The sequence below is a fragment of the Kitasatospora sp. NPDC059673 genome (assembly GCF_042734215.1).
GTDB lineage: Bacteria > Actinomycetota > Actinomycetes > Streptomycetales > Streptomycetaceae > Kitasatospora.
Genome location: NZ_JBHWEN010000011.1, coordinates 56,735 through 113,186 on the forward strand (window position 1 = coordinate 56,735; position 56,452 = coordinate 113,186).

The window sequence follows — 56,452 nt, forward strand, 5'->3', positions numbered from 1 at the left end:
GGCATCGGCAGCGTCCACCACGTCCACCCGGCTCTGGGCGAGGTGTTCGACGCGGCGTTCCAGCACCTCCGCGCGGTTGGGGCCGAGCAGGGCGCGGACGGTCCAGAGGTCGAGCGCGGCAAGCAGGGCGACCAGCCACGGGGTGAGGAACAGCAGGAGCAGGCCGCCGAGAGTGGCCACCGCGCCGTCGGTCGTCCAACCGAAGCCGGAACGCAGGGGGTTGTTCATCGGGAGCAGCCAGACCCAGCCGAAGAAGGTGAGCAGTATCAGGGCGGTGCCCCAGAGGCTGAGGACGAGGCCGGCGCAGAAGGTCTGGATCGGGGCCACGACGAGGTGGTGCACGGCCTGGCGCCATGTCAGCCCGGCGCGGAGGCGGGGCAACCAGCCGGCGTCCGGCGCCAGTCGGCTGGGGATCTCCAGGCCGCGCAGGCTGCGGACCCGGCTTCGCTGGACGGTGGTCATCAGGTCGAGCAGGACCACCAGGAGAAGCAGCCCGATCATCAGCGCCCTCCCGGGGAGGGTGAGGACGATGATGCAGGGCAGGCCGAGCGGGAGGCCGGCTGCCAGGAACAGCGAATCCCGTCGAGTGCCCGTGGACCACGGGGCATGCTCCAGCGCAGCGCGGAGCGCTGCGGGGCGGGCCGTTGCGGAGCCGGCCGCCCGGACGGGGCGCGACTGGATCTTCGACTGGAACATGCGGCACAGCGTAGGGCCGCGCCGATCTCGGCTTCCATGGCGTGGGCCTCCGTCTTTGGGGTGTACCTGGCTACACCCCAAAGACGGAGCCGCACGCTACCGACAAGATCTTTGCTGCGGACGATTCTTGACGGCATGACGAATACGAACGTGATGCGTTGTGGCCGTAGCCCGCTCGGTGTCGCCCCCGGCGCCGCCCTGGAGTTCCCGATGGCCGGGTCCGAACTCCTCGACGGCGCAGGCGCGGTGGGCCTGCTCGCCGCGGTCGGCCCCTGGTCGGTGCGCCTGCGCGCCGGCCGCCGCCCGGCCGTGGAGGTGTACGAGTACGGCGAGTTGCTCGATGTAGTGGTCGAGTCCTCGCTCGGTGATGCCCAGTTGCGCGGCGCACGGCGCGGCCGGGCCGGTGGGGCGGGAGAAGGGCCGGTCTCCTGCGCGTGGGGCCGATGGCCACCAGGCAGCGCGCCCCGGCCGGTGCTCTTCCGCCCGGGCGGGCTGCGCCGCCGCACGGTGCGGGCCGATGTGGTGCGGACGGTGGGCCGCTTCTGGTTCGCCTCGGTGGCCGGGGAGTTCCGCTGGGCGCAGGTGTGCTGGTCGTCGGGCTGCGCGGAGCACCCGGAGTCGGGGAGGGCGGCATGAGCGTGCTCGCTTCGTCCCTCGTCCGGGTGGGAGGCGGTGTGCGCCCGGGCCTTCGGGTCGGGCCGGTACCGGTGGAACTGCTGTTCCTGGGCTGCGGGATGGTCCTGCTGCCCTGGGCTTCGCTGCTGGCCACGCTGCCCGGCGGGCAGGCTTGGGCCGTGCTCGATGTGGTCGAGTCGGCTGCGCTGTCGGCCAGTGCCGTGTTGCTGCGGCAGGGCAGGAGTCCGCGTTGGGCGGCCGGGTTGGCTGCCGTGCTGCTGGTGGCCGATGCCGGGTGCGACGTGGCAACGGCGGCGCATGGGTCCGAGCTGGCGGTGGCCCTGCTGATGGCCCTCTGCGCGGAGCTTCCGCTCGCCGCACTCTGCTGGTCGGTGGCGCTCGGGCGGTCCGCTCAAGGTGCGGCCGGCTCGCCGTCCGCGCGCCGGCGCTCGCTCAACGGTCAGGTGGCACTGGCCAGTTGGTGGAGCCGGTCCAGGGTGTCCCGGTCGTGGGGCACGTACCCGATCAGTCGGGTGCCGCTCCTGGGGCCCAGCCACAGGTTCGTGTACTCGAAGCGCAGCAGGCCGACTTCGGGCAGCACGAACTGTTTGAACCCGTTGACCATCCCCGACACCTCGTGTCTTTCCCAAGCCTCCTCAAAGTCCGGAGAGGCCATGCGCAGCCGGGCGACCAGCGCCTTCCACCCAGGTTCCGCCGCATGGTCGGCCAGCACGGTCCGGAAGCGCGCCACCACCCCTGCTCTGGCGGCCGCCAGGTCCGCCAGGTTCCTCGCGATTGGAGTGTCAGTGAAGATCATCCACATGATGTTGCGGTCCTCTTCGGGGATCATGTCCAAGTCCCCGACGAGCCAGGTGTACGCCCGGTTGTACGCGAGGATGTCGAACCGACTGCTGATCACCACGGCCGGAAACGGGTCGAGTTGGTCGACCATGGCCGCGATCGCCGAAGAGACGGTGGGGCACTCCTTCACCGGCGTCGGGTCCTCGGAACCGGCCAGTGTGAACAGGTGTGACCGCTCGTTGCGATCGAGCAGCAGAGCCCGGGCCACCGCGTCCAGGACTTGGGCCGACACCTGGATGTCCCGCCCCTGTTCCAGCCAGGTGTACCAGGTGACGCCGACCGCGGCGAGGCCGGCGACCTCCTCGCGGCGCAGCCCCGGGGTACGACGGCGTCCGACGGCAGGCAGGCCGACCTGTTCGGGCGAGATGCGCTCCCGGCGGCTGCGCAAGAACGTGGCCAGTTCGCGCCGTCGATCGTCGGCGGGGGTGTGAAGGTCCGTGGAGGTAGCCATAGCACCAGGGTGGACCACCGCAGATCCTGTTGCCAGGTACTCCTTATACCTGGATAAACACCGCCTGGTACCAGGCTGAGAGGAGCCTCATCGTAGTACCCGTGACTCAGCAGACAGTGCTACCGCAGATCTCGTCGCCGGTCCGGCCCGCGGCTCCCGAACTGGGTGCCGCCGGCCTGATCACCGTCCTTCTGGGCGCCTTCCTTCCGATGCTTGACTTCTTCATAGTGAATGTCGCGCTGCCGACCATCGACCACGATCTGGTCGCCGGCCCCGCCGTCCTGGAACTCGTGGCGGCGGGCTACGGCATCGCCTTCGCCGTCCTGCTCGTCCTGGGCGGGCGGCTGGGCGACGCCTTCGGCCGACGGCGGCTGTTCATCGCCGGAGCCGTCGCCTTCACCCTCACCTCTCTCGCCTGCGGTGCCGCCCCCACCGCCTGGACCCTGGTCGCCGCCCGGGTCGCCCAGGGAGCCTCCGCCGCTCTGCTGCTCCCCCAGGTTCTCGCCACCATCACCGCCACCACCAGCGGTCAGCAGCGCGCCCGAGCCCTCGGCATCTACGGAGCAGTCGGCGGCATCTCGGTGGTGATCGGCCAGGTACTCGGCGGGCTCCTGGTCTCGGCGGACCTCTTCGGCACCGGCTGGCGCGCCGTCTTCCTGCTGAACGTCCCCTTCGCGCTGCTCACCGCGGTCCTGGCGGCGCGTCATGTCCCGGAGAGCCGGGCGGAGCGGGCCGCGGGCGTGGATCTCCCCGGCACCGTACTGCTCACGGCGACTCTGTTGGCCCTGTTCGTTCCCCTGATGGAGGGCCGGGCAATCAACTGGCCGCTCTGGACCTGGGTGTCCCTGGCAGCGTTCCCCGCCCTCGCGGCGGCGTTCGTGGCGGCGGAACGAAAGGCCGAGCGGGAAGGACGAGTTCCCCTCGTCCCGCTCTCGCTCCTGCGGATTCCGGAGATGCGGCGCGGCCTCGGCGTGGCAGTGCCCTACTTCACCGGATTCGGCGGATTCATGTTCGTGATCGCCCTGCTGCTGCAGAACGGGCTGCACCGGGGCCCGGTCGCCGCGGGTTGGGCCCTGGTGCCGATGGCGGTCGGCTACTTCGGTGCCTCGCTGGCCGGGCCGCGGTTGGTCGGTCTCTTCGGCAGTCGGGTCATCACGGTCGGGGCGGTGGTCCAGGGGGCCGGCCTGATCACCCTGATCATCACGGCGCTGTGCGACTGGTCGCACTTCTCCCCGCTCCGCATGTTCCCCGGCGTCGCGCTCGCCGGCATCGGCCAGGGGCTGGTGGGCATGCCCCTGTTCCGGGTGGTGCTCTCCCGGGTTCCCGCCGAACGCGCGGGGGTCGGCAGCGGCGTGCTGGCGACCACCCAGCAGTCCAGCCTGGCCCTGGGAGTGGCCACGCTCGGCACCCTCTTCATCGGGCTCGTCCCCACCCTGGGAATGGCGAACGCGCTGGCTCTGGTGCTCGGCATCCAGACGCTCGGTTCCCTGATCATCTGCTGGTTGAGCATCCGGCTGCCGCGCTCGGTCGGATGACGCCCCCTCCCCGCCGGCCGGGGCCGGAGCGGGCGCAGTGTCTGCGACGGGTCGGCGTGGAGCAGTCCTCGGCCCGCGAAAAATGACGGGCCCGGCCTCCAGGACCACTGGCAGGATGGCGCCATGACCTATCCGACCGGCCTTCCGAGCGACGCACGTACCCGTGAGCAGCTGGTGGCCGCCATCGCGTCCGGGAGCCGCCCCAAGTACCTGCACTTCTGGGGCCACCAGCCCGAGCGGGACGGGCGGATCGGGTCCGGCTCGCTCAGCCAGTGGTGGCCGTCGTCGTTCACCGTCGACGGGGTCGAATACTCCACCGCCGAGCACTGGATGATGGCCGGCAAGGCGCGACTGTTCGGCGACGAGGAGATCGTCCCGCGCATCCTCCGGGCCCGAACGCCCGGCGAGGCAAAGAAGTTGGGCCGCCTGGTCAAGGACTTCGACCAGGACACCTGGGTGGCGCACCGCTTCGGCCTGGTGGTGGCGGGCAACGTGGCCAAGTTCGGGCAGGACGAGCGGCTTTGCGACTACCTGCTCCGTACCGGAAAGCGCGTTCTGGTGGAAGCCAGCCCGCTCGACCGCGTCTGGGGCATCGGGCTGGCAGCCGACAACGAAAGGGTGAACTCGCCAACGCAGTGGCGCGGGCTGAACCTGCTCGGCTTCGCACTGATGGAAGCGCGGGCCCAACTCGCAGATTGACGTTCCATCAGTTCGCCGCACGGGGAATGAACGCCCCGTACCCTCACAAGTGGGGCGAGTCGGACGGGAATTGGCCGATGTCCGCAAAACCGGTCGGTCTCCCGCCGCGTCGGCACTCGCATTTCCGTCTCGAAAACGTTATGACTTACTCCCGTAACGTGGCCGCCGCACGGCAGCACCAGGATGGCCACCAGTCGTAGTGTCGGGGGCCAATCGGGGGACCCCGTGGAGAAATCAGGGCGGGGCGCGATGACCGTACGCGATCGGGGGCCGGAGCCGGCCGATATCCAGACACTCAGAGCAGAGTTGGACGAACTGCTCAGGGCCCGGCAATTCGCCGCACAGCGCGAACGCCGACTCAGCGAAGAGCTTCGGGCCGGCCAGGAACCCCACCACGCCCCCGGATCCGGCCGTCAGACCCGGCAGCCCGATCCCGAACTGCTCCGGCAACTCGCCCAGGCCCAGAACCTGCGCGAGGGCCTCGGCGCACGGTGCCTCGAACTGAGCGACCGACTGCTGGCCGCCGAAGACCGCCTGCTGTCCGGCCGCCCGGCCGCCGAGCCTCCCCGCCACCCGGGCCACACCCCGGCGGGCTCCGCAGGGAGAGCACGCATGGAACCCCCGGCCGGCTGGGATGCCGCCCCGATCCCGCCGCAGCGACCGCGCTCGACCGCTTCCGGCTTCGACACGCCCCATCGCGGGACACCCGCCGGAAATGGCACGCCCATAGGACGCGGTACGCCCATGGGCCGGCCGGGCCGGGCGTCCACCGACCGGCCCACCGAGCCGACCGCCGGTCCCTTGCCCACCCGGCCCCGCTCCGACGCCGGCCGTCCCGGCGCCGCACCGGGACAGACCGCCTGGGCCAGGACAGATATACCGAGCCAGCCCGCCGGCGGCCCCCGGCCCACCGGTGCGGGGCGCCCCGGCACCGGGCTCCCCCGCACAGAGCGCCCCCACGCGGAGCGCCCCGGGCCGCACCAGGGCACTACCGGCGCCTGGAACGCCCGACCCGGCACCGCCGCGCCGGGCGACAGGACGTCAGCCCCGGCCGCGCAGGCCCCTCAGGCCCTGCAGCCCTCGCAGTCCCCTCAGGCCGCGCAGGCCGCGCAGGCCGTCAGCCCCAACGGCGATCGCTTCCGCTCCGCCGCTCCGGGGCGCGGCCCGGCCACGCCGGGCCGGGGCGGGTCGCTCGGCGCCGAGGACGCGGCGCAGCCGCCCGGTCAGATCCGGGCGCGGACGACGGTGGAGCTGGTGGCCCTGGTGCAGCGCATCAGCGGGCTGCACCAGCAGGGCGCGACACACGAGTCGGCGGCCATCGTGCGCCAGGTGGCCGTGATGATCACGCCGGAGGACGTGGCCCGGCTGGCCGCGATGCTGCGGGAGAACGGTCCGGCGGGCTCCTCCACCTACCTGGCCCGCTCGGCCTCCACCGGGGCCCCGGAGCACGCGGCGGCCACACTCGCGGTACTGCGCCGCGAGGGGATGATCGACGAGGCGGCCGACCTCTTCCACACGCTGTGGTCGGCGAGTTCGGCGGCCCTGCCGCCGCTGCTGGCCGCCCTGGAGCAGTCCGGCCAGTCGGCCGACGGTCAGACCCTGCTGTGGGAACGCGCCTCCGCGCCGGCCGAGGAACTCGCCGAGCTGGCACAGCACTTGAAGGCCGCCGGACGGACCGGCGACGTGCGTCACCTGCTGCGGCAGGCGGCCGGTCGGCCGATCAACGAAGTCGCCGCGATCGCGGGTGCGTTGAACGAGGAGACCGCGGCGGAGCTGATCGGCGAACTGGCGCGGATTCGGTCCGCGAGCGACATCAGTCGGTTCGGTGCCGCGATCCAGGGTTCGGCCGAGCTGTACGACACCCTGCTGTTCGCCGCGGACGACCTGGAGGAGAGCCGGGCCCGCAGCGTGTTCGCGGCGCTGCGCACCGGCGGGCTGCCGACCGAGCCGACGCCACGCCCCCGGTCCCGCTCCCGTCAACGCCGCTGAACCACGTGGCAAGCCGACCGAACTCCGACCCGAACCCCGACCCGAACGCCGACCCGAACGCCGACAGGGGAACCACCGGCCGCCGGAAACCCGCGGCTCCCGGCCCACGAACTCGAATTCGCGGGCCGGGAGCCGGGGGTGAAACTCAGCCGGTGAGGTTCAGGTGTTACGGCGTCAGCAGCCGATCAGGCGGGCACCCAGGTAGGACTTCACCTGGTCGAGCGACACCCGCTCCTGCGCCATGGTGTCACGCTCGCGGACGGTCACCGCGTTGTCCTCAAGGGTGTCGAAGTCGACGGTGACGCAGAACGGCGTGCCGATCTCGTCCTGGCGACGGTAGCGCTTGCCGATCGCACCGGCGTCGTCGAACTCGACGTTCCAGGCGGACCGCAGGTCGGCGGCCAGGCCGCGGGCCTTCGGGGAGAGGTCGGCGTTGCGGGACAGCGGGAGCACCGCGACCTTGACCGGGGCCAGGCGCGGGTCGAGCCGCATGCCGACGCGCTTCTCCATGACGCCCTTGGCGTTCGGCGCCTCGTCCTCGAAGTAGGCGTCGATCAGGAAGGCCAGCATGGCGCGGTTGAGACCAGCGGCGGGCTCGATGACGTACGGGTAGTACCGCTCGTTCGCGTCCTGGTCGAAGTACTTCAGGTCCTGGCCGGAGGCCTCGCTGTGCACCGTCAGGTCGTAGTCGGTGCGGTTGGCGACGCCCTCGAGCTCGGAGAACTCGCTGCCACCGAAGTTGAAGCGGTACTCGATGTCCACCGTGCGCTTGGCGTAGTGGGACAGCTTCTCCTTGGGGTGCTCGAAGAAGCGCATGTTCTCGGTGCGCAGACCGAGGTCCACGTACCAGTTCCAGCGCTGCTCGAGCCAGTACTCGTGCCAGGTCTCGTCCTCGCCGGGCTTAACGAAGAACTCCATCTCCATCTGCTCGAACTCGCGGGTGCGGAAGATGAAGTTGCCGGGCGTGATCTCGTTGCGGAAGCTCTTGCCGACCTGGGCGATGCCGAACGGCGGCTTCTTGCGCGAAGTGGTCTGAACGGCCCGGAAGTTGGTGAAGATGCCCTGCGCGGTCTCCGGGCGGAGGTAGGCCAGGCCGGACGCGTCCTCGGTGACACCGAGGTGCGTCTTCAGCATGCCCGAGAACTCCTTGGGCTCCGTGAAGGCGCCCTTGTTGCCGCAGTTCGGGCAGTTGATGTCGGCGAGGCCGTTGGCCGGGAGCTTCTTGTGCTTGGCCTCGTAGGCCTCTTCCAGGTGGTCGGCGCGGAAGCGCTTGTGGCAGGAGAGGCACTCGGTCAGCGGGTCGTTGAAGGTCGCGACGTGGCCGGAGGCCTCCCAGACCTCGCGGGCGAGGATCACCGAGGAGTCGATACCGACGACGTCCTCCCGAGCGGTGACCATCGCACGCCACCACTGGCGCTTGATGTTCTCCTTCAGCTCGACTCCCAGCGGACCGTAGTCCCAGGCGGCGCGAGTACCGCCGTAGATCTCGCTGCAGGGGTAGACGAAGCCACGGCGCTTGCTCAGGCTGACGATCGTGTCGATCTTGTCGGCGGCCACAGTGCTCTCTTCAGTACGACGGCACGGTCAGGGCACGGCTGGTTGCGCGCGCCCGAAGAAACTCAGAGTACCGGGGATGCAGGGGCGGGATTCAACTCGATAGTGGCTCGGGCAGGCGGCCGGGCGGCCGCGCGGGAATGAACGGGCGTACACGTCCCGGCGTGTTGACGCCTGGCCGAACGCCCGGCCCGGCGCCCCGCCCGACGCCCGTCGGGGCCACCAGGACCCACCGTGGCCCGACCCCCTCCCCGTCACCATCCCCGCCCCCTCCCGCCACCATCCCCGCCACCTCCGCGACCCGGCGCGCGGCCGGCGGACAGCGGCGCACGGGGCTGCCGACACCCGCTCGCGGGAGGTCGCCGGAGGCCGCAGTGTGACCCCGATCCCCCTGAAAGCAAGTTGACAATCATTTCCAGATAAGATGAGAATGGTTGTCATGAAGATTCGCCGCCTGTCGACCTCCATAGCCTTCGCCGCCACGGCCACGGCCGGCGCGCTCCTGCTCACCGCCTGTGGCGGCACCAGCAGCGCGGCCGGCAAGGACGGCGGGAAGCTGAACGTGGTGGCGTCCTTCTACCCGATGGAATTCCTGGCCCGGCAGATCGGCGGCGAGCACGTCAAGGTCACCGACCTGACCGCCGCCGGGGTCGAACCGCACGACCTGGAGCTGACAGCCAAGCAGGTCGCGGCAGTGCAGCGGGCCGACACGGTGATCTACCTCAAGGGCCTGCAGCCGACGGTGGACAAGGCAGTGGCGCAGACCCACCCCAAGCACGTGGTGGACGCCACCGCCACCTCCCCGTTGGTGGACCACCACCTGGACGAGGGCACCACCGAGCCCGACGGCCACGGCGCCGAGCACGACCACGAGCACACCGATGCCGCCGGCGACCCGCACATCTGGCTGGACCCGACCCGGTACGCGGCGGTCGCGAAGAGCGTCGGCGCGGAGCTGGCCGAGGTCGACCCGGCGAACGCCGCCGACTACCAGCGCAACACCGACGCCCTGGTCACCCAACTGGCCACCCTGGACCAGGAGTTCCGGGACGGCCTGCAGAACGTCAAGACCAGGACCTTCATCACCAGCCACGCCGCGTTCGGCTACCTGGCCGACCACTACGGCCTGAACCAGGTCGCGATCAACGGCGTCGACCCGGAGGCCGAGCCCACCCCGTCCCGGCTGGCCGCGATCCAGCGTGCCGCAAAGGACAACGGCGCCACCACCGTGTTCTTCGAGGCCCTGGTCAGTCCCAAGCTGGCCAACACCGTGGCCTCCGACCTCGGGCTGAAGACCGCCGTGCTCGACCCCCTGGAGGGGGTCAAGGAGAAGGACAAGAACGACTACTTCTCCGTCATGCGGCAGAACCTCGACAACCTGAAGGCCGCCCTCGGCGCGAGCTGAGCAGCCCGCGCCGTCACCCGACCACCCGGGGCCAGCCACCCGAGCCGACCAACCCGAGCCGACCACCCGATAACAACAGCCCCGACCCAACCGGCGCGAGCCGAGCGAGGAAACAGCGAGGAACACCATGAGTGCTGTCATCTCCACGGCGGACTCCGACCGGCTGCGGCCGTCCTCCGGCGAGGACGCCGGGCCGGCGGTCGTCAGCCTCCGGGGCGCGGTCGCCACCGTCGGTGGACGGCCGGTGCTGCGCGGCGTCGATCTCACCGTCCGGCCGGGCGAGGTGGTGGCGCTGCTGGGCGCCAACGGGTCCGGCAAGTCCACCACCGTGAAGAGCGTCATCGGGTCGGTGCCGTTGGAGCAGGGCAGCCTGGAGCTGTTCGGACAGCCGTTGCGCAAGTTCCGCGCCTGGCACCGGATCGGGTACGTGCCGCAGCGCACCACCGCGGCCGGCGGGGTGCCGGCCACGGTGCGCGAGGTGGTCTCCACCGGGCGGCTGCCGCAGCACGGGCTGCTGCCGTTCCGGCGCAAGGACCGCGCCGCGGTGGACCGGGCGCTGACCGCCGTCGGCATGTTGGACCGGGCCGGCGACGGGGTGACCAACCTGTCCGGCGGGCAGCACCAGCGGGTGCTGATCGCCCGAGCCCTGGTCGGACTGCCCGACCTGCTGATCATGGACGAGCCGATGGCCGGCGTCGACATCGACAGCCAGCAGGTGCTCGCCGACATCCTGCGCACCGAGGTGGAGCGCGGCTGCGCGGTGCTCCTGGTACTGCACGAACTCGGGCCGCTGGAGCCGCTGATCGACCGGGCCGTGGTGCTGCGCGACGGCTGCGTCGCGCACGACGGGCCGCCGCCGCGCGGCGTCGGTCAGCACGCCCTGCCCGGCCACGACCACGTCCACCCGCACGCGGACGACCACCACCGCACCACCCAGGGGCTGCTGGCATGATCGAGATGTTCCAACCCGACTTCATGCAGCGGGCGTTCCTCGCCGCCGTGCTGGTCGGCATCACCGCCCCCTCGGTCGGCATCTACCTGGTGCAGCGTCGCCAGGCGCTGATGGGCGACGGCATCGGACACGTCGCGCTGACCGGTGTCGGCCTCGGCTTCCTGTTCCAGGCCAACCCGATGTGGATGGCCGTGCTGGTCTGCGTACTCGGCGCGATCGTGATGGAACTGGTCCGCGCGCGCGGCAACCAACGCGGCGACATCGCGCTGGCGATGCTGTTCTACGGCGGTATGGCCGGCGGCAAGCTGCTGGTCTCGATGAGCAGCCAGGCCGGTTCCGGCAGCCTGGAGAGCTACCTGTGGGGCTCCATCCTCACCGTCTCCCCCGGCGACCTGGCGGTGATCGGCGGGCTGGCGGCGGTCGTCGTCGCGGTCACCGCGGGCCTGCGCCGCCAGCTGTTCGCGGTCTGCCAGGACGAGGAGTTCGCCCGGGTCACCGGCCTGCCGGTGCGGGTGCTCAACCTGCTGCTGGCGGTGATGGCCGCGGTCACCGTGACGGTCGCCATGCGGGTGGTCGGCCTGCTGCTGGTCAGCGCGCTGATGGTGGTTCCGGTCGCGGCGGCCCAGCAGCTGACCCGTTCCTTCGCGGCCACCCAGGCCGCCGCGGTGAGCGTCGGCGTGGTGACGGCCCTGCTCGGCGTCGGTACCTCGTACCAGGCCGACCTGCCCTCCGGCCCCACCATCGTGATCCTGGCCATCCTGGCCTTCGCCCTGTTCAGCGCGATCGCCGCACCACTGGCCAGGCGCCGGCACCGGGCCGCCACCGAACACGGCCCGGCGGTGTGCGACGTCGCACTGCCCGGCCAGGGCCCGAACACCCAGGGTCCGAACGCCCAGGGCCCGAATGCCCAAGGCCCGAACGCCCAAGGCCCGAACACGGCGGGCGCGGCGGCGGAAACCCCGCTGCCGAAGGCATCGCTGTCGGGGGAGACGCTGTCAAGTCGGGGGCTGGCACAATGATGTGCGAAACCCAGCCGATCAGCAGGAGGACCCCGGTGACCACCGCAGGCCCGTCGCCGCGCGCGCGATCGACTCGGCAGCGCACCGCCGTCTCGGCGGTTCTGGACGAGGTCGAGGATTTCCGCAGCGCGCAGGAACTGCACGACATGCTCAAGCACCGGGGCGACTCGGTGGGTCTGACCACCGTCTACCGGACGCTCCAGTCCCTCGCCGAGGCCGGTGAGGTGGACGTGCTGCGCACCGCCGAGGGCGAGGCGGTCTACCGCCGGTGCAGCAGCGGGCACCACCACCACCTGGTGTGCCGGCACTGCGGGGCGACGGTCGAGGTCGAGGGTCCGGCGGTCGAACGCTGGGCCAACGCGGTCGCCGCCGAGCACGGGTTCAGCGACATCGCACACACCCTGGAGATCTTCGGCACCTGCGGCGAGTGCGCCGCGAAGCAGCAGCAGGCGCAGTAGCGCTCCGGGCCACCCGGCCCACCGCATGCACGAGGCCCGGATCGGAACACTCCGATCCGGGCCTCCGCGTCAGCGGGCGTCGGCGTCCCGGCGAGCACCCGCGTCAGCCCGGGCGCAGCCCCGTCTCAGCCCCGTGTCACCGCTGCGGCGGCACCTCGGCCGCGGCGGCAGCGTTGTTGGGGATGGCCCCGCCGAAGCGGCGGTCGCGGCGGGCGTACTGCTCGCAGGCGCGCCACAGGTCGCGGCGGTCGAAGTCGGGCCAGAGCACGTCCTGGAACACGAGCTCGGCGTACGCGGACTGCCAGGCCAGGAAGTTGGAGGTGCGCTGCTCGCCGCTGGGCCGCAGGAACAGGTCCACGTCCGGCATGTCCGGGTAGTACAGGTACTTCGCGAACAGCTTCTCGTTGACCTTCTCCGGGTTGAGCTTCCCGGCGGCCACGTCACGGGCGATGGCGAGGGCGGCGTCGGCGATCTCGGCCCGGCCGCCGTAGTTGACGCAGAAGTACAGCGTCATCGCGTCGTTGTTCTTGGTCTGCTCCTGGGCGACCTGGAGTTCCTGGACGACGCTCTTCCACATCTTCGGCATCCGGCCGACCCAGCGGATCCGGATGCCCATGGCGTCCATCTCGTCGCGGCGGCGGCGGATCACGTCCCGGTTGAAGTTCATCAGGAACTTCACTTCTTCCGGGGAGCGCTTCCAGTTCTCGGTGGAGAAGGCGTACAGCGAGAGGTTCTTGACGCCGATCTCCAGGCAGCCGCGCAGCACGTCGAGGACGACGCCCTCGCCGACCTTGTGGCCCTCGGTGCGGGGCAGGCCACGCTCCTTGGCCCAGCGGCCGTTGCCGTCCATGACCACCGCGACGTGGTTCGGGACCAGTTCGCCGGGGATCTTCGGCGGCTTCGCGCCGCTCGGGTGCGGGGCCGGGACTTCGTACGTCCGCTGCTTGCTGCCGAACAGGCGTCGCGCGACCATGTTCACTTCTCCACGTATCTCATCGAGCGGATGCCCCGCTCCAAGTGCCACTGCAGGTAGGCGGCCACCAGCCCGCTGCCCTCGCGCCAGTACCGCGGCTCGCAGGCGTCGGCGGTCTGCCAGTCCCCGGACAGCAGCGCGCCGAGCAGTACCAGTGTCTCAGGGGAGGGTACGGCACTTCCGGGTACCCGGCAGTCGCCGCACAGCACTCCGCCGGCTTGGAGGGAGAAGAACCGGTTGGGGCCGGGCAGTCCGCAGCGAGCGCAGTCGGTGAAGCTCGCCCCGTAGCCGTTGACGGCGAGCGAGCGCAGCAGGAAGGCGTCCAGCACCAGGTGCGACTGGTGGGTGCCGCCGGCCAGCGTGCGCAGGCCGCCGACCAGCAGCAGGTATTGCTGGACGGCGGGCTGGCCCTCGTTCTCGGCGAAGCGTTCGGCGGTCTCCAGCATCGCGGTGCCGGCGGTGTAGCGGGTGTAGTCGTCGACGATCCGGGCGCCGTAGGGGGCGAGTGTCTCCACCTGGGTGCACAGCGGCAGGGTGCGGCCGACGAGTTCGCTGCCCCGGCTGAAGAACTGGATGTCGACGTGCGAGAACGGTTCGAGACGCGCACCGAACTTCGACTTGGTCCGGCGTACGCCGCGCGCCACCGCCCGGACCTTGCCGTGCTGGCGGGTCAGGAAGGTGATGATCCGGTCGGCCTCGCCGAGCTTCTGGGTGCGCAGCACGATGCCGTCGTCGCGGAAGAGACTCATGGTGGTTCCCATTGTCCCGTACCCCACCGACAGTGCGGCGGTGGACGACGGCAGCGGCGGCGCGCAGCCGTGAGCCCGCACCGGGGCGGTGGGGCTCCCACCCGTGCGGTGCGGGACACGGCGGGCCCGGGAGGGGGAGTTCGGGCCCGGCTCGAAGGGAACGGCGATCCAGCGGAACGGCGTCAGTGCGGGGCGCGGGTGGCCGCCTCCAGCAGCCGGTTGACCTGCGCGGCGGTGAGGTCGAGGCAGCGGCCGACCACGGTCAGCGCGGCCCGCTCCTGCGGGAGGTAGCGGCCGTCGGCGAGGGCGACCAGGGCGCCGAGGGTGACCAGGCGTTCGCGGCCCTGGACGAGCAGGTGCGGGGCGAGCGGTTCGAGCGCGGCGTGCAGTTCGACGGCCAGGCCGCCGCCTTCGACGTCCACGTCGAGGGGTTCGCCGCCGCTGTGCCCGGAGAGTGCGGCGAGCGAGGCCAGCACCTGGGCCTCGCCGCAGTCCTCGAAGCCGGCTTCCTTGATGACGGTGCAGGCGGCTTCGCGTCCGCTGCGGCTGCCGGTGCCGCCGGCGGCGAGCGCGGCCAGGGCGATGGTGTACTGGGCGTCGCGGAGCATCGCGCCGAGCCGGACCGAGGTCAACTCCTCCAGCACGTCGGTACTGTGGCGGCCGCGGCAGGAGGTGCACTGGACGCTGCGGACCACCCCGCCGATCGGCAGGACCGGGGTGCCGAGCAGCCGCAGCCACCGACGGCCGTGCTGCCGACGGTAGTTGCGGTCCCCACCGCAGCCCGGGCAGAAGAATTCACCGAGGACATCCGTCCGCCAGCGAGGGCGGACACCCCACAACCCTGTCACGGCGCCACTCCCCAGACATGGCAGGCGGCCTGCGCATCAATGGGCAGGTCACGCGACCGGACGTCGAGGCCGTCCCACCGACCCCGGTTCCGGTCCGTCGATGTTGCCACGGTTACCGGCCCGTGTCAGCACCCTGAACGGGTGCCGAGGGGAAAATTTGTGACCAGGGCCACACTCCACGGAGGTGGCCCCGCACGTTACTTGACGGTACGTGGGCCACCGGCCGACCGGACCGCCGGAAGGCTCGACGGCACGCCGGTCAACGGCCGGGCGGGCCACCGGAACGGTGGCCCGCCGACCCCATCAGCCGCGCTGCGCGGCCCGGTTGACGGCACTGACCAGTGCCTTCAGCGAGGCCAGTACGGTGTTGCCGTCGATGCCCACCCCCCACAGCACCTTGTCGCCCACGGCGCACTCGACGTACGCGGCGGCCTGCGCGTCGCCGCCCTCGCTCAGCGCGTGCTCGGCGTAGTCCAGTACCCGTACGTCGATGCCGATCGAGGCCAGCGCGTTGACGAAGGCGGAGACCGGGCCGTTGCCGGTGCCGGTCAGGGTGGCGGGGGTGCCGTCGACGACCGCCTCGGTGGTCAGCGCGTCGCGGCCGTCCTCGGTGGTCAGGCTGCGCGAGCCGCTCAGCGAGATCCGGCCCCACGGGTTGGCGGGGGTGGGCAGGTACTCGTCCTGGAAGACCGCCCAGATGTCGCCGGGGGTGACCTCGCCGCCCTCGGCGTCGGTCTTGGCCTGGATGATCTTCGAGAACTCGATCTGCATCCGGCGCGGCAGGTCCAGCTTGTGGTCGTTCTTCAGCACGTAGGCGATGCCGCCCTTGCCGGACTGCGAGTTGACCCGGATGACCGCCTCGTAGCTGCGGCCGACGTCCTTGGGGTCGATCGGCAGGTAGGGCACGCCCCAGGTGTGGTCGCCGACCGGGACGCCCGCGGCGGCGGCGTCGGCCTCCAGGACGTCGAAGCCCTTCTTGATGGCGTCCTGGTGCGAGCCGGAGAAGGAGGTGAAGACCAGGTCACCGGCGTAGGGGTGGCGCTCGGGCACCGGCATCTGGTTGCAGTACTCGGCGGTGCGGCGGATCTCGTCGATGTCGGAGAAGTCGATCATCGGGTCGACGCCCTGGGAGAACAGGTTCATCCCGACGTTGACCAGGTCCAGGTTGCCGGTGCGCTCGCCCTGGCCGAACAGGCAGCCCTCGACCCGGTCGGCGCCGGCCATCACGGCCAGCTCGGCGGAGGCGACGCCGGTGCCGCGGTCGTTGTGCGGGTGCGCGGAGACGCAGACGAACTCGCGGCGCGACAGGTTGCGCGACATCCACTCGATCTTGTCGGCGTACACGTTCGGGGTGGACCGCTCGACGGTGGTCGGCAGGTTCAGGATGATCTCGCGGCCCTCGCCGGGCTGCCAGACGTCCATCACCGCCTCGCAGACCTCCAGCGCGTAGTCCAGCTCGGTGTCGATGAAGATCTCCGGCGAGTACTCGTAGCCGAAGACGGTCCGGTCGCCCAGGATCTTCTCGGCGTACTCCATCACCAGCCGGGTGCCGTCCGTCGCGATGGCCTTGATCTCGTCCTTGCTCGCCTTGAACACCACCCGGCGGAACATCGGCGAGGTGGCGTTGTACAGGTGGACGGTGGCCCGCGGCGCGCCCTTCAGTGACTCGACGGTCCGCTCGATCAGGTCCTCGCGGGCCTGGGTCAGCACCGAGATGGTGACGTCCTCGGGGATCGCGTCCTCTTCGATCAGCGAGCGGACGAAGTTGAAGTCGGTGGCGCCGGAGGACGGGAAGCCGACCTCGATCTCCTTGTAGCCCAGCTTCACCAGCAGGTCGAACATCTTGCGCTTGCGGGCCGGCGACATCGGGTCGATCAGCGCCTGGTTGCCGTCGCGCAGGTCGGTGGACAGCCAGCGCGGGGCCTGGGTGATCACCTTGCTCGGCCAGGTGCGGTCCGGCAGGTCCACGGTGCCGAAGGGTACGTACCGGTGGAACGGCATCCCCGAGGTCTTCTGCTGGACGCTCGCGGCGGTGATCGGGGTGGGACGGTCGACGAACGCGCGGGCGACGGAGGACTGTTCGGTCATGGCTGGGGCTCTCGGCTTCCCTTGTCGAAGGCGGTCTGCGGTCGGGGGCAGGACACCCGACTCGGCCGACTGGATGCGCCCCTGCGGATCACGCTGGGCGCAACACGACTCCCCGCGGCGAGGGGGCCGGCCTTCACTGGACTACAGGCCCTCGCCGCGGCAGCTAAGAAGAAGCAGCCGGATACGCATGATGCCGTCACTGTAACCCGGGCGGCGACCCGGCCGCAGTGAGCCCCGCCACGATCCCACCCAGTGAGACGGGGTCCGGCTGCCGGGCGGGCGCGGCAAGTTGGTGAAAGCCTCGGCAAACCCCTTCGCCGCCCTGCACACTGGCATCCATGCGTATCCAGGTCACCCGCACCGGCGGGTTCGCCGGCCTGCTCCGGTATGCCGAGTTGGACACCGAGGAGCGCCCGGACGCCCCGCACGTGCACGCGCTGGCCCGCGAGGCGATGGTCGGCGGGCTGCGCACGCCCGCGTACGGCGTGCCCGACGGCTTCCACTACGAGATCACCGTGGACGGCCGCACCGTCCACTGCGCCGACCCCAAACTGTCCGACTCCCAGCGCGAGTTGGTCAGCCTGGTGCTCCGCGAAGGCGCCTGACGGCCGGGCCGCTCAGAGCCAGCCGTCCAGCGAGGCCAGGAACCCGGCCGGGTCGTCCCGGTGGATGCAGTGCCCGGCGCCGGGGACGGTGCGCACCTCGAAGCCGCGGCGGCGCAGCTCGGCGGCCTCCTCGGGCGTCACCAGGACGCTGGGGTCGGCGAGTTGGACCAGCGAGGGGACGGCCGGGGCGCCCGGCAGCACGGACAGTTCGGGGTGCGCCCAGAGGCCGATGGCGGTGTCGCTGTCCCAGGCGGCGAGGCCGGCCAGTTCGGTGTCCACGTCCTCCTCGGCCCAGTCGGGGTGCATGGTGGTGATGAACTGCCGGGTGCCGAAGCGCTTGAAGCCGACGAACGGTTCCGGTCCGATCCCGGGCCGGTCGTAGACGAACGCGGGGTCGCTGTAGACGGCGCGGTCGGGCTTGAGCAGGTCCACGGCGCGCCACAGCGCGATCGCGCCCATCGAGTGGCCGATGGCCAGCGCGGCCCCGGCGGGCAGCGTGTCGACGAGGTCCTCGGCGAACTGTTCGGGCCCGTACCGGTCGGCGGGGGTGGCGCCCTCACCAGCCGGTGAGGCGCCGTGGCCGCGCAGGTCCACGGCGATCACCCGGTAGCCACGTTCGGCGAGGACGGGACCGATCACCCGCCAGGTGCGGTGGTCGGACTGGATGCCGTGGATCAGCAGGGCGGTCCGGTCGCCCCCTCCCCACTCGTGGGTGTGCAGCTTCACGACCGGCCCTCCCCTGTCTGCCTGTTCGACGCCCCGTCAGAAACCGAGCTTACGCAGCTGCTTGGGGTCGCGCTGCCAGTCCTTGGCGACCTTGACGTGCAGGTCGAGGTAGACCGGGGTGCCGAGCAGCGCCTCGATCTGCTTGCGGGCGGTGGTGCCGACGTGCTTGAGCCGGGAGCCCTTGGCGCCGATCACGATGGCCTTCTGGCTCTGCCGCTCGATGTACACGTTGGCGTGGATGTCCAGCAGCGGACGGTCGGCGGGCCGGTCCTCGCGCGGGATCATCTCCTCGACCACCACGGCCAGCGAGTGCGGCAGTTCGTCGCGCACGCCCTCCAGCGCGGCCTCCCGGATCAGCTCGGCGACCATGATCTGCTCGGGCTCGTCGGTGAGGTCGCCGTCCGGGTACAGCGGCATGCCCTCGGGCAGCAGCTTGGTCAGCAGGTCCGCGACCAGCTCCACCTGCTTGTCGCCGACGGCGGACACCGGGATGATCTCGGCCCACTCGATGCCGAGCTCGGCGCCCAGCTGCTGGACGGCGATCAGCTGCTCGGCGAGCCGCTTGGAGTCCACCAGGTCGGTCTTGGTGACCAGCGCCACCTTCGGGGTGGACTTCTTGATCTCGGCGAGCTCCTTGGCGATGAACTTGTCGCCGGGGCCGAGCTTCTGGTCGGCGGGCACGCAGAAGCCGATCACGTCGACCTCCGCCCAGGTGGTGCGGACCAGGTCGTTGAGGCGCTCGCCGAGCAGCGTGCGGGGCTTGTGCAGCCCGGGGGTGTCCACCAGCACGAGCTGGGCGTCGGGGCGGTGCACGATGCCGCGCACGGTGTGCCGGGTGGTCTGCGGACGGTCGGAGGTGATCGCGACCTTCGTCCCGACCAGGGCGTTGGTCAGGGTCGACTTGCCCGCGTTGGGACGGCCGACGAAGCACGCGAACCCGGAGCGGTACGGGGAGGAAGGGGCATTCATGGCACCCATTGTCCCCGATCGGCCGGGCCGACCCGGCCAGTGGGGTTTCAGCCCGCCTTCTTCTTCCCGCCGCCCATGATGCCGCCGACCAGAACCAGGGCCAGCAGCACCAGGGTGCCCATCAGCCACCACACGGAGCCGGTCTCGTGCCAGCGGCCGAAGCCCATGACGCACAGCAGCAGTCCGCAGAAGAACGCGGCGATCCCCATGACCCCTCCCCCACCGGAAAGACCCCCGGCCGCTGCGATTATCGCATCGGCCGGGGGATTGTCGAGGAGTACGCGCAACGCCTCACCGCGCCTCGGCGGCCACCTTCAGCACCCCGTCGGGCCCGGCCAGCAACACCGGCGTCCCGGCCCCGCCCAGGTCCCGCACCGCCGCCAGGTCGGCCGCCGCCGGCTCGTCCGCCGCCGAGACCACGGCCGCCGCCTCCAGGCTCTTCGCCCCGCTGGCCACCGCCATCGCCACCGCCGTCTGCAGGGCGCTCAGCCGGAGCGACTCCAGCGCGACCGTCCCGGCCACATAGGTGCGGCCGGTCTCGTCGCGGACCGCGGCCCCCTCGGCCACGCCGTTGCGGGCGCGGGCCGAACGGGCCAGCGTGATGATCTTCTTGTCCTCGGGGTCCAGCTCGGAAATCTCGGTCATGGCCCGAGCATAGGCGGGCCACCCCCGGCGCAGCCCGGGCGTCCGGCCCTCGGCCATTCACCGGCTCAGCCCTTGAACAGCGCCCCTCCTCGGCGGCCCAGTCCTTGAACAGCACCACTCCCCGGCGGCTCAGTCCTTGAGCAGCGCGCCCTCCCCGGCCGGCACGAACTCCGCCAGCGCGGCGTCGATCCGGGCCAGCACGGCGTCGTCCAGCGCCAGCTCGGCGGCGGCCTGGTTCTCCGCGATGTGCGCCGGGGTGCGGCTGCCCGGGATCGGCACCACGCGGTCGTCCTGCCGCAGCAGCCAGGCCAGCGCCAACTGGCCGGGGGTGACGCCCAGTTCGGCGGCGATCGCGCGCAGCGGGGCGTACCGGTCGTTGTTCGCGGCCAGGTTCTCGGCGGAGAACCGGGCGATGTTCTGCCGGAAGTCGCCCTCGGCCACCTGCCGCACCGTGCCGGTCAGGAAGCCGCCACCGAGCGGGCTCCAGGCGACCACGCCGACGCCCAGTTCGCGGGTGGCGGCCAGCAGTTCCGGGGCGATCGGCTGCCACATCGACCACTGCACCTGCACCGCCGCCACCGGGTGCACCGCGTGCGCGGCGCGCAGCTGCGCGGCCGTCACGTTGGAGAGCCCGAGGTGCCGTACCAGCCCGTCGGCGATCAGTTCGGCGACGGCGCCGACGGTGTCCTCGAACGGCACCTGCGGGTCCGGGAAGTGCGGGTAGTACAGGTCGATCACGTCGGTGCCGAGGTTGCGCAGCGACTGCTCCGCGTAGCCGCGGACGTACTTGGGCTCGCAGTTCACCGCCAGCTCCTCGAACGCGAAGTGCACCGGGAAGCGGTGCGCCTCGGCGCCCTCCGGGACCCGGAAGCCGAACTTGGTGGCCAGCACCACCTCGTCGCGCCGGCCGCGCACGGCACGGCCGATCAGTTGCTCGTTGTGCCCGTCCGCGCCGTAGCCGTCCGCGGTGTCGATCATTCGGGCGCCCGCGTCGATCGCGGCACGCAGCGCGTCCTGGCCGCGCCGCTCGTCGGTCTCGCCGTACACGCCGGGCGAGAGCACCATCGCCCCGAACCCGATCGGCGAACTGGCCAACGCCCCGAGCATGCGCTCCGTCATCATGTCTCCCCGTCCAAGCAGCCTGCGGCCCAACGGATCTGACGATGCGTCGGGCCATGTGTGGCTCACTCTACGGCGGGAGGATCAGTGTCCGGTCGGGTTCGGCGGACCAGGACGCAGCACCTTCACCAGCACCGGCGGGCCGTCCGGCCGCTCGGCGTCGTGCTCGTGCCGCCGTTTCCAGTACGGGTTGTCCTGCGGCAGGTGACTGCTGACCCGGCCGTACATGCCGAAGGTCAGGATCACGAAGCCGAAGACGAAGCTGAAGATGACGTTGCCGATGTGGAAGGCGAGCCGGTTGGCGCTGGAGTCCAGCACCATCAGGCCGACGAAGCCGGCCAGCACGAACAGCACGCCCATGATCATGTTGATGTCGGAGGCGATGTTGCCGCCGATGATCGCGCCCAGGATCAGGATTCCGCCGGCCACCAGCGACAGCACGCTCAGCGCGCCGTTGCTGGACATGCCCAGCACCTGCTTGCCCGTGGTGTCGATGAAGCCGGGGCTGCCGCCGGTGAGTCCGAGGATGCCGAACGCCACCAGGAACAGTCCGCCCAGTCCGGCGCCGTAGCGGTACACCTGGCCCAGCCGGTGGTCGACCGGTAGTTCGTCGTGGAGTCTCATCAGTTCCTCCCCGCGTGGTCGGAGCGGAGGAACGGCACCTCGTGCAGGTACAGCGACCCGCACTGCTGGCAGCAGTGCAGCCCGGTGCCCCAGGCCTCCTCCGGCTTGCTCTCGGCGTCCGAGGCGATCTCGGCGCCGCACATGCCGTGCGAGAGGTCGGTGTCACGGACCACATGCCACCTGGCCACCCCGCCGGCCGGCCCGGTGGGGCCGTATTCCGCGCGCAGTAGATGTGCCATGTCTCCCATGGTCCGCGCCCGGGGCGGTCAGGCAAACGGGCCCCGGGCCGAACCGTCCGACCCGGCAAGCCGGTTGGGACGGCCCGTCCAGGGCCCGCTGCGCGTCCGGGGAACTACGGTGCGTGCTCCTCGGCCGGCTCCTCGGCGTGCTTCGCGTGCTCCTCGACCCACACCGGCGCGGCCACCACGGTGCCGATCCGGTTGCGGCGGCCCGCGGAGCTCTCCGCGGTCAGGCTGATCGCGGCCAGCCCGCTGCCCTCCGGCACCGGCACCTCGCAGGACGACCCGGGGATCGGCACCCGGCCCAGGCACTTGGCCAGCAGGCCGCCGACGGTCTCCACGTCCTCGTCGTCCAGTTCGATGCCGAACAGTTCGCCGAGGTCCTCCACGGTGAGCCGGGCGGTGATCCGGTACGAGCCGTCGCCGAGGTCCTCGACCGGGGCGATCTCCCGGTCGTACTCGTCGGTGATCTCGCCGACGATCTCCTCCAGGATGTCCTCGATGGTGACCAGGCCGGCGGTGCCGCCGTACTCGTCGATCACGATCGCCACGTGCGAGCGCATCTGCTGCATCTCGCGCAGCAGGTCCGCGGCCGGCTTGGAGTCCGGCACGAACACCGCCGGGCGCATCACCGAGTCCACCTGCTCCGACTCGGCGTCCCGGTTGATGTGGGTGCGCCGCACCAGGTCCTTGAGGTAGACGATGCCGACCACGTCGTCCTCGTTGTCGCCGACCACCGGGATCCGCGAGAAGCCCGAGCGCAGCGCCAGCGTCAGCGTCTGGCGGACGGTCTTGTGCCGCTCGATCATCACCAGGTCGGTGCGCGGCACCATCACCTCGCGCACGATGGTGTCGCCGAGTTCGAAGACCGAGTGCACCATCCGGCGTTCCTCGTCCTCGATCAGGTCGTCCTTCTCCGCGAGGTCGACCAGCGCCCGCAGCTCCGCCTCGGAGGCGAACGGGCCCTCCCGGTAGCCCTTGCCGGGCGTCAGCGCGTTGCCCAGCAGGATCAGCAGCCGCGGGATCGGCCCGAGGATCCGGGCCAGCGGCAGCAGCACGTAGGACGCCGCGGTGACGGTGCTCAGCGGGTGCTGGCGGCCGATCGTGCGCGGGGAGACCCCGACCGCCACGAACGACACCAGCACCATCACGCCGAACGCCACCAGCACGGCCAGCCAGGTCTGCTGGAAGCTGCGCACGCACACCACGGTGACCAGCACCGAGGCGGCCATCTCGGCGGCCACCCGGATCAGCGTCGCCAGATTCAGGTAGCGGATGTTGTCGGAGGCCAGCGTCAGCAGCCGATCCGAGCCGCGGCGGCCCGAACGGACCGCCTCCTCGGCGCGGAACCGGGACATCCGGGAGATCCCCGCCTCGGCGCAGGCGGCCAGCCAGCCGAGCACCACCAGCAGCAGCGCCCCGACCAGGAAGCTCGTACTCTCACCACTCACAGACGGCCGGCCCTCAGTGGACGGTCGGCGCGGGCGACAGCCCGGTCAGCCCGCGACCGGCCCGCCAGTCGTCCAGGATCCGCTTCTGCAGCGCGAACATCTCGCGCTCCTCGTCGGGCTCCTCGTGGTCGTAGCCCAGCACGTGCAGCACCCCGTGGACGGTGAGCAGCTGCAGCTCCTCGTCCATCGAGTGCTTGGTCGGCGCGGCCAGGCCCTGCTGCTTCGCCACCTCGGGGCAGAGCACGATGTCGCCGAGCAGGCCCTCCGGCAGGTCCTCGCCCTCCTTGCCGGGCCGCAGCTCGTCCATCGGGAAGGACATCACGTCGGTCGGACCGGGCAGGTCCATCCACTGGACGTGCAGCTCCGCCATCGACTCGCTGTCGTAGAGGATCACGGAGAGCTCGGACTGCGGGTGAATCCGCATCTTGTCGAGGGCGTAGCGGGCGACGTCGAGGATGGAATCCTCGTCGACGTCCCACCCGGACTCGTTGGCGATGTCGATCGACATGGAGGGCTCAGTACTCAGCTTTCGGTGCGATGGGACTGCCGGGGCGCCCGGGCGCCCCGCCGTTGGACGGGTTTGCGGTCGCCGGACTCCTCGGCCTCCTGCCGGGCGTCCCAGCGTTCGTACGCGTCCACGATGCGGCCGACCAGCTTGTGCCGCACCACGTCGGTGCTGGTCAGCACCGAGAAGTGGATGTCGGGCACGTCGGCCAGGATCTCCTGGACCACCTTCAGACCGCTGCGGGTGCCGCCCGGCAGGTCGATCTGGCTGGTGTCGCCGGTGACCACCACCCGGGAGTTGAAACCGAGGCGGGTCAGGAACATCTTCATCTGCTCGGGCGAGGTGTTCTGCGCCTCGTCGAGGATGATGAACGCGTCGTTCAGGGTGCGGCCTCGCATGTACGCCAGCGGAGCCACCTCGATCGTGCCGGCGGCCATCAGCCGCGGGATCGAGTCCGGGTCCATCATGTCGTGCAGCGCGTCGTACAGCGGGCGCAGGTAGGGGTCGATCTTCTCGTAGAGGGTGCCCGGCAGGAAGCCCAGCCGCTCCCCCGCCTCGACGGCCGGCCGGGTCAGGATGATCCGGTTGACCTCCTTGGCCTGCAGCGCCTGCACGGCCTTGGCCATCGCCAGGTAGGTCTTGCCGGTACCGGCCGGGCCGAGGCCGAAGACGATGGTGTGCTTGTCGATCGCCTCGACGTAGCGCTGCTGGTTGAGCGTCTTGGGGCGGATGGTGCGGCCCCGGTTGGACAGGATGTTCGCCGTGAACACCTCGGACGGGGCCGGGTGGGCCGGGTCCTCCGCGGCGCTCCTGAGCATGGTGATGGAGCGCTCCACGGCGTCCTCCGTCAGTGGCTGGCCGGTGCGCAGCACCAGCATCATCTCGGTGAAGAGCTGCTTGACGAGCGCGACCTCGGCCGGAGAGCCGGTGGCCGTCACCTCGTTTCCTCGGACGTGGATGTCGGCGTCCGGGAAGCCGCCCTCGATCACTCGCAGGAGCGAGTCGGCCGCACCCAGCAAGGTGACCATCGGGTGCTTCTCCGGAATGACTATCCGGGTGCTGGCGGCCGCCGCGTGGGCGGGCCGCTGTCCGTCGGTTCGGGTCTGCGGTGTGTCAGTCATGGGTCGGCGCTACGGCCTGCCTCATCCCAATCCGTCGTGTCGTGTGGCCAGGGCTCTCCAGGCCACCAGGGTACGCCGCGCAGATGTTCGCCGGAGCGGCACGGCGGCTTCGATGGTGGGGTCTGTCGCCCCGATGTGCGAGCGGTTTTTCGTCACCGCGCGCCCCGGGGGGCGCTCAACGGCGCGGCGGGACGGGGACCCTGGCCAGGTCCTCGGCGATCACGACCTCGCCGTCGAAGTGCTTCTCGGCCTCCGCGCGGTGCGCCTCCAGGTCCGGGTAGCGCTGCGAGAAGTGGGTCAGCACCAGTCGGCGCACCCCCGCCTCGGCGGCCACCCGGGCGGCCTGCGCGGCGGTCAGGTGGCCGTGCTCCTCGGCGAGTGCGGCGTCCGCCTCCAGGAAGGTCGCCTCGATCGCCAACAGGTCGGCGCCCTCGGCGAGTTCAGCCACCCCGTCGCACAGCCGGGTGTCCATCACGAAGGCGAACCGCTGCCCGGGCCGCTTCTCCGCGACCTCCGCCAGCAGCACCGTCCGCCCGTCCAGCTCGACCCGGCCGTCGCGCTGCAGCTGCCCCACCATCGGTCCGCGCAGGCCGAGTTCGCGCAGCCGCTCGGGGCGCAGCCGGACGCCGTCCGGTTCGGTCAGCCGGTAGCCGAACGACTCCACCGGGTGCGACAGCCGCACCGCCGCCAGCTCGAACGGCGCGCCCGGAGCCTCCAGCGGGCCCGGCCCGGCGATCGGGCGCTCCCGCAGCTCGGCGGTGGCGTGATAGATGCTGGCGTGCCGCAGCCGGTCGAAGAACACCTGGCCGGACGCCGGGTAGTAGGCGTCCACCGGGTGCGGCACCCGGTCCAGGTTGATCCGCTGCAGGACTCCCGGCAGGCCCAGGCAGTGGTCGCCGTGGAAGTGCGACACCGCGATCCGGGTGATCCCGGTGGCGGTCACGCCCGCCTGCAGCATCTGCCGCTGGGTGCCCTCCCCGGGGTCGAACAGCAGCCCCTCGCCGTCCCAGCGCAGCAGGTATCCGTTGTGGTTCCGGTGCCGGGTCGGCACCTGGCTGGCCGTGCCGAGGACGACGAGTTCACGCTGCGACAACGCTCAGACCAGCCCCTCGGCGAGCTTGCGCCCGCCCAGCACGTGCACGTGCGCGTGGAACACCGTCTGGCCGGAGTCCGCACCGGTGTTGAAGATCAGCCGGTACGACTCCAGGCCCTCGCCCTTCGCGGCCTCGCCCGCCTCGACCAGCAGTTCCGCCGCGATCTCCGGCTCCGCGGCGGCCAGTTCGGCCGCGTTGGCGTAGTGCACGTGCGGAATCACCAGCAGGTGGGTGGGCGCCTGCGGGTTTATGTCCCGGAACGCAAGCGTCCGGTCGCTCCTGCGCACCACCGTCGCCGGGATGTCCCCCGACGCGATCTTGCAGAACACACAGTCCGCCTGCGGCTCCCCGGCCATCTCCCGCGCTCCTTCTGAACGTCCGTCACTGGTGACGACGACCATACAGGGGAGGGGGCGCGGGCCAACGCCCCCTCGGGCTGTCAGTCGATCGGCGGCGCGGCCTTGGCCGGGTTCGCGGCCAGCGCCTCCAGGGCCACCCGCACCGCGGTCTCCAACTGCGGGTCGCGGCCGGCCGCCCAGTCGTGCGGGGCGACGGCGACCTCGATGTCGGGGGTGACACCGCCGTTCTCCAGGCCCCAGCCGTAACCCTCCAGCCAGCTGGAGTACTTGGGCTGGGTGACCACCGTGCCGTCCACCAGGTCGTACTTGTTGTCGATGCCGATCACGCCACCCCAGGTGCGGGTGCCCACCACCGGGCCGATGCCGAGCGCCTGGATCGCGGCGTTGACGATGTCGCCGTCCGAACCGGAGAACTCGTTGGCCACCGCCACCACCGGGCCGCGCGGGGCGTCCGCCGGGTAGGGCTCGGGGCGGTCCAGGTCGCGGCCGCGGTTCCAGCCGACGATCCGGCGGGCCAGCTTCTCCACGATCAGCTGCGAGGTGTGGCCGCCGCGGTTCTCCCGCAGGTCGACCACCACGCCCTCGCGGGCCATCTCGATCCGCAGGTCGCGGTGGAGCTGCGCCCAGCCGGCGCTCTGCATGTCGGGCACGTGCAGGTAGCCGAGCCGCCCGCCGGACAGCTCGTGGACGGCGGCCCGCCGCCCGGCCACCCAGTCGTGGTACCGCAGCGCCTCCTCGTCGTCCAGCGGCACCACCACGGGGTGACGCTCGCCGCCGTCCTTGCCGCTGACGGTCAGCTCGACGGGCTGATCGGCGGTGCCGGCCAGCAGCGGGCCGGGGCCGGTCACCGGATCGACCAGGCGGCCGTTGACGGCGAGGATCGCGTCACCGGGGCGGATCGCCACGCCGGGCGCGGCCAGCGGCGAGCGGGCCCGCGGGTCGGAGGACTCTCCGGGCACCACCCGGGCCACCCGCCACACCTCGCCGTCACGGACCAGGTCCGCGCCGAGCAGGCCCTGCCGGCGAGCCGCCTCGGTCCCCCGGCCGGGCGGGATCACGTAGGCGTGCGAGGTGCCGAGCTCGGCGACCGTCTCCCACAGCAGGTCCACCAGGTCGGAGTGGCAGCCCGCCCGGTCCACCAGCGGCCGGTAGCGCGCCAGCGCGCCCGCCCAGTCGAAGCCGCCGAGGTCGGCGCGCCAGAAGTTGTCGCGCATCAGCCGGCCGTTCTCGTCGAACATCTGCCGCCACTCGGCGGCCGGGTCCACGCTGATCCGGATCCGGTCGAGATCGACGTCGGTGTCCTCGCTGTCGTCGGCCTTCTGGTCGGCGGGGACGATCCGCACGCTGCCGTCCTCCAGCACCGCCACCCGGGCGCCGTCCCCGGAGACCGCGAACGTGTCCACGCCGGTGAGCAGTTCCTCCACCTTGCGCTTCTTCAGGTCGTAGCGCTCCAGCGCGGTGCCGGCCGGGGCGTCGTCCAACGAGGCGGCGCTGTCGCCGAGTTCACCGCTGAACGGGATCCGGCCCCACAGCACGCCGTCCTTCGCCGCGCGCAGCGCCCCGAACCGCCCGGCGGCCACCGGGAACGCCACGATCCGGTCGGCCAGGCCCTCCAGATCGACCTTGGTGCTGGGCACCGCGGACTCGCTCTTGTCGCCGTCCTTGCCGTCCTCGTCCTCCCCGCCCACCGGCCGCCCGGCCCGCTGCGGCCCGAACGGCGACGGGATGTCGGCGGCCAGCGTCAGCAGGTACGGGCGGGTGCCGCCGGGGAACGACAGGTCGAAGACGTGCTCGTCGTACACCGGGTCGAAGGTGCGCACCGACAGGAACGCCAGGTGCCTGCCGTCCGAGGTGAAGGCCGGCGAGTAGTCGTGGAACCGCTGCGGTGTCGCCTCGCTGACGGTCCGTGAGGTGAGGTCGGCCAGCATGATCTGCCGCAGCGACCACGGCCCGAGCACCGGCTGCGACCAGGCCAGCCAACCCGAGTCCGGGCTGAACACCGGCCCGCTGACCTCGCCCTCGCCGCTGCGCGCCAGCTCGTGCACCGCGCCGTCGCTGAGCGCCACCAGCAGCAGCCGGCCGTCGTGCGAGGCCACAGCGAGCTGCCGGCCGTCCGGCGAGACGGTCAGCGACAGCACCCGGCCGAGCTGCCCGACCGCCAGCCGGCGACGCTCCGCGCCGAGCACCGCGGGCGCGTACTCGATCGCGTCCTCGCCCTCGGCGTCCGTCACCCACACCGCGCCCTGCGCGCCGTCCTCGCCGGGGACGACCCGCACCAGGCGGTTGCGCACCCCCGGCGTCTCGTCCAGCACCCGGGACGGACCCTCCCGGTGGGTCACCCAGTGCACGGTGCCGCGCACCACCACGACCGCAGCCCGGCCGGTGCGGTCGACGGCGACGGTCTCCACCTGCCCCTCGGCCCGGGTCGGATGCGGACGGCGGCTGCTGCGCGGGCCCGCCAGGTCGATCTCCAGCCGGCGCGCCTCCGCGCCCACCAGGTCGTCCAGCAGCCACAGGTCGCCGGCGCTCTGCCAGATCACCCGGGTGCCGTCGGTGGACGCCTGCCGGGCGTAGAACCCGGTGTCCGCCGGGCCGTGCGCCCGCAGGTCGCTGCCGTCCGGGAGGCTGGAGTACAGCCGGCCGACACCCTCGTGGTCGGACAGGAACGCCACCCGGTCACCCACCCACAGCGGGCACTCCAGCTGGCCGTCCAACTCGGCGTGCAGGCGCTCGAACTCGGCCGCCCCGATCCACAACTTGCCGGCCCGACCGCCCCGGTAGCGCTTCCAGTGCGCGGCCTCCCGGTTGTGCGTCCCCAGCAGCACCCGCCCACCGGCCGCCCCGGGCAGGACCGGCTCGAACGCCAGCGCCCCGATCGGCCCGTACGGCAAGCGCTCCGGCTCCCCGCCGTCCAACGGCACCGCGAACGCCCACGTCCGACGGATCGTCTCCTGCCCCGCCGTGGTGATCGCGATCGGCCGGCCGTCGGCACTCCACCCCACCAGCGCCGTGAACGGGCTCCCCCAGTACGTCAACCGCCGCGCCTGCCCACCGGCCGCCGGCGCGACATGCACCTCCGGCGCCCCGTCCCGCTGCGAGGTCCACGCCACCGTCCGCCCGTCCGGCGAGAACCGCACGGCGCCCACCGGCACCTGATCCGCCGTCAACCGCCAGGCCCGGCCGCCCTCGACGGGGGCCAGCCAGACATCGTCCTCAGCAACGAAAGCGACAAGGTCGCCGTGCAGGTGGGGGTGGCGCAGGTATCCGCGCGTCGAATCGGTCACCCGGCCACCATAGGGGGTGCGAAAACAGGGGCGCGGGGAACTGCGCGAAACGGAAGAAGCCTGACCGCAAGATCGCGACGCAGGACCATGGCTTGCACGTGCTCGCGACCCGGCCGTCGCGTCGGCGCTTGTCGCGCAGTTCCCTACGCCCAGCGCCCCGTGCGCCCCAGCAGCAACGCCCCCGCCGCAACCCCCGCCGTGGAGGTCCGCAGCACCGACGGCCCCAACCGGTACGGCTTCGCTCCGGCCTCGGCGAACGCCGCGATCTCCTCCGGCGAGACCCCGCCCTCCGGCCCCACGATCAGCACGATCTCACCGGAGGCAGGAAGCTCCGCCGTGGCCAGCGGCAGCGAGCCCTCCTCGTGCAGGACGGCGGCGAAGGAGGCCTTGGACAACAGCGGGAGCAACTGCCGGGTGGTCATCAGCTCGTGCACCTCGGGAAAGCGCAGCCGCCGGGCCTGCTTGCCCGCCTCGCGGGCGGTCGCCCGCCACTTGGCGAGAGCCTTCGCGCCGCGTTCGCCCTTCCACTGGGTGATGCACCGGGAGGCCGCCCACGGCACCACCGCGTCGATGCCGACCTCGGTCATGGTCTCGACGGCGAGTTCGCCCCGGTCGCCCTTGGGCAGTGCCTGGACCACGGTGATCCGGGGCGCCGGCGCCGCCTCCTCGCGGACGGCGGCCACCAGCACGTCCAGCGCATCCTTGCCGTGCACCGCCGCGACGGTGCCATCCGCACCGCGGCCGTGCCCGTCGGCGAGCGTGACGGCCTCACCGGGCTCCAGGCGCTTGACGGCGACGGCGTGCCGTCCCTCGGGGCCGTCCAGGCGGACGGTGGCGCCAGGGGTGGCACCCGCCAGGTCGTCGACGACGAACACCGGTGCGGTCATCGGAACAGGAACCCTCTCACGTCTCAGGCAACAAAAAACCCGGGCCGGAAGCGGTGGCGTGCACCACTCCCGGCCCGGAAGGAACAGGTCTCACCGACCGTTGAAGGCGTCCTTCAGCCGGGAGAACAGGCCCTGCTGGCCGGGCGCGAACTGGCCCGACGGCCGCTCCTCGCCGCGGATCATGGCGAGCCGCCGCAGCAGCTCCTCCTGCTCCGGGTCGAGCTTGGTGGGCGTCTGCACCTCGACATGCACTATCAGGTCGCCCCGGCCGCCGCCGCGCAGGTGGGTGATGCCGCGGCCGTGCAGCGGGATCGACTGGCCGGACTGAGTGCCGGGCCGGATGTCGACCTCTTCCAGGCCGTCCAGGGTCTGCAGCGGCACCTGGGTGCCGAGCGCGGCGGCCGTCATCGGGATGGTGACCGTGCAGTGCAGGTCGTCGCCGCGGCGCTGGAAGACGGAGTGGCTGGTCTCGGCGATCTCCACGTACAGGTCGCCGGCCGGGCCGCCACCGGGGCCGACCTCGCCCTCGCCGGCCAGCTGGATCCGGGTGCCGTTGTCGACACCGGCGGGGATCTTCACCGTGAGGGTGCGGCGGGCCCGGACCCGGCCGTCGCCCGCGCACTCGGGGCACGGGGTCGGGACGACGGTGCCGAAGCCCTGGCACTGCGGGCAGGGGCGGGAGGTCATGACCTGGCCCAGGAAGGACCGGGTGACCTGGGAGACCTCGCCCTTGCCGCGACACATGTCGCAGGTCTGCGCGGAGGTGCCGGGCGCGGCACCCTCGCCGTTGCAGGTGGTGCAGGTGACGGCGGTGTCGACCTGGAGTTCCTTGGTGGTGCCGAACGCGGCCTCCTCCAGGGTGATCTCCAGCCGGATCATCGCGTCCTGCCCGCGGCGGGTGCGCGAACGCGGGCCGCGCTGGCCGGTCGCGGCGCCGAAGAAGGCGTCCATGATGTCGGAGAAGCCGAATCCGGCCGCCCCGGCGCCGAAGCCGCCCGCGCCGCCGCCGTTCGGCGACAGCGGGTCGCCGCCGAGGTCGTAGACCTGACGCTTCTGCGGATCGGAGAGCACCTCGTAGGCGGCGTTGATCTCCTTGAACCGCTCCTGCGTCTTCGGGTCCGGGTTGACGTCCGGGTGCAGTTCACGGGCGAGGCGCCGGAACGCCTTCTTGATCTCGTCCTGCCCCGCGTCGCGTCGGACGCCGAGTACCGCGTAGTAGTCCGTGGCCACCAAATGCTCCGGTTTGTTCCGCCTCTAGAAGTGCTTGCGAGTGCTGCGTGACGGTCTCACGCAGCCTTGTTATGACTCGTCCAGGATCTGGCCGACGTATCGCGCCACCGCTCGCACCGCCCCCATTGTGCCCGGGTAATCCATCCGGGTCGGACCGATCACACCCAGCTTCGCCACGCTCTGGTCGCCCGAACCGTAACCGACGGAGACCACCGACGTGGAATTCAGGCCCTCGTAGGCGTTCTCGTGCCCGATCCGGACCGTCATCGCGGAGTCTCCGGTCTCACCCAGCAGGCGCAGCAGCACCACCTGCTCCTCCAGTGCCTCCAGCACCGGACGGATGGACAGCGGGAAGTCGTGGCCGAACCGGGTCAGGTTGGCGGTGCCCGCCAGCATGATCCGTTCCTCGTTCTGTTCGGCGAGTGTTTCGAACAGCACGGTCAGCACGGTGCTGACCGAGGGCCGGTCGGCCGGTTCGAAACCGGCCGGCAGGTCCTCCAGCAGGGTCGGCACCTCGGGCAGCCGGCAGCCGCCCGCCATGCCGTTCAGCCTGGCCCGCAGGTCTCCCAGCACGCTCTCGCCGACCGGGCCGGGGCAGTCCACCATCCGCTGCTCGACCCGGCCGGTGTTGGTGATCAGCACCAGCATCAGCTTGGTCGCGGTGAGCGGGACGAGTTCGATGTGCCGCACCGTGGAACGCGTCAGCGACGGGTACTGGACCACCGCGACCTGCCGGGTCAGCTGCGCCAGCAGCCGCACCGTGCGGGCCACCACGTCGTCCAGGTCGACCGCGCCCTCCAGGAAGTGCCGGATCGCCCGGCGCTCCGGAGCCGTCATCGGCTTCACCTCGGCGAGGCGGTCGACGAACAGCCGGTAGCCCTTGTCGGTGGGGATCCGGCCCGCGCTGGTGTGCGGCTGGTGGATGAACCCGTCCTCCTCCAGCGCGGCCATGTCGTTGCGCACCGTCGCGGGCGACACGCCCAGGTTGTGGCGCTCCACCAGGGCCTTGGAGCCGACCGGCTCCTCGGTGCCCACGTAGTCCTGGACGATCGCGCGGAGCACTGCCAGCCGGCGCTCGTCCAGCGGGCGCACGGACGGGCGCGTGTCGATCCGGCGGCCGTCGGGCTTGCCGTCGTCCGGCATGAGCACGCACCTCCGTCGTCGTCCGTTGAACCGGTGGTCGATCCACTCTGGCACTCAACTGGGCAGAGTGCCAGAACCGTACCTGCCAGTGTACGGCCCGGGCCTGATGGCAGGAACGGTCCGCCGACGTGATCCTCGACCGAAAACCGCGCCGCCGGGCACCGGCGGGCCGACACGGCCGCATTCCCATCGGATTCCCATCGTTCCGGATGGTGCCTGCGGGCCCCGCCGGTGGCAGCATCGAAGGCGAAGACGGCGAAGGAGAAGCAGCGATGTCGGCCTCACGGCAGCACTCCCGGTTCACCCCCGACCGCGGCCTGACCGGCCGGATGGTCACCACCATGTTCCTGATCGGCCTGCTCTACGTCGGCTTCACCGGGGTGCTGATCGTGCTGCTGCGCGGCGCCTGGCCCCTGGTGGTGCTGATCTCCGGCGGCCTGTTCGTCGCACAGTTCTGGTTCTCCGACAAGATCACCGAACGGGCGATGGGCGCCCACCAGGTCAGCCCCGAGGAATTCCCCCAGCTGCACGGCGCGGTGGACCGGCTGTGCGCGCTCGCCGACATGCCCAAACCGCGGGTCGCGGTCGCCCACAACGACATGCCCAACGCCTTCGCCACCGGCCGCAACCCGGAGAACGCGGTGATCTGCGTGACCACCGGCCTGCTGCGCCGACTGGAACCGGAGGAACTGGAGGGCGTCCTCGCCCACGAGCTCTCGCACGTCGCCCACCGCGACGTGGCGGTGATGACAGTGGCCGGCTTCCTCGGCGTGCTGGCCGGCGCGATGACCCGGATCGCGCTGTACGGCGGAATGATGGGCGGCGGCAACCGGAACAGCAACGACTCCAACGCCGCCATCGCGGTGATCATCATCCCGCTTGTCTCGATGGTGGTGTACGCGATCAGCTTCCTGCTGACCCGGCTGCTCTCCCGCTACCGCGAGCTCGCCGCCGACCGGGCCGCCGCCCAACTGACCGGGCGGCCGAGCGCGCTGGCCTCCGCGCTGACCAAGGTGACCGGGCAGATCGCCGCCATCCCGACCGAGGACCTGCGCAAGGCCCAGCCGTACAACGCCTTCTACTTCGCGCCCGCGCTGAGCGCCAAGGAGACCGCCGCGCAGCTGTTCTCCACCCACCCCTCGCTGGAGCAGCGCCTCGCCCAGCTGTCGAAGATCTCCTCCCAGCTCGGGCAGTGACCGCCCTCCACCCCTGATCAAGGAGCTCGCCCCGTGGGATTCCTGGACGCCCTGTTCGGCCGCAGCAAGCCGGTGAAGCCGGACCTCGACCAGCTGTTCGGCATCCCGTCGGCCGCGCTCACCCTGCAGGCGGCCACCGGCTTCCTCCCCACCGGCCTCGGCTCGGTGTGCTTCGCCGCCGTCGAGGGCGGCGCGTTCGCCGAGGTCCAGTCCCAGGTCCGGGCCCTGCTCGACGCCGACACCGAGCGCGGCGGCACCCCCGTCGAAGCCTCCCGCGACGACTACGGCTACTCCTGGCTGCTCGCCCGCCACACTCCCGACGAGCTCCCCGACCTGGTCAACGACCTGCACGCGGTCAACAGCGAACTGGAGGCCCACGGCTTCGGCCCACAGCTGCTCTGTTCCATCGTCGCCTTCCGCGACCCCGAGGGCCGCTCCCTGGGCCTGGTCTACCTCTACAAACGCGGCACCTTCTACCCCCTGTGCAAGCTCCCCGGCCAGGAGAAGCGCAACAACCCCCTGGAAATCGAAATCTCCAACCTCCTGCGCAACGACCTCCGCATCGAACCCGACCTCTCCCGCTGGTTCCCGGTCTGGGGCGCCCCCGGCCTGGACGACTGAGGGTCCGGCGGCTGACGGGCCGTCGGGGGTGGTTTCGTAGACTGCGGGGCATGCGCAGCAGGGAGTACGGGCCGGATCTGACCCCGCCGTGGAAGCGGCAGCAGCCCGCGCCGGAGGTGGCGGCGGAGCGGGATCTGGTGGTGGAGGAGGCCGCGACCGGGTTCTGCGGGGCGGTGGTGCGGTGCGAACGGACCGCCGAGGGGTTCACCGTCACGCTGGAGGACCGGTTCGGCAAGCACCGGGTGTTTCCGCTGGTGCCGCGCGGATTCCTGCTGGAAGGACGGGTGGTGACGCTGGTCCGGCCGACCGGACCGGCCCCGCGGCGCGGGCCGGGGCGGACGGCGTCCGGGTCGGTCGCGGTGCCCGGGGCCCGCGCCCGGGTGGCCCGCGAGTCGCGGATCTACGTCGAGGGCCGGCACGACGCCGAACTGGTCGAGCGGGTCTGGGGCGACGACCTGCGGATCGAGGGCGTGGTGGTCGAGTACCTGGAGGGTGTGGACGACCTGCCCGCGATCGTCGCCGAGTTCGTCCCCGGCCCGGGCCGCCGGCTGGGCGTGCTGGTCGACCACCTGCTGCCCGGCACCAAGGAGCACCGGATCGCCGCGCAGGTGACCGGCGACCAGGTGCTGGTCGTCGGCCACCCGTACGTCGACATCTGGCAGGCCGTCAAACCGGCCGCCCTCGGCTTCGCGGCCTGGCCCGAGGTGCCTCGCGGCGAGGTGTGGAAGGAGGGCGTCTGCCGCCGTCTCGGCTGGCCGGTGGACACCCCCGCCGCCTGGAAGCGGATCCTCGCCTCGGTCGACGGCTGGAAGGACCTGGAGCCGGAACTGCTCGGCCGGGTCGAGGAGTTGATCGACTTCGTCACCCAGCCCGGCAGCGGCTGACGGCCGTCAGGGGGTGGGGGTCGACGGGGCGGGTTCCACCCGGACGCCCGGGGGCACGCAGGACGGCACGGTGTCCACCACCCGGGCGCCGAAGGTCGACACGCTCTGCTGTCCGCCGACCGGGATGTGACCGGCGGTCAGCAGCACCGTCGAACCGGCCGGCACCAGCCGGGGGTCGATCCTGACCGTGCCGGGGCCGTCACCGGGCAGCACCCGGTCGTACTGCGCCCTGGCCCCCACCGGGTACAGCAGCGGGCAGTCGTCCGCACTGCTGGCCTCCTCCAGCCACGCCGCACGCACCCCGTACCGCTGCAGGGTGGCGACCATGCCCGGCAGGCCCGCCGGATCGCGCAGTTGCAGCGCGATGGTGCCGTCCGGCTCCCGGGTCACCGCGTACGCGGCGGTGCCGCCGTGCTCGCCGCCGAGCGCCACGGGCAGGACCAGCGCGGTGGCCACGGCGGCCGCGCCGACCGCGAGGGCGGCCAGCACCGGGCGGCGGCGCAGCACCCCGGGGCGGCGGGCGGGCTCGCGTTCGGCGGCGAGGGCGGCCAGTTCCTCGCCGAGCCTGCGCTCGAAGTTGCTGGTGGACGGGGTGCGGTCGGTGCTGGTCACGAGGTCACCTCGATCATCGGATCGGCGGGGGCGGCGGGGCGGGGCAGCAGCGGGCCCGGCCTCGGCAGGTCCTTGCGGGCGGGGCGGCGTTCGGCGCCGAGCAGCCGCCGGGCACGGTGCATGCGCACCCTGACGGTGGCCGTCGAGATGCCGAGCACCTGCGCGGTCTCGGCGGTGGTCAGGCCGTCCATGACGACCAGGTCGAGCACCTCCCGCAGCGGGGCGCTGAGGCCCGCGTGCCGCTGTGCGAGGTCGCGAACGGCGCGCTGGGCGTCGATCCGTTCCTCCAGGGCGAGGATGTCCTCCTCGTCGAGCAGCCGGCGGCCGGACAGCCGGCCGATCGCCCGGCGTTCCCGGTCGTCGCCGCGCCGGTAGCCCGCGATGACGTACCGGGCGATGCCGTACAGCCAGCCGATCGCGGTGCCGCGCTCGGGCCGGTAGCTGCCGGCGGCCTCCAGCGCGGCGACGAAGATGTCCGCGGTGAGGTCGGCCGCCAGGTGCGGATCGCTGACCCGGCGGGTGACGAAGTCGAGTATGGCGTTGACGTGCAGACGGTAGAACGCGCCGAAGCCGTCCGGAGTGGTCAGCTCCGCTGGACGGCCCTCGGGTCGCGCTTCGTGGCGTGGATGCTCACGGATGCGCATGCGTCCCTCCTCGGTCGGGGGACCCGGTGGGTCCCTTCACCGAGTACTTGGCCGCAGCCCCTCGGAACGTTTCACGCCCGTCCCGCCCCGTTGACGCCCGCCGCCGCCCGGCGCCGACTCAGTCGACCAGGTCGCGGACCACCGCGTCGGCCAGCAGCCGCCCGCGCAGCGTCAGCGCCGCCCGGCCGCGGGCGTACGGGCCGGGCTCCAGCAGACCGTCGGCGAGGGCCCGGTCGGCGGCCTTGCGGCCCGTGTCGGTGAGCAGGTCGAGCGGGCAGCCCTCGACCAGGCGCAGCTCCAGCAGGATCCGCTCGACCCGGCGGTCCTCGCCGGCCAGCACCTCGCGGCCGAGCGCGGGCGTGCGGCCCTCGGCGAGCGCCTGCGCGTACCCGGCCGGGTGCTTGGCGTTCCACCAGCGGACCCCGCCGACGTGGCTGTGCGCGCCCGGGCCGGCGCCCCACCAGTCGGCGCCCGTCCAGTACAGCTCGTTGTGGCGGCAGCGGCCCTCGGGGGTGGTGGCCCAGTTGGAGACCTCGTACCAGGCGTATCCGGCGGCGGCGAGCGCCTGCTCGGCCATCAGGTAGCGGTCGGCGTGGACGTCGTCGTCGATCATCGGCAGTTCGCCGCGCCGGACCCTCGCGGCCAGCCGGGTGCCGTCCTCGACGATCAGCGAGTACGCGGAGACGTGGTCGGGGCGGGCGCCGATCGCGGCGTCCAGCGAGGCCTGCCAGTCCTGGTCGGTCTCGCCGGGGGTGCCGTAGATCAGGTCCAGGTTGACGTGCTCGAAGCCGGCCGCGCGGGCCTCGGCGACGCACGCCTCCGGGCGCCCCGGGGTGTGGTGGCGGTCCAGGATCTGCAGGACGTGCGGGCGGGCGCTCTGCATGCCGAAGGAGATCCGGTTGTAGCCGCCCTCGCGCAACTCGGTCAGGTACGCCGGGTCCACCGACTCCGGGTTGGCCTCGGTGGTGACCTCCGCGCCCTCCGCGAGGCCGAACTCCTCGCGCAGCGTGGCCAGCATCCGCACCAGGTCACGGGCGGGCAGCAGGGTGGGGGTGCCGCCGCCGAGGAACACCGTCTGCACCGGCAGCTCGGTGTCACCCAGGACGCGCCGCGCCAGCCGGATCTCGGCGATCACGTTGTCGGCGTAGGTGTCCTGCGAGGCGACCGTGCCCGAGGAGCGCAGTTCGGTGGCGGTGTAGGTGTTGAAGTCGCAGTAGCCGCAGCGGCTGGCGCAGTACGGCACGTGCAGGTAGAAACCGAACGGCCGGGCGCCGAGTCCGTCCAGGGCGTGGGCGGGCAGCGAGCCGTCGGACGGCACCGGTTCGCCGTCGGGAAGTGCGGAGGGCATGCGCCCATTGTCCGGTACGGCCCGCGAAAGTCCGAAGGCCGTACCGGAACCGTGGGTGTCAGGCCTCGTTGGCACCCGCGTACATCTCGGTCACCCGGTCGGCGTAGTGCTTCTCCACCACCGGGCGCTTGATCTTCAGGCTGGGGGTGAGTTCACCGTGCTCGATGTCCAGGTCACGCGGGAGCAGAGCGAACTTCTTGATCGTCTGCCAGCGCTGCAACTCGCCGTTGAGCCGCTTCACATAGCCGTCGATCAGCTCCACGGTGGCCGGGGCCGCCACCACCTCGGCGTACGGCTTCCCGGCCAGGCCGTGCTCGGCCGCCCACGGCATGATCACCGTCTCGTCCAGACCGATCAGCGCGGTGCAGTAGTTGCGGCCGTTGCCGATCACCAGGATGTTGCTGACGAACGGGCAGATCGCCTTGAACTTGCCCTCGACCTCGCTCGGCGCGACGTACTTGCCGCCGGAGGTCTTGAACATGTCCTTCTTGCGGTCGGTGATCCGCAGGTAGCCGCCCGCGCCGAGCTCGCCGATGTCGCCGGTGTGGAACCAGCCGTCCGACTCCAGCACCTCCGCGGTCTGCTCGGGCAGCTCGTGGTAGCCGCGCATGACGCCCGGACCGCGCAGCAGGATCTCGCCGTCCTCGGCGATCCGCACCTCGGTGCCGGGCAGCGGGAGGCCGACCGTGCCGACCCGGAAGTCCTCCGCCCGGTTCACCGTGGAGCCGGCCGAGGTCTCGGTCAGGCCGTAGCCCTCCAGCACCGGGACGCCCGCGCCCTTGAAGAAGTAGCCGATCTCCGGGGCGAGCGCCGCGCTGCCGGACACCGCGCCGCGCAGCCGGCCGCCGAACGCCGCCCGGATCTTGGTGTACACCAGCTTGTCGGCCAGCGCGTGCTGCAGCCGCAGGCCCAGCGGGGCGCTCTCGTGGCCGTGCGCGACCTTGTTGGCCTGGATGGTCTGCGCGTAGTCGCGGGCCACCTTCGCCGCCCACAGGAAGATCTTGTACTTGGCTCCGCCCTCGGCCCGGGCCTTGCCGGCGATGCCGTTGTAGACCTTCTCGAAGATCCGCGGCGCGGACGCCATCAGGGTCGGGCGGATCACCGGCAGGTTGTGGATGATCCGGTCCACCCGGCCGTCCACCGCCATCACGTGGCCGGTGGCGATCTGGCCGGAGATCAGCGTCTTGCCGAACACGTGCGACAGCGGCAGCCACATGAACTGCACGTCGTCGGAGCGCAGCAGCCCGCTCTCCTCCTGCGCCACGCCCTCGTACGACCAGCAGTCGTGCACCAGGCGCACGCCCTTGGGGCGGCCGGTGGTGCCGGAGGTGTAGATCAGGGTGGCGAGCTGCTCCTTGTCCAGCGAGTCGATCGCCTTGTCGACCGCGTCCGGGTTCTCCTCCAGGTACGCGGCGCCGCGCTGCTCCAGCTCGGCCAGCGTCAGCACGGTCAGGCCCTCGGCCTGCGCCGCGTCCTCGCCCGCCGGGTCGAACAGGATCACGTACTCCAGCGCGGGCAGCTCGGCCTTCTGCTCGGCGGCCTTGCGCAGCTGGCCCGCGTTCTCGGCGAACAGCGCGCGGCTGCCGGAGTTGGCCAGGATGAACGCCGTCTCGTCGGCGTTGGTGCTCGGGTAGACCGTGGTGGTGGCCGCACCGGCGCACATGTTGCCCAGGTCGGCGAGGATCCACTCGATCCGGGTCGCGGAGGCGATCGCCACCCGGTCCTCGGCCCGGATGCCCAGTGCCATCAGGCCGGCCGCGACCGCGCGGATCCGCTCGTTCGCCTGGGCCCAGGTCAGCGACCGCCACTGCTCCGCACCCGGCGCGCTGTCCGCGGCCTGCTCGTCCACCGGGACCGGGTACCGGTACGCCTCACCGTTCGGCGTGGCCTTTACCCTGCTGAGCAGAAGGTGCGCCACGGAGGGCGGACGCCGCTCGATCATGGACTGCGCGGAACTCAACGAGGACCTCCGGGGACGGGTGGACCGAGAGTGGGTGAGCGACGGCCGTGGGGGCGGCCGACCAACCGACTTAACCGGTGAGTAACAAGAGGGCAATCAGCAGCCTAGGGGGTGAAAAGCCGTTCCGTAAGGGGGTGACGTGAGCTGGCACACTCACGGGGCGGCAGTGCAGGCACAGTGCAGGCACAGTGCAGGCTCAGAGTGACAGGCCCGGTCCACGGGTGAACGTTTTTCGCAAGTACCCGAATTTGGGATGCGCGCGTCCCACTCGAAGACGAGAGTGTCACGGTGCTTTTCAGACTTCTACGGGCCCACCTCGGCCCCTACTCCCGAGACATCACCGTGCTGGTGGTGCTCCAACTGATCTCCACCATCGGCATGCTCTACCTGCCGACACTGAACGCCGACATCATCGACAGCGGCGTCCTCAAGGGCGACACCGGGTACATCCTGCGGGTCGGCGGCGTGATGGTCGGCGTCTCGCTCGCCCAGGCCGTCTGCTCGATCGGCGCCGTCTACTACGGCGCCCGCACCGCGATGGCTGTCGGCCGCGACCTGCGCGCCGGGGTGTTCCGCCAGGTGCAGGAGTTCTCCGCCCGCGAGCTCAACCAGTTCGGCGCGCCCTCGCTGATCACCCGCACCACCAACGACGTCCAGCAGGTCCAGATGCTGGCGATGATGTCCTTCACGCTGATGGTCGCCGCGCCGATCATGTGCGTCGGCGGCATCATCATGGCGCTCAACCAGGACGTGCCGCTGTCCGGCCTGCTGCTGGCCGTAGTGCCGGCGCTGGGCGCCGTGGTCACCGTTCTGGTCGGCAGGATGCGGCCGCAGTTCCGCGGCATGCAGGACCGCATCGACACAGTCAACCGGATCATGCGCGAGCAGATCACCGGCATCCGGGTCATCCGCGCCTTCGTCAAGGACGACCACGAGAAGCAGCGCTTCACCGGCGCCAACGGAGAACTCGCCGACTACTCGCTGCGGGTCGGCCGGCTGATGTCGCTGATGTTCCCCATCGTCATGGGCGTGGTGAACATCTCCAGCGTCGCCGTGTTCTGGTTCGGTGCGCAACGCATCGACAGCGGCAGCATGCAGATCGGCGCGCTCACCGCTTTCCTCTCCTACCTGATGCAGATTCTGATGAGCGTCATGATGGCCACCTTCATGTTCATGATGGTGCCGCGCGCCGAGGTCTGCGCCGAGCGCATCCAGGAAGTACTGAGCACCCCCTCCAGCGTCGTCCCGCCGCTCGCCCCCGTCACCGAACTGCGCGCACACGGCACGCTGGAACTGCGCGGCGTCGACTTCCGCTACCCCGGCGCCGAGGTGCCCGTACTGCGCGGCATCGACCTGACCGCCCGGCCCGGCGAGACCACCGCCGTGATCGGTTCCACCGGCGCCGGCAAGACCACGCTGCTCGGGCTTGTCCCCCGGCTCTTCGACGCCACCGGCGGCGAGGTACTGATCGACGGCGTGGACGTCCGCGAAATCGACCCGCAGAAGCTCGCCGAGGTCATCGGCTTCGTCCCGCAGAAGCCGTACCTGTTCTCCGGCACCGTCGCCTCGAACCTGCGCTACGGCCGGCCCGAGGCCACCGACGAGGAACTCTGGCACGCCCTGGAGATCGCCCAGGCCAAGGACTTCGTGGAGAAGTTCTCCGAGGGCCTGGACGCCCCGATCGCGCAGGGCGGCACCAACGTCTCCGGCGGCCAGCGGCAGCGTCTGGCGATCGCCCGCGCCCTGGTCCGCAAGCCCGAGATCTACCTGTTCGACGACTCCTTCTCGGCCCTCGACTACGCCACCGACGCCCGACTGCGCTCCGCACTCGCCGGCGAGACCGAGGACGCCACCGTGGTGATCGTCGCCCAGCGCGTCTCCACCATCCGCGACGCCGACCGGATCATCGTCCTCGACGAGGGCGCCGTCGTCGGCACCGGCACCCACCAGGAGCTGATGGCCGACAATCCGACATACCGGGAGATCGTGCTCTCCCAGCTCACCGAGCAGGAGGCGGCCGCGTGACCACCCCCGACACCCCCGACGTGACCGAGCCCACCGCCCCCGACACGGCCAAGTCCGAAGCCACCCGGCCCGCATCCGACCCGACCCGGCCCACAGTGGACACGCCTGCGGTGAACACGCCCGACCTGGCCAAGGCCGGTGCCGGTGCCGGTGCCGGTGCCGAAGCGGGCGAGGAGGAGCAGGAGACGGTCTCCACCTCGCAGGAGGCGGCCGCCCGCCGTGGCGGGCCCGGCCCCGCGCGGTTCATGGGCGCCCAGGGCACCGAGAAGGCCAAGGACCTCGGCGGCTCCGCGAAGCGCCTGCTCGGCCTGCTGAAGCCCGAACGCAAGCTGCTGTTCAGCGTGTTCGGGTTCGGCGCGCTCTCCGTCGCCTCCGCGGTGGCCGGCCCCTGGGTGCTCGGCAAGGCGACCGACCTGATCGTCGCCGGAGCCACCGGACCGCGCTTCGCCGGCGCCCCGAGCAAGCAGGCCGTGCTCGACAACCTGCGCGCCAGGGGCGAAGGCAACATCGCCGACCTGCTCGCCTCGATCGACTTCACCCCCGGCCAGGGCATGGACTTCGGCGCCATCGGCACCATCCTGCTCTGGGTGCTGGGCATCTACCTGGCCGCCGTGGTGTTCGGTGTGGTCCAGGGCCGGCTGGCCGCGCTGGCGATCAACCGCACGGTGTTCCGGCTGCGCGAGGAGACCGAGGCGAAGCTGACCCGACTGCCGCTCAGCTATTTCGACCGCCAGCCGCGCGGCGAGGTGCTGAGCCGGGTCACCAACGACATCGACAACATCCAGCAGTCGATGCAGCAGACCATGGGACAGGTCGTCAACTCCCTGCTGACCATCGTCGGCGTGCTGGTGATGATGTTCTGGATCTCCCCTCTGCTGGCCCTGATCGCGCTGATCTCCGTCCCCGTCTCGGTAGTGGTCGCCGCCAAGGTCGGCAAGCGTGCCCAGCCTCAGTTCATCAAGCAGTGGGGCTCCACCGGCAAGCTGAACGCCCACATCGAGGAGATGTTCACCGGGCACAGCCTGGTGAAGGTCTTCGGCCGTCAGCAGGAGGCCACGGAACTCTTCCAGCAGGAGAACCAGGCACTTTACGAAGCCTCCTTCCGTGCGCAGTTCATCTCGGGCATCATCCAGCCCGCGATGATGCTGGTCGGCAACATCAACTACGTGCTGGTCGCGGTGGTCGGCGGTCTGCGGGTGGCCAGCGGCGCGCTGTCCATCGGTGACGTTCAGGCGTTCATCCAGTACTCCCGTCAGTTCAGCCAGCCGCTCAGCCAGGTCGCCTCCATGGCCAACCTGGTGCAGTCCGGTGTCGCCTCCGCCGAGCGGGTCTTCGAACTGCTCGACGCCGACGAGCAGTCCCCCGAGCCGCAGCGCCCCGAGCGCCCCGCCGAGGTGCACGGCCGCGTCGCCTTCGAGGACGTCTCCTTCCGCTACGACCCGGAGAAGCCGCTCATCGAGGGCCTCTCCCTGAAGGTCGAACCCGGCCAAACCGTGGCCATCGTCGGCCCGACCGGCGCCGGCAAGACCACCATGGTCAACCTCCTGATGCGGTTCTACGAGGTCAGCAGCGGCCGGATCACCCTCGACGGTGTGGACATCGCCGCGATGTCCCGCGAGGAGCTGCGCTCCGGCATCGGCATGGTGCTCCAGGACACTTGGCTGTTCGGTGGCACCATCGCCGAGAACATCGCCTACGGCGCCGAATCCGCCACCCGCGAGCAGGTGATCGCGGCGGCGAAGGCCGCGCACGTGGACCGCTTCGTACGCACCCTCCCCGACGGCTACGACACCGTCCTGGACGACGAGGGCACCGGCGTCAGCGCGGGCGAGAAGCAGCTGATCACCATCGCCCGGGCCTTCCTGGCCCAGCCCTCGATCCTGGTGCTGGACGAAGCGACCAGCTCCGTAGACACCCGCACCGAGGTGCTGATCCAGCGGGCGATGGCGGAGCTGCGCACCGGCCGCACCAGCTTCGTGATCGCCCACCGCCTCTCCACCATCCGGGACGCCGACGTGATCCTGGTGATGGAGAACGGTTCGATCGTCGAGCAGGGCAACCACGACCAGCTGATCGCTGCCGACGGCGCCTACGCCCGGCTGTACCAGGCGCAGTTCGCTCAGGCGGTGGCCGAGGTCGACTGACATTGCGTCAGCCCGCTGCCCGGCCGACCGGCTCGACCGGTCCGCCACCCCGGGGGAGGTCCGCGCCGCGGGCCTCCCCCTCGCGTATCGCGGCGAGGGCGAGAGTGGGGGCGAGAGCGGGGGCGGGGGCGGGGGCGGGGGCAGCTGGGGCCGGGACGGTCGCGGCGATCGGGGTGGTCGCGGCAGTCGTGGTGGTCGCGGCAGTCCTGGTGGTCGGGGCGATCGGGACGGTAGCGGTCGGAGCGGCCGGGTCAACGGTGGAGGCGGCGACCACGGCGGTGGCGGGTCGGCCGGCCGGGCGCTGGCCGAGCAGGGTGGAGCTCAGGGCGAGGGCCATGCCCAGCAGCTGCACCGCGTTGAGGGACTGGCCGAGGGCGGCCCAGCCGATCACTGCCGCCGACACCGGGCTGAGCAGGCCCAGGAAGGCGACCGAGGTGGCGGGCAGGCGGCCGATGCCGCGGAACCAGACCCAATACGCCAGCGCGGTGTTGGCCACCGCAAGGTAGCCGTACCCGAGCAGGTTGCTGCCACTGAGCGCGGGCGGGGCACCCTCGACCAGGGCAGCCACCGGGAGCAGCAGCAGACCGCCCGCGGCGAGCTGCCAGCCCGTCAGCGCGAGTGGGCCGACCCCCTCGGGACGCCCCCAGCGCTTGGTGAGCACCGTGCCGGCGGCCATCGCCCCGGCCCCAGCGAGTCCGGCCAGCACGCCGATGGCGTCCAGCCGGGCGGTGGCGCGCAGCACCACCAGGGCCACGCCGAACACACCGACGGTGCCGGCCAGCAGGGCCCGCCGCCCGAACCGCTCCCCCAGCAGGGGCACGGCCAGCCCGGCGGCCAGTAGCGGCTGTATCGCGCCGAGGACGGCGGCCACGCCGCCGGGCAGACGGTAGGCGGCGACGAAGAGCAGGGCGAAGAAGACGCCGATGTTGAGCGCGCCCAGCACGGCCGAGCGCCACCACCAGGAGCCGCTGGGCAGTCGTCGGGTGACGGCCAGCAGCACCAGGCCGGCGGGCAGGGCACGCAGAGTCGCGGTGAGCAACGGCCGGTCTGCGGGGAGCAGTTCGGTCGTCACGGCATAGGTGGAGCCCCACGCGAGCGGGGCGAGCGCGGTGAGAGCTACGGTTCGCATGGGAGATAGCTTAGCGCCAAGCTACTTGCTGTCGAGTCAATTAACGAAAGAAATCTCGGCTCTCACCCGCTCACTCCCGAGCGACCCTGTGCCACACTGGCGAAATGGACCGAGTTGACCTTCGCAGCACTGCGCACGACCCTGTGGACGCGATCGCCGACCAGTGGCGGCACGAGCGCCCGGACCTCGCCGACCGTACGGAGGCGATGGCCGCGTTCGGCCGGGTGCACCGGGTCTCCCGCGCGGTCAGCGACCTGATGGAGCAGGCCTACGCGCCGTTCGGCATCGGCCTCGGCGAGTTCGACGTCTTGGCCACGCTGCGCCGCGCCGGGGAGCCGTTCTCGCTGTCGCCACGCGAGCTGACCGCCACCTTGATGCTCACCACCGGCGGCATGACCGGCCGGCTGGACAAGCTGGAGCGGGCCGGTCTGGTCACCCGCTCCCCCGACCCGAACGACCGCCGCAGCCTGCGAATCACCCTCACCGACTTCGGCCGCGAGACGGTCGACCGGGCGGTGGCGGCGGGCACCGCCGTCCAGCAGCGGATCATCGACCGGCTGGGCGAGCAGCGACTGTCCGAGCTGAACACGCTGCTCCGGGATCTGCTGCACAGCGTGGAGACCACCCCGCACCCCGCAACGGCCCGCTTCTGACGCCTGCACCGCCGCCGGGCCGAACACCCGCGCGGCCGCCCCACCCGACACCGCGCAACCGTCGCGCCCGGCGCTCGGGCAGCCGTCCCGCCCGACGCCCGCACAGCCGTCCCGCCCGACACCCGCTCAGCACCGCCCGCCGCTCAGGCCGTTCGGCGCGCTACGGTTGGCGGATGCCCGATCCGACCGCCGTGGACACCGCACCCTCCGGCCCCGTGGACGCCTTCCAGGCCGAGCGCCGCTACCTGGGCGCGGTGGCGTACCGCCTGCTGGGCTCGGTCGCCGATGCCGAGGACGTGCTGCAGGAGGCCTGGCTGCGCTGGCAGTCGGCCGACCGGTCGGGCATCGCCGAGCCGCGCGCCTACCTGACCACGGTGGTGACCAGGCTCTGCTACGACCAGCTGGGTTCGGCCCGGGCCCGCCGGGAGGCGTACTTCGGCGAGTGGCTGCCGGAGCCGTTGCTGAGCACCGCGGAGTCCCCCGCCGAGCTGGCCGAGGTCGGTGAGGCGGTGTCGGTGGCGATGCTGGCGGTGATGGAGCAGCTGACTCCGGCCGAGCGGGCGGCGTTCGTGCTGCACGACGTGTTCGCGGTGGGTTTCGAGGAGATCGCCTCGGCGCTGGACCGCTCCCCCGAGGCCACCCGGCAGCTCGCCTCGCGGGCCCGCCGCCGGGTCCGGGACGGCGGCCGCCGCAGCACGATTGACCCGGCCGAGCACCGCCAAGTGGTGACGGCGTTCATCGCCGCGGCGACCGGTGGCGACCTGATGACGCTGATGGAGGTGCTCGACCCCGAGGTGGTCTGGCACGCCGACGGCGGCGGCATCGTCAGCGCGGGCCGCCGTCCGCTGCTCGGCGCGCTCCACGTGGGCCGGCTGGTGCGCAAGCTCGCCGAGCGCTCGGTGGATGTGGAGCGCCCGCTGGTGCCGATGCTGGTCAACGGCGAGCTGGGCGCGGTCTGGTACTCCGGGCCGGGCGTGATCGGCGGCGTGCTCGCGTTCACCGTCGCGGACGGCCGGATCACCTCCGCGTACGTGATGGTGAACCCCGAGAAGCTCACCCACCTCGGGAAGGCGTGACGCAGCTCACGGTCACACTCCCGCAGGCCGTCCCGTCCCCCTTCCGTATCCGCCAGCTGGCGGGGTTCGTGAAGGAGGACGAGATGACCGGCAAGCACATCGTGGTGATCGGCGCGGGCTACGCGGGGCTGTCTGCCGCCGCCGGGATCGGCCGCGGGCCGAACCGGGTCACCCTGATCGCCCCGGAGCGGCGCTTTGCCCACCGGGTGCGCCAGCACGAGATCGCCGTCGGCCGCCGGGTCTCCCGGCCCGACATCGCCCACGTACTGCGCGGCCGCAAGGTCGACCACCTGCCCACCCGGGTCGTCGAACTCGACCTGGCCGGACGGAAGGTGGTCACCGAAGACGGCAAGCGGATCCCGTACGACACCCTGGTGTACGCACTCGGCAGCCAGGTCGCCTGGAGCGACGTGCCCGGCGCCGCGGAGCACGCGTACTCGGCGGAGCAGGCCGAGGAACTGCACCGCCGGATCACCGACGCACCGGCGCCCGGAACGATCGCGGTGGTCGGCGGTGGCGCGACCGGCATCGAACTGGCCACCGAACTCGCCGAGGCCCACCCGTCCTGGCAGGTCCGGCTGGTCGCGTCCGGCCCGGTCGGCGGCTGGCTGTCGGCACGCGGGCGGGCGCACATCCTGGCGGTGCTCCACCGGCTCCGGGTCCAGGTGGACGAGGCGCGCCAGGTCACCGCCGTCACCGCCACCGGGCTGCAGACGCCGGCCGGCCCGATCCCCGCCGACGTGGTGGTGTGGGCCGGCTCGCTGGAGCCGCACCCGCTGGCCGCCGACTCCGGTCTGGCCGTCACCGAACGCGGTCAGGCCGTGGTGGACGACCACCTGCGCTCGGTGTCGCACCCCGACGTGTACGTGGCCGGGGACGCCGCCGCCACCAGGGTGCCCGGCATCGGACAGCTGCGGATGGGTTGCGCCACCGCCCAGCCGCAGGGCCGCTACCTGGGCAAGCTGCTCAGCGGACGCACCGACAAGCCGTTCGCGTTCCGCTACCTCACCCAGTGCCTGAGCCTGGGTCGCGGCGAGGCGCTGGTGCAGCTGATCCACGGCGACGACTCGATGAAGCCCCGGGTGGTGACCGGCGCGGCCGGTCGGCTGGTCAAGTCGGCGATCGTCCACGCGCTACCGCTGTCGCTGCGCTGACCGGCCGCCGGCCCACCGAGAGTGCTGCCGGTTCGCCGTCCGGAACGGCAACGGGCCGGGGCCCCGTGCGGGGACCCCGGCCCGTCGGGCCGACCGTGGGAGCTACTTCTTCTCCTTCGGCGGCTCCGCGTCCGTCGACAGCGCGGCGATGAAGGCCTCCTGCGGGACCTCCACCCGGCCGACCATCTTCATCCGCTTCTTGCCTTCCTTCTGCTTCTCCAGCAGCTTGCGCTTACGCGAGATGTCACCGCCGTAGCACTTGGCGAGAACGTCCTTGCGGATCGCGCGGACCGTCTCACGGGCGATCACCCGGGAGCCGATCGCGGCCTGGATCGGCACCTCGAACTGCTGGCGCGGGATCAGCTTCTGCAGCTTGCCGGCCATCATCACGCCGTAGTTGTAGGCCTTGTCCTTGTGCACGATCGCGGAGAACGCGTCCACCGCGTCGCCGTGCAGCAGGATGTCGACCTTGACCAGGTTGGCGGACTGCTCGCCGATGGGCTCGTAGTCCAGCGAGGCGTAACCGCGGGTCTTGGACTTCAGCTGGTCGAAGAAGTCGAAGACGATCTCGGCCAGCGGCAGGGTGTAGCGCAGCTCCACCCGGTCCTCGGAGAGGTAGTCCATGCCCTGCAGGTTGCCGCGGCGGGACTGGCAGAGCTCCATGATCGCGCCGACGAACTCGTTGGGCGCCAGGATGGTGCCGCGCACGACCGGCTCGTACACCTCGGCGATCTTGCCGGTGGGGAACTCGCTCGGGTTGGTGACGGTGTGCTCGGTGCCGTCCTCCATGATCACCCGGTAGATCACGTTCGGGGCGGTGGAGATCAGGTCGAGGTTGAACTCGCGCTCCAGGCGCTCCCGGATGATCTCCAGGTGCAGCAGGCCGAGGAAGCCACAGCGGTAGCCGAAGCCGAGGGCGACCGAGGTCTCCGGCTCGTAGACCAGTGCGGCATCGTTCAGGCGCAGCTTGTCGAGGGCGTCGCGGAGCAGCGGGTAGTCCGAACCGTCCAGCGGGTACAGGCCGGAGAACACCATCGGGCGCGGGTCCTTGTAGCCGCCGAGCGGCTCGGTGGCGCCCTTGTTCTGCGAGGTGATGGTGTCACCGACCTTGGACTGCCGGACGTCCTTCACACCGGTGATGATGTAGCCCACCTCGCCGACGCCGAGGCCGTCGGCGACCTTCGGCTCCGGCGAGATGACGCCGATCTCCAGCAGCTCGTGGGTCGCGCCGGTGGACATCATGGCGATCCGCTCACGCTTGGTGAGCTGGCCGTCGACCACTCGCACGTAGGTGACCACGCCGCGATAGGCGTCGTACACCGAGTCGAAGATCATCGCGCGGGCCGGGGCCTCCTTGATGCCGACCGGGGCGGGGATCTTCTCGACCACGTGGTCGAGCAGGTCCTCGACGCCGAGGCCGGTCTTCGCGGAGACCTTCAACACGTCGTCCGGGTCGCAGCCGATGATGTGCGCGATCTCGGCCGCGTACTTCTCGGGCTGGGCGGCCGGCAGGTCGATCTTGTTGAGCACCGGGATGATCGTGAGGTCGTTCTCCAGCGCCAGGTACAGGTTGGCGAGGGTCTGCGCCTCGATGCCCTGGGCCGCGTCGACCACCAGGATGGTTCCCTCGCAGGCCGCGAGGGAGCGGGACACCTCGTACGTGAAGTCCACGTGGCCGGGGGTGTCGATCATGTTGAGGATGTGCGTCTTGCCCGCGTTCTCACCGGTCCGCGGCGCCCACGGAAGGCGGACGGCCTGCGACTTGATGGTGATGCCGCGCTCGCGCTCGATGTCCATCCGGTCGAGGTACTGGGCGCGCATCTGCCGGGGGTCCACCACGCCGGTGATCTGCAGCATCCGGTCGGCGAGCGTCGACTTGCCGTGGTCGATGTGGGCGATGATGCAGAAGTTGCGAATCACCGCCGGGTCAGTACGGCTGGGCTCTGGCACGTTGCTGGGGGTCGCGGGCACCTTGGTCCGATTTCTGATCCGATCAATATGGTTCCGCCCATCCTCCCATGCCCGAGGGCCGACCGGTCTTTCCGCCCGTGCTGGCATGCGGCACGATCTCCGCATGATCTTGGAAAGCGCCCTGCTCGATGTCCGCCCCGGCCAGGAGGACGGCTTCCTCGCCGCCTTCGCCGAGGCCCGCCCGCTGATCGCCGCCCAGCGGGGTTTCCGCTCCCTCGAACTGCGCCGTTGCCTGGACGACGGCCGTACCTCGCGCTTCCTGTTGCAGGTCGGGTGGGAGACCCTGGAGGACCACACCGAGGGCTTCCGGCGCTCCCCCGAGTACGGGCGCTGGCGCGAACTGCTGCACCACTACTACGACCCGTTCCCCGCGGTCGAGCACTACAGCGAGCCGCTGATCAGCGGCTGACGGGGGCGCCGGCCGTGATCGCGCCCCCGGTCCGGTTTGGGCGGCGCGGGGCGGCCCTGGTAGCGTGGGCGGCTGCACTCCGCCCTCGGCATGCCCTCTCGGCTGGTACCGGCGGCGGGCAGTGCGACCCGTTGAACTGCCGATTCACACAGACTGAGGCTCTTTCGTGGCGAACATCAAGTCCCAGATCAAGCGCAACAAGACCAACGAGAAGGCGCGCCTGCGCAACAAGGCCGTCAAGTCCTCGCTGAAGACCGCTCTGCGCAAGGCCCGCGAGGCCGCTGCCGCCGGTGAGAACGAGAAGGCCGTCGAGCTGGCTCGCGCCGCCTCCAAGGCCCTCGACAAGGCCGTCAGCAAGGGCATCATCCACAAGAACCAGGCCGCCAACAAGAAGTCGGCGATCACCAAGCGCGTCAACGTCGCTGCCTGATCCTGGTCCTTCCCGTACGGCCCGGCCGTACGACCCGGTGCTCCGGCACCACCTCGGACGGCGTGAATCCGCGGCCCTCTACCCGCCACCGCCGACCGTCCGCTCCCGGGAATCCGGCCCTCTACCCGGATTTCCGACGAGCTGTACAACCCGTACCGCACGCGGCCTGCGTTCGCCACGCGGGTGCGGTACCTGATGAACCACGGGAGTCTCCCCTCAGGGAGCTTCCCCCGACTGCCCGCCCGGTCCCCACCGGGCGGGCAGTTCGCGTTTCCGGGCCCCGTCGGACTCTGTTCGCCCGGCGGACATGATGGTCGACCACCGCCAGCCGTGGTGTTCAACCACCGTGCGCAGAAAGGGGATCGGCGCGAACGATGCGGCGAGGTAGGGTGCGTGGGTGCCTGACACTGCCCGTGCGTGACCAACTACTCGGGGGAACGATGCCGACTCCGCCGCCGCATCCGCTCCAGGGCCACAGCTCCACCAGCAGCTTCTCGCGCAGCCTCCGCACCTCACCGGCAACAGGCGTCAGAACCGGCACGGTCACCACCATCGGCCCCGACGGGCCCTCCACTGGCGGCGGCCGCCCGAACGGAACGGGCACGGACCGGCCGAGCCCCAGCCGTCCGAGGCACGGACTGCGGTGGGGCATCGGTGGCGCCCTGGTCGCCTCGGCGGTATGGGCGGCCACCATCCTGACCGTCCCCTCCCTGATCAACGACGACTCGACGCCGCACACCCCGAACGTGGCTGGCTACCGGATGGTCGACAACCTGTGCACCACCGCCCGCCTGACCACCTTCAGCCAGCTCTACCCGACCCCGTCGGGCACCCCCTACCACTACACGACGCACCACCGGGCGCTGGACGAGATGTACTGCAGCCAGTACCGCAAGAAGGTCGGCGGCGACCAGGACTACTACACCCTCTACCTGCAGGTGCAGCTCCACCACGAGGTGGACCCGCGCCCGGAGTTCGACGCACAGCGCGAGGGACTGGCCCAACGCCGCTACCAGATCAGCCCGGTACCCGGCCTCGGCGACGCGGCCTACATCGGCTACCTCGACGATCCCGACCGCAGCAACCCGGGCCAGCACTACCTCACCCAAGTCGTGTACGTCCGCCAGGGCGGCATGACCTGCTACACCAGCTGGTCCGCCTCCTACCAGGACGGCAAGACCGCCGCCCCCGACCGCGAGCAGATCCGCACCGCGCTCCTGTCCGACACCCGCGAACTCCTGCGCACTCTCGGCGGACCCGTCTGACCCACTCCGGCGATCCGCCCGACCGGTGCAGGGAGCCGCCTGACACACCTCGGCGATCCGCCCGACCGGTTCGGGGAGCCGCTCGACCCGATTCGGCGAGCCCGCCAGGAGCGTTGCCGGGCGCGGCACAAGACGGGCGTGGCTCAGTACGGGCGGGAGCTGGCCCGGGAGGCACGGGCCACGGCAACCACGGCGCACTCCAGGGCGTACGCGGGGTCGTCGGAGCCACCCTTCACGGCAGCGTCGGCCTCGGCGACGGCAGTAAGAGCGGCGGCCACGCCATCGCCCGTCCAGCCGCGCATCTGCTGGCGGACCCGGTCCACCTTCCACGGCGGCATACCCAGCTCGCGGGCCAAGTCGCCGGGGCGCAGGTTCCGGCCGGCGGTGGCGAGCCGACCGATGCTGCGCACCCCGGAGGCGAGCGCGTAGGTGATACCCGTGGGCGGCTGGCCGACAGCCAGCGCCCAACGCAGCCGCTCCAGCGCTTCGGCGGCCCGGCCGGTGACGGCGAGGTCGGCCACCTCGAAGCCCGTCGCCTCGGCCCGGCCGCTGTAGTACTTCGCGACCGCGGTCTCGTCGATCGGGCCCTCGATGTCCGCTGTCAACTGGCTGCACGCGGCCGACAGTTCGCGCAGGTCGCTGCCCAGCGAGTCGAGCAGCGCCTGGCACGCCTCCGGGCTGGCGGCCCGCCCCAGGGTGCGGAACTCGTTGCGGATGAACGCCAGCTTCTCGCTCGCCTTGGTGAGCTTGGCGCACAGGACCTCCCGTGCGCCCGCTTTCTTCGCCGCGTCCAGCAGGCCTTTGCCCTTGGCGCCGCCCGCGTGCACCAGCACCATGATCACTTCTTCGGCCGGAGCCTCCAGGTACGCCTTGACCTCCTTGACCGCGTCGGCCGCGAGGTCCTGCGCCGCCCGGACCACGATCACCTTCCGCTCCGCGAAGAGCGAGGGCGTGGTGAGTTCGGCCAACTGCCCGGCCTGCAGCGCTCCCGGCGCGAGATCGCGCACATCCGTCTCCGGATCCGCCGCTTTCGCCGCCGCCACCACTTCGGCGACCGCACGGTCCAGCAGCAGCTCCTCCTGGCCGACCGCAACGGTCAGCGGGGCGAGCAGGTCGTCGGGTGCACTCTTCCTGGCCATCGCCTACCAGGATCGCACGCCGTGCCGACAGGCTTGCCCCGGCACGTCCCGTCAGACCGGACACCCGGCACGGAACCTGGGGCGGGGCCGCCGCCGTCCCGCCTACGGGGCTGGGGAGAATGATGGCGTGATCAAGAACAATGACTGTCAATTGCTCGTCCTTTCTGACCGCGACGCTGCGGATGAGATTGCCGAGGAGTTGAGTGCGCGCTGGCCCGACCTGGGCGACGTGGAGGTGGTCCGGGACTCCCTCGCCGGGGAGGACGATGCCGAGGACGCCCAGTGGATCGTGGTCGTCGAGGCCCCCGAGGACGAGGGCTGGACGCCGCAGCTGCTGACCGAACTCGACCGGCTCGTCGCCGAGCAGGACGGGTGGCGCGAGCAGGACTGACCCACCGCCCCGACCCGCTGGGCCCGTCTTGGTACCCGCCCGAGCGAGGTGACCCCACCCGCTCGGACGGGCGCTGTGTCTGCACTGCTCGGCTCGCCGGTTCGAGCTGCCGCCGCCATCGGCAGGCCGAGGCGCCCCGGCATCAGCCGTGAGCAGCGCGCTGGTGGGATGCCACTGCCAGGGAGCTCGCGTCCCCCAGCACCGCGATGTCCCCCACCCGGTCGGTGCGGACCACCGTCGTCCCCAGCGCTCTTAGCCCCGCCATCGTCTGCGGCGCCGGATGCCCGTACGGGTTGCCGGTACCGCAGGAGATCAGGGCCAGCCTCGGACGGAGCCCGGCCATCAACGCCCAGTCCTGGTGGGCCGATCCGTGGTGCGCCACTTTCAGAACGTCCACCCGGCCCAGTCCCGAAGGACCAGCGCCGCCGTAGCTCCCGACCGAGCCACTTCCGCTCACCGTCTCCGCCTGGCCGTCGGACACTTGGCCCGTACCGCGCACCGCTGCTGACGCCGTCCCCATAGGAGGGGGTGGAGCCCGCTCGGCCGGTCGGACCCCTGACGGCAGGCCGAGGGCGAGCAGGGCCGCTTGGGCTGGGGGTTCCAGGTCACCCAGCAGGGCTACCCGGATCGGGGCGCCGGGTGGGCCGAGGGTGGCGAGGATCGCGATGCTGGAGTTGTTGGGACCGGTCGCGTCCAGGGCCAATGGCGAGGCCGGCCATAGCACTTGCCAGGCGAGTTGGGCACCGGCCGTTCGACGCTCGCCCCGCTGGGCCCGCAGCACCGGCACTCGACTGCCGGCTGCCCAGTGCAGCACCCTGCTCCGCTCCCCTTCGGGCTCGTCCGAGGTGGTCACCTCAATCGCGCCGACGGACCGGCCGCGCAGAACCCCGGGAATTCCCTCGACGTGATCGGCGTGGAAGTGAGTGAGGATCAGGACCGGCACCCTGGTCACCCCGAGATCCCTCAGACAGGCGTCAGCCGACTTGGGATCTGGCCCGGCGTCCACCACTACCGCACTGCCGGGCTCGACCGGCAGGACAGTCATGTCGCCCTGCCCGATGTCACACATCGCCAGCCGCCAGCCCCCGGCGGGCCAACCGGTCGCCAGCCGCGTCACGACTGGCGGGCGCAGCAGTACCACCGGAAGCACGACGGCAATCGCGAGCACGAGCCACACCCTGGGTCGCCGGCGCCTTGGCCGACGCCCGCCCAGCAGCGGCGGCAGCGCCCAGGTCAAGGCGACGATGACCACCACCAACAGTGCCGAGCCGAACAGTCCACTGGGCCAGGCGAGTTCGGCACCGGGAAGCTCGGCACCCCGCCTGGCCACGGTGGCCAGCCACCCGACGGGCAGCGCGGCAAGGTCCACCAGGAACTCCGCCGCCCCTTTCGACAAGGGGGCCACCGCGAGCGCGCCGAACCCGAGCAGGGTGGCCGGCGCGACTGCGATCTCCGCCAGTAGGTTGCACGGGATTCCGACCAGACTGACCCGGGGTGCCAGCAGGACAGTGACGGGAGAACAGAAGGCCTGCGCCGCCGCGGTGGCTCCGACCGCCGATGCGAGGTGGTGCGGCCAGCGACGCGCGCGCAGCGCGGTCGTCCACCTCGGGCCGAGAATCAGCAGCCCTGCTGTGGCAAGTGCCGAGAGCAGGAACCCGAAGGAGCGGGCCAAGTAAGGGTCCACCAGAACCAGAATCAGTACAGCGCCGGCCAGTGTGGGCAATCCTCGTCTCGGTCTGCCAGTGGCGAGGGCCAACAGTCCGATCAGGCCGGTGGCGGCTGCTCTGAGCACGCTCGGGTCGGGTCTGCAGATGGTGACGAACGCCAGCGTCAGGCCCGTTCCGAGCAATGCTGTCGTACGGAAGGAGAACCCGAGCAACCCAGCCAGCCCGCCTCGTCCGGGCATTTCCGAGTCGGTCGACGCACCCCCGACCAGGACTGCCAGGATGATCGCCAGGTTGGCCCCGCTCACCGCCACCAAGTGCCCGAGGTCGGTCGATCGGAATGCATCTGCCAGATCGTCCGGAAGCCTCGTCACATCACCCACCACCAGCCCGGGGAGCAGTCCGCGAACGTCGGGCGACAAGTGATCGCAGGCATCGCGAAGCCCGCTGCGGAGCTGGGCGGCAAGGCGTTGCGGGAGGTTGGGCGGAGCAAGGATTCTGGGTGGTCCTTGCGGGGCGAGCAGGGCCGCCGAATCCGTCCGGGATCGCGATGCCGAGCCCCCGCCTGTGGACGGGCTCGCCTGCCGATCCGGCAGCACCTCTGCCTGGACCTCAAGTCGGGTGGAGGGAATCAGCTGCTGCCACTGCTCCGAGTCCCGAGTCCGGATGAGGAGCGTGACGGGTGTTCTGGTCACGGTGGGCACCGCGCCCGCCTGCTCGGCACCGGCGACTGGGCGGACACGGGTGACGAGGGCGGAGACGGTGAGGGTCGGTTGGGAGAGGACGCTGCCCTGGGTGTGTGACCCGTGCAGCTTGGGGTCACCGGTGATGGTCGCCTCAACGG

Annotated in this window: 53 protein-coding genes (2 of these 53 cut by a window edge); 21 read left to right on the top strand and 32 right to left on the bottom strand. The window is 71.5% G+C overall.

From position 1 onward, the window contains the following. Positions 1–696: the 5' portion of a histidine kinase gene (locus tag ACFV18_RS15260; protein WP_380483236.1), read on the bottom strand. Its footprint begins 576 nt before the window's first position; 696 of the gene's 1,272 nt are visible here — the first part of the coding sequence; it begins with the start codon at positions 694–696; its stop codon lies off the left edge, out of view. Positions 697–831: 135 nt separating this feature from the next. On the opposite strand from ACFV18_RS15260, the gene ACFV18_RS15265 reads away from it, so the two are divergent. Then, entirely contained in the window at positions 832–1,332 is a 501-nt protein-coding gene (locus tag ACFV18_RS15265) for a hypothetical protein (RefSeq protein WP_380483238.1), read from the top strand. 439 nt (positions 1,333–1,771) lie between these two features. On the opposite strand, the gene ACFV18_RS15270 is transcribed toward ACFV18_RS15265, so the two are convergent. Next, positions 1,772–2,623 carry a helix-turn-helix transcriptional regulator gene (locus tag ACFV18_RS15270; protein WP_380483240.1) on the bottom strand — a complete coding sequence of 284 codons (852 nt, stop codon included), beginning with the start codon at positions 2,621–2,623 and terminating at the stop codon, positions 1,772–1,774. Between the two features lie 101 nt (positions 2,624–2,724). Here ACFV18_RS15270 and ACFV18_RS15275 point away from each other — a divergent pair, with 101 nt between their 5' ends. Both ACFV18_RS15275 and ACFV18_RS15280 read left to right on the top strand, forming a co-directional pair. Then, positions 2,725–4,158, top strand: a complete 1,434-nt coding sequence (locus ACFV18_RS15275; RefSeq protein ID WP_380483242.1) for an MFS transporter — start codon at positions 2,725–2,727, stop codon at positions 4,156–4,158. A gap of 123 nt (positions 4,159–4,281) precedes the next feature. Next, a complete protein-coding gene (locus ACFV18_RS15280; RefSeq protein ID WP_380483244.1) occupies positions 4,282–4,857 on the top strand; it encodes an NADAR family protein in 576 nt (191 codons plus the stop codon). Positions 4,858–5,091: 234 nt separating this feature from the next. Here the strand turns inward: ACFV18_RS15280 and ACFV18_RS15285 are convergent, their stop codons facing one another. Further along, the gene (locus ACFV18_RS15285) at positions 5,092–5,430 is read right to left on the bottom strand and encodes a hypothetical protein (RefSeq protein WP_380483246.1); all 339 of its coding nucleotides are present in this window, start codon (positions 5,428–5,430) and stop codon (positions 5,092–5,094) included. A 681-nt stretch (positions 5,431–6,111) separates the two neighbouring features. Between ACFV18_RS15285 and ACFV18_RS15290 the strand changes: the two genes are divergently transcribed. Continuing rightward, the gene (locus ACFV18_RS15290) at positions 6,112–6,846 is read left to right on the top strand and encodes a hypothetical protein (protein ID WP_380483247.1); all 735 of its coding nucleotides are present in this window, start codon (positions 6,112–6,114) and stop codon (positions 6,844–6,846) included. Positions 6,847–7,020: 174 nt separating this feature from the next. Here ACFV18_RS15290 and ACFV18_RS15295 read toward each other — a convergent pair whose 3' ends face one another. Continuing rightward, positions 7,021–8,403 (bottom strand): glycine--tRNA ligase, encoded by a 1,383-nt coding sequence (locus ACFV18_RS15295; RefSeq protein ID WP_380483249.1) that lies wholly within the window; start codon positions 8,401–8,403, stop codon positions 7,021–7,023. 436 nt (positions 8,404–8,839) lie between these two features. Here ACFV18_RS15295 and ACFV18_RS15300 point away from each other — a divergent pair, with 436 nt between their 5' ends. From ACFV18_RS15300 to ACFV18_RS15315, 4 genes are all read left to right on the top strand, one after another. After that, positions 8,840–9,805 carry a metal ABC transporter substrate-binding protein gene (locus ACFV18_RS15300; RefSeq protein ID WP_380483250.1) on the top strand — a complete coding sequence of 322 codons (966 nt, stop codon included), beginning with the start codon at positions 8,840–8,842 and terminating at the stop codon, positions 9,803–9,805. 127 nt (positions 9,806–9,932) lie between these two features. Then, positions 9,933–10,757, top strand: coding sequence for a metal ABC transporter ATP-binding protein (locus tag ACFV18_RS15305; protein ID WP_380483252.1), 825 nt, complete (start codon positions 9,933–9,935; stop codon positions 10,755–10,757). Then, positions 10,757–11,776 (top strand): metal ABC transporter permease, encoded by a 1,020-nt coding sequence (locus ACFV18_RS15310; RefSeq protein WP_380483465.1) that lies wholly within the window; start codon positions 10,757–10,759, stop codon positions 11,774–11,776. Before ACFV18_RS15305 ends, ACFV18_RS15310 begins: the two co-directional genes overlap by 1 nt. A gap of 35 nt (positions 11,777–11,811) precedes the next feature. Beyond that, positions 11,812–12,234, top strand: coding sequence for a Fur family transcriptional regulator (locus ACFV18_RS15315; protein WP_380483254.1), 423 nt, complete (start codon positions 11,812–11,814; stop codon positions 12,232–12,234). A 136-nt stretch (positions 12,235–12,370) separates the two neighbouring features. On the opposite strand, the gene ACFV18_RS15320 is transcribed toward ACFV18_RS15315, so the two are convergent. The 4 genes from ACFV18_RS15320 to leuA form a co-directional block, all read right to left on the bottom strand. Then, positions 12,371–13,207, bottom strand: coding sequence for an isoprenyl transferase (locus ACFV18_RS15320; RefSeq protein ID WP_380483256.1), 837 nt, complete (start codon positions 13,205–13,207; stop codon positions 12,371–12,373). A 2-nt stretch (positions 13,208–13,209) separates the two neighbouring features. Beyond that, the gene (gene recO / locus ACFV18_RS15325; protein WP_380483258.1) at positions 13,210–13,956 is read right to left on the bottom strand and encodes a DNA repair protein RecO; all 747 of its coding nucleotides are present in this window, start codon (positions 13,954–13,956) and stop codon (positions 13,210–13,212) included. Between the two features lie 182 nt (positions 13,957–14,138). Next, positions 14,139–14,804 (bottom strand): TerB family tellurite resistance protein, encoded by a 666-nt coding sequence (locus ACFV18_RS15330; protein ID WP_380483260.1) that lies wholly within the window; start codon positions 14,802–14,804, stop codon positions 14,139–14,141. A 303-nt stretch (positions 14,805–15,107) separates the two neighbouring features. Next, positions 15,108–16,892 carry a 2-isopropylmalate synthase gene (leuA, locus tag ACFV18_RS15335; RefSeq protein WP_380483262.1) on the bottom strand — a complete coding sequence of 595 codons (1,785 nt, stop codon included), beginning with the start codon at positions 16,890–16,892 and terminating at the stop codon, positions 15,108–15,110. A 338-nt stretch (positions 16,893–17,230) separates the two neighbouring features. Here leuA and ACFV18_RS15340 point away from each other — a divergent pair, with 338 nt between their 5' ends. Further along, complete coding sequence (locus tag ACFV18_RS15340) at positions 17,231–17,497, top strand: protealysin inhibitor emfourin (protein WP_380483264.1); 267 nt, start codon at positions 17,231–17,233, stop codon at positions 17,495–17,497. Between the two features lie 12 nt (positions 17,498–17,509). Here the strand turns inward: ACFV18_RS15340 and ACFV18_RS15345 are convergent, their stop codons facing one another. The 16 genes from ACFV18_RS15345 to hrcA form a co-directional block, all read right to left on the bottom strand. Then, positions 17,510–18,223, bottom strand: a complete 714-nt coding sequence (locus ACFV18_RS15345) for an alpha/beta fold hydrolase (RefSeq protein ID WP_380483266.1) — start codon at positions 18,221–18,223, stop codon at positions 17,510–17,512. A gap of 36 nt (positions 18,224–18,259) precedes the next feature. Further along, positions 18,260–19,192, bottom strand: a complete 933-nt coding sequence (era, locus tag ACFV18_RS15350) for a GTPase Era (RefSeq protein WP_380483267.1) — start codon at positions 19,190–19,192, stop codon at positions 18,260–18,262. 47 nt (positions 19,193–19,239) lie between these two features. Then, positions 19,240–19,401, bottom strand: a complete 162-nt coding sequence (locus ACFV18_RS15355; RefSeq protein ID WP_380483269.1) for a hypothetical protein — start codon at positions 19,399–19,401, stop codon at positions 19,240–19,242. Positions 19,402–19,483: 82 nt separating this feature from the next. Continuing rightward, positions 19,484–19,837 carry a cytidine deaminase gene (locus tag ACFV18_RS15360; protein ID WP_380483271.1) on the bottom strand — a complete coding sequence of 118 codons (354 nt, stop codon included), beginning with the start codon at positions 19,835–19,837 and terminating at the stop codon, positions 19,484–19,486. Positions 19,838–19,966: 129 nt separating this feature from the next. Continuing rightward, complete coding sequence (locus ACFV18_RS15365) at positions 19,967–20,956, bottom strand: aldo/keto reductase (RefSeq protein WP_380483273.1); 990 nt, start codon at positions 20,954–20,956, stop codon at positions 19,967–19,969. A gap of 84 nt (positions 20,957–21,040) precedes the next feature. Then, positions 21,041–21,580, bottom strand: a complete 540-nt coding sequence (locus tag ACFV18_RS15370; protein WP_380483274.1) for a DUF4383 domain-containing protein — start codon at positions 21,578–21,580, stop codon at positions 21,041–21,043. Further along, positions 21,580–21,819 carry a hypothetical protein gene (locus ACFV18_RS15375; protein ID WP_380483275.1) on the bottom strand — a complete coding sequence of 80 codons (240 nt, stop codon included), beginning with the start codon at positions 21,817–21,819 and terminating at the stop codon, positions 21,580–21,582. The genes ACFV18_RS15370 and ACFV18_RS15375 overlap by 1 nt, the downstream gene beginning before the upstream one ends. 113 nt (positions 21,820–21,932) lie before the next feature. Beyond that, positions 21,933–23,270 carry a hemolysin family protein gene (locus ACFV18_RS15380; protein ID WP_380483277.1) on the bottom strand — a complete coding sequence of 446 codons (1,338 nt, stop codon included), beginning with the start codon at positions 23,268–23,270 and terminating at the stop codon, positions 21,933–21,935. A 13-nt stretch (positions 23,271–23,283) separates the two neighbouring features. Then, the gene (gene ybeY / locus ACFV18_RS15385; RefSeq protein ID WP_380483279.1) at positions 23,284–23,778 is read right to left on the bottom strand and encodes an rRNA maturation RNase YbeY; all 495 of its coding nucleotides are present in this window, start codon (positions 23,776–23,778) and stop codon (positions 23,284–23,286) included. A 14-nt stretch (positions 23,779–23,792) separates the two neighbouring features. Continuing rightward, entirely contained in the window at positions 23,793–24,896 is a 1,104-nt protein-coding gene (locus tag ACFV18_RS15390) for a PhoH family protein (RefSeq protein WP_380483281.1), read from the bottom strand. 175 nt (positions 24,897–25,071) lie between these two features. Beyond that, complete coding sequence (locus ACFV18_RS15395; protein WP_380483283.1) at positions 25,072–25,989, bottom strand: ribonuclease Z; 918 nt, start codon at positions 25,987–25,989, stop codon at positions 25,072–25,074. A gap of 3 nt (positions 25,990–25,992) precedes the next feature. Next, complete coding sequence (locus ACFV18_RS15400; protein WP_380483285.1) at positions 25,993–26,346, bottom strand: HIT domain-containing protein; 354 nt, start codon at positions 26,344–26,346, stop codon at positions 25,993–25,995. An 83-nt stretch (positions 26,347–26,429) separates the two neighbouring features. Next, positions 26,430–29,633: a PDZ domain-containing protein gene (locus ACFV18_RS15405; protein WP_380483287.1), complete on the bottom strand. Its 3,204-nt coding sequence runs from the start codon at positions 29,631–29,633 to the stop codon at positions 26,430–26,432. Positions 29,634–29,776: 143 nt separating this feature from the next. Next, positions 29,777–30,520 carry a 16S rRNA (uracil(1498)-N(3))-methyltransferase gene (locus ACFV18_RS15410; protein ID WP_380483289.1) on the bottom strand — a complete coding sequence of 248 codons (744 nt, stop codon included), beginning with the start codon at positions 30,518–30,520 and terminating at the stop codon, positions 29,777–29,779. Between the two features lie 90 nt (positions 30,521–30,610). Beyond that, a complete protein-coding gene (gene dnaJ / locus ACFV18_RS15415; RefSeq protein ID WP_380483291.1) occupies positions 30,611–31,750 on the bottom strand; it encodes a molecular chaperone DnaJ in 1,140 nt (379 codons plus the stop codon). 69 nt (positions 31,751–31,819) lie between these two features. Further along, entirely contained in the window at positions 31,820–32,893 is a 1,074-nt protein-coding gene (gene hrcA, locus ACFV18_RS15420) for a heat-inducible transcriptional repressor HrcA (protein WP_380483293.1), read from the bottom strand. Between the two features lie 272 nt (positions 32,894–33,165). On the opposite strand from hrcA, the gene htpX reads away from it, so the two are divergent. Genes htpX through ACFV18_RS15435 form a run of 3 tightly spaced genes read left to right on the top strand, consistent with a single transcriptional unit; the run spans position 33,166 to position 35,594 of the window. Then, positions 33,166–34,089, top strand: coding sequence for a zinc metalloprotease HtpX (gene htpX, locus ACFV18_RS15425; protein ID WP_380483295.1), 924 nt, complete (start codon positions 33,166–33,168; stop codon positions 34,087–34,089). A gap of 33 nt (positions 34,090–34,122) precedes the next feature. Beyond that, positions 34,123–34,710 carry a hypothetical protein gene (locus tag ACFV18_RS15430; protein ID WP_380483297.1) on the top strand — a complete coding sequence of 196 codons (588 nt, stop codon included), beginning with the start codon at positions 34,123–34,125 and terminating at the stop codon, positions 34,708–34,710. Positions 34,711–34,760: 50 nt separating this feature from the next. After that, entirely contained in the window at positions 34,761–35,594 is an 834-nt protein-coding gene (locus ACFV18_RS15435) for a DUF3097 domain-containing protein (RefSeq protein WP_380483299.1), read from the top strand. Between the two features lie 6 nt (positions 35,595–35,600). Here the strand turns inward: ACFV18_RS15435 and ACFV18_RS15440 are convergent, their stop codons facing one another. The 4 genes from ACFV18_RS15440 to ACFV18_RS15455 form a co-directional block, all read right to left on the bottom strand. Further along, positions 35,601–36,206 (bottom strand): hypothetical protein, encoded by a 606-nt coding sequence (locus tag ACFV18_RS15440; protein ID WP_380483301.1) that lies wholly within the window; start codon positions 36,204–36,206, stop codon positions 35,601–35,603. Beyond that, positions 36,203–36,850: an RNA polymerase sigma factor gene (locus ACFV18_RS15445; RefSeq protein ID WP_380483303.1), complete on the bottom strand. Its 648-nt coding sequence runs from the start codon at positions 36,848–36,850 to the stop codon at positions 36,203–36,205. The genes ACFV18_RS15440 and ACFV18_RS15445 overlap by 4 nt, the downstream gene beginning before the upstream one ends. A 118-nt stretch (positions 36,851–36,968) precedes the next feature. After that, positions 36,969–38,198: a radical SAM family heme chaperone HemW gene (hemW, locus tag ACFV18_RS15450; protein ID WP_380483305.1), complete on the bottom strand. Its 1,230-nt coding sequence runs from the start codon at positions 38,196–38,198 to the stop codon at positions 36,969–36,971. Positions 38,199–38,256: 58 nt separating this feature from the next. Then, on the bottom strand, positions 38,257–40,158 hold the full coding sequence (locus tag ACFV18_RS15455) for an AMP-dependent synthetase/ligase (RefSeq protein WP_380483307.1): 1,902 nt from the start codon (positions 40,156–40,158) through the stop codon (positions 38,257–38,259). Between the two features lie 288 nt (positions 40,159–40,446). Between ACFV18_RS15455 and ACFV18_RS15460 the strand changes: the two genes are divergently transcribed. Both ACFV18_RS15460 and ACFV18_RS15465 read left to right on the top strand, forming a co-directional pair. Next, entirely contained in the window at positions 40,447–42,183 is a 1,737-nt protein-coding gene (locus ACFV18_RS15460; protein WP_380483309.1) for an ABC transporter ATP-binding protein, read from the top strand. Positions 42,184–42,428: 245 nt separating this feature from the next. Next, the gene (locus ACFV18_RS15465) at positions 42,429–44,327 is read left to right on the top strand and encodes an ABC transporter ATP-binding protein (protein ID WP_380483467.1); all 1,899 of its coding nucleotides are present in this window, start codon (positions 42,429–42,431) and stop codon (positions 44,325–44,327) included. A gap of 7 nt (positions 44,328–44,334) precedes the next feature. Here the strand turns inward: ACFV18_RS15465 and ACFV18_RS15470 are convergent, their stop codons facing one another. Then, positions 44,335–45,456 carry an EamA family transporter gene (locus tag ACFV18_RS15470; protein ID WP_380483311.1) on the bottom strand — a complete coding sequence of 374 codons (1,122 nt, stop codon included), beginning with the start codon at positions 45,454–45,456 and terminating at the stop codon, positions 44,335–44,337. Between the two features lie 104 nt (positions 45,457–45,560). On the opposite strand from ACFV18_RS15470, the gene ACFV18_RS15475 reads away from it, so the two are divergent. From ACFV18_RS15475 to ACFV18_RS15485, 3 genes are all read left to right on the top strand, one after another. After that, positions 45,561–46,109, top strand: coding sequence for a MarR family winged helix-turn-helix transcriptional regulator (locus ACFV18_RS15475; RefSeq protein WP_380483313.1), 549 nt, complete (start codon positions 45,561–45,563; stop codon positions 46,107–46,109). 173 nt (positions 46,110–46,282) lie between these two features. After that, a complete protein-coding gene (gene sigJ / locus ACFV18_RS15480) occupies positions 46,283–47,185 on the top strand; it encodes an RNA polymerase sigma factor SigJ (protein WP_380483315.1) in 903 nt (300 codons plus the stop codon). Further along, positions 47,182–48,339, top strand: a complete 1,158-nt coding sequence (locus ACFV18_RS15485; RefSeq protein WP_380483317.1) for an NAD(P)/FAD-dependent oxidoreductase — start codon at positions 47,182–47,184, stop codon at positions 48,337–48,339. Before sigJ ends, ACFV18_RS15485 begins: the two co-directional genes overlap by 4 nt. 102 nt (positions 48,340–48,441) lie before the next feature. Here the strand turns inward: ACFV18_RS15485 and lepA are convergent, their stop codons facing one another. Next, the gene (gene lepA, locus ACFV18_RS15490) at positions 48,442–50,310 is read right to left on the bottom strand and encodes a translation elongation factor 4 (protein WP_380483319.1); all 1,869 of its coding nucleotides are present in this window, start codon (positions 50,308–50,310) and stop codon (positions 48,442–48,444) included. A gap of 103 nt (positions 50,311–50,413) precedes the next feature. Here lepA and ACFV18_RS15495 point away from each other — a divergent pair, with 103 nt between their 5' ends. From ACFV18_RS15495 to ACFV18_RS15505, 3 genes are all read left to right on the top strand, one after another. Beyond that, positions 50,414–50,719: an antibiotic biosynthesis monooxygenase family protein gene (locus ACFV18_RS15495; RefSeq protein ID WP_380483321.1), complete on the top strand. Its 306-nt coding sequence runs from the start codon at positions 50,414–50,416 to the stop codon at positions 50,717–50,719. Between the two features lie 166 nt (positions 50,720–50,885). Continuing rightward, positions 50,886–51,149 carry a 30S ribosomal protein S20 gene (gene rpsT / locus ACFV18_RS15500; RefSeq protein ID WP_035862702.1) on the top strand — a complete coding sequence of 88 codons (264 nt, stop codon included), beginning with the start codon at positions 50,886–50,888 and terminating at the stop codon, positions 51,147–51,149. Between the two features lie 440 nt (positions 51,150–51,589). After that, entirely contained in the window at positions 51,590–52,414 is an 825-nt protein-coding gene (locus ACFV18_RS15505) for a hypothetical protein (protein ID WP_380483323.1), read from the top strand. A 143-nt stretch (positions 52,415–52,557) separates the two neighbouring features. Here the strand turns inward: ACFV18_RS15505 and holA are convergent, their stop codons facing one another. Beyond that, positions 52,558–53,553, bottom strand: a complete 996-nt coding sequence (gene holA, locus ACFV18_RS15510) for a DNA polymerase III subunit delta (protein WP_380483325.1) — start codon at positions 53,551–53,553, stop codon at positions 52,558–52,560. 127 nt (positions 53,554–53,680) lie between these two features. Here holA and ACFV18_RS15515 point away from each other — a divergent pair, with 127 nt between their 5' ends. After that, positions 53,681–53,944, top strand: a complete 264-nt coding sequence (locus tag ACFV18_RS15515; protein WP_380483327.1) for a hypothetical protein — start codon at positions 53,681–53,683, stop codon at positions 53,942–53,944. Between the two features lie 142 nt (positions 53,945–54,086). Here ACFV18_RS15515 and ACFV18_RS15520 read toward each other — a convergent pair whose 3' ends face one another. Next, a protein-coding gene (locus ACFV18_RS15520) for a ComEC/Rec2 family competence protein (protein ID WP_380483329.1) crosses the window boundary here: on the bottom strand, positions 54,087–56,452 show its 3' portion. 424 nt of this gene lie beyond the right edge of the window; 2,366 of the gene's 2,790 nt are visible here — the last part of the coding sequence; its start codon lies beyond the right edge, outside the window; the stop codon is at positions 54,087–54,089.

Bases quoted from the DNA above. Each gene is read 5' to 3' on its own strand.
- ACFV18_RS15265 (WP_380483238.1), top strand. From the start codon at position 832: ATGACGAATACGAACGTGATGCGTTGTGGCCGTAGCCCGCTCGGTGTC.
- ACFV18_RS15270 (WP_380483240.1), bottom strand. From the start codon at position 2,623: ATGGCTACCTCCACGGACCTTCACACCCCCGCCGACGATCGACGGCGC.
- ACFV18_RS15280 (WP_380483244.1), top strand. From the start codon at position 4,282: ATGACCTATCCGACCGGCCTTCCGAGCGACGCACGTACCCGTGAGCAG.
- ACFV18_RS15300 (WP_380483250.1), top strand. From the start codon at position 8,840: ATGAAGATTCGCCGCCTGTCGACCTCCATAGCCTTCGCCGCCACGGCC.
- ACFV18_RS15305 (WP_380483252.1), top strand. From the start codon at position 9,933: ATGAGTGCTGTCATCTCCACGGCGGACTCCGACCGGCTGCGGCCGTCC.
- ACFV18_RS15320 (WP_380483256.1), bottom strand. From the start codon at position 13,207: ATGGTCGCGCGACGCCTGTTCGGCAGCAAGCAGCGGACGTACGAAGTC.
- recO (WP_380483258.1), bottom strand. From the start codon at position 13,956: ATGAGTCTCTTCCGCGACGACGGCATCGTGCTGCGCACCCAGAAGCTC.
- leuA (WP_380483262.1), bottom strand. From the start codon at position 16,892: ATGACCGAACAGTCCTCCGTCGCCCGCGCGTTCGTCGACCGTCCCACC.
- ACFV18_RS15340 (WP_380483264.1), top strand. From the start codon at position 17,231: ATGCGTATCCAGGTCACCCGCACCGGCGGGTTCGCCGGCCTGCTCCGG.
- era (WP_380483267.1), bottom strand. From the start codon at position 19,192: ATGAATGCCCCTTCCTCCCCGTACCGCTCCGGGTTCGCGTGCTTCGTC.
- ACFV18_RS15355 (WP_380483269.1), bottom strand. From the start codon at position 19,401: ATGGGGATCGCCGCGTTCTTCTGCGGACTGCTGCTGTGCGTCATGGGC.
- ACFV18_RS15360 (WP_380483271.1), bottom strand. From the start codon at position 19,837: ATGACCGAGATTTCCGAGCTGGACCCCGAGGACAAGAAGATCATCACG.
- ACFV18_RS15365 (WP_380483273.1), bottom strand. From the start codon at position 20,956: ATGACGGAGCGCATGCTCGGGGCGTTGGCCAGTTCGCCGATCGGGTTC.
- ACFV18_RS15370 (WP_380483274.1), bottom strand. From the start codon at position 21,580: ATGAGACTCCACGACGAACTACCGGTCGACCACCGGCTGGGCCAGGTG.
- ACFV18_RS15375 (WP_380483275.1), bottom strand. From the start codon at position 21,819: ATGGCACATCTACTGCGCGCGGAATACGGCCCCACCGGGCCGGCCGGC.
- ybeY (WP_380483279.1), bottom strand. From the start codon at position 23,778: ATGTCGATCGACATCGCCAACGAGTCCGGGTGGGACGTCGACGAGGAT.
- ACFV18_RS15390 (WP_380483281.1), bottom strand. From the start codon at position 24,896: ATGACTGACACACCGCAGACCCGAACCGACGGACAGCGGCCCGCCCAC.
- ACFV18_RS15400 (WP_380483285.1), bottom strand. From the start codon at position 26,346: ATGGCCGGGGAGCCGCAGGCGGACTGTGTGTTCTGCAAGATCGCGTCG.
- ACFV18_RS15410 (WP_380483289.1), bottom strand. From the start codon at position 30,520: ATGACCGCACCGGTGTTCGTCGTCGACGACCTGGCGGGTGCCACCCCT.
- hrcA (WP_380483293.1), bottom strand. From the start codon at position 32,893: ATGCCGGACGACGGCAAGCCCGACGGCCGCCGGATCGACACGCGCCCG.
- htpX (WP_380483295.1), top strand. From the start codon at position 33,166: ATGTCGGCCTCACGGCAGCACTCCCGGTTCACCCCCGACCGCGGCCTG.
- ACFV18_RS15435 (WP_380483299.1), top strand. From the start codon at position 34,761: ATGCGCAGCAGGGAGTACGGGCCGGATCTGACCCCGCCGTGGAAGCGG.
- ACFV18_RS15445 (WP_380483303.1), bottom strand. From the start codon at position 36,850: ATGCGCATCCGTGAGCATCCACGCCACGAAGCGCGACCCGAGGGCCGT.
- hemW (WP_380483305.1), bottom strand. From the start codon at position 38,198: ATGCCCTCCGCACTTCCCGACGGCGAACCGGTGCCGTCCGACGGCTCG.
- ACFV18_RS15465 (WP_380483467.1), top strand. From the start codon at position 42,429: ATGGGCGCCCAGGGCACCGAGAAGGCCAAGGACCTCGGCGGCTCCGCG.
- ACFV18_RS15470 (WP_380483311.1), bottom strand. From the start codon at position 45,456: ATGCGAACCGTAGCTCTCACCGCGCTCGCCCCGCTCGCGTGGGGCTCC.
- ACFV18_RS15475 (WP_380483313.1), top strand. From the start codon at position 45,561: ATGGACCGAGTTGACCTTCGCAGCACTGCGCACGACCCTGTGGACGCG.
- sigJ (WP_380483315.1), top strand. From the start codon at position 46,283: ATGCCCGATCCGACCGCCGTGGACACCGCACCCTCCGGCCCCGTGGAC.
- ACFV18_RS15495 (WP_380483321.1), top strand. From the start codon at position 50,414: ATGATCTTGGAAAGCGCCCTGCTCGATGTCCGCCCCGGCCAGGAGGAC.
- ACFV18_RS15505 (WP_380483323.1), top strand. From the start codon at position 51,590: ATGCCGACTCCGCCGCCGCATCCGCTCCAGGGCCACAGCTCCACCAGC.
- holA (WP_380483325.1), bottom strand. From the start codon at position 53,553: ATGGCCAGGAAGAGTGCACCCGACGACCTGCTCGCCCCGCTGACCGTT.